Raw genomic sequence first — 56,698 nt, forward strand, 5'->3', positions numbered from 1 at the left:
AAAGAACTACGCGGTTCTGAGCCCAAAGGCCGGCTTTCTCTTCACAACCGGCAAAGATGTCCCGAGGAGCGGTGTCAGGAAGTATGGCTGGCAGGGGACTAAAAAGCTGGTTGTTTTTGACGAGAACGGGATAATCCTTGGTATAGGAAGGATAAATCCAGAGGGCCGGAACAAGTTCATCCTGAACGTCACGGACGTGGGCGAGTTCTTGAGGAGGAAGAGATAACGGTAGCAACCTCCCTTAACCAGTTAAGGGTAGGTTGTGCAGTTATAATCCTTTAGCAGGTTGCAGAGGACAGACTAAAAATTGAAAGAATGGACGAATTATCCAAGTGTCACGACTATGACATAGCCGTCGGTCGTTTTAAGTCCTGTCACCTTTATTGTTCCCTTTTGGGTATTGGGGTCATAGTTAAGTGAGATGTCCACGTCCCCCGAGAGAACATTAGTTGGAATCGCCACCACCGCGAATCTCTGTTGCTTCGGAGGACCACCAACGACGGCATTGTTTAATGCTCCTTGGAGCTCAATCTCGTTCCAGAGTTTTGCCCTTAGAATGGGTATTACCTCTCCCGTGTAGAGCGTATCGCTTGAGCCTGTTCCTCCGCTCTGGAGCGTGAAGACCCTGTAGAGCTCCTCGAACTTTTCTGAATCGTTGAGTTTTGGATAACCGTTGATTACCTCGTCTATGGTTATTCCCTTTGCGAGCTCGCTAAGCGGGACCTTCCTTGCCACTCCAAAGTCCGAAGGCATTTTGTCAAGAGATTCAAAAGATGGCAGTCCGTTCAGCAGTTTTCTGTACTCGTCTGGAATCTTTTTCACACCAAAGGTCTCTGAGACAAGGTTGTCGCCGTGGATTTCCTTAGCCTTGAATGTGAAGCCCTCACTGGACTCCAGCTTTTCAACGCGAACCACGTTGTTGGGCTCAATCCAGAAGGCCCACAATTCTTTCTGCGTTATTGATGCCTTGTCCCCCTTTATCTCAAGTCCAACCGAGTACTGCTCCGGAACTACGAGAATATCGGCGTTGTCTCTCACCGTTAGATACGCGTTGTGTATCTCGTCATTGGTTACGATCAGGAGAATGGTTGTACTGCCGATCTCCCCGGAACCTGAGTCTGTCGGTTTATCCTGGCTGTTTGAGGTGTTGGCCTTTGTTCCTCCGCCCGTGCAACCGCTTGCAATCACAGCAAGGGCAATAAGGAGAAGGAAAAGGAGGGTTTTCACCCTCATATTTCCACCTTACTTCCCAGTGAGTCCCCAGAGTATCCAGGCTATTGGCTCAAGGGTGAACCATGCAACAAAGGCTAATGCAATTCCGATTACCGCTATGACGAGCCTTCCAAGGAAGTGTGTCTCTCTATCTGCAATAATGGTTCTGCCTCTCCGGGTATCGTTTATCACCACGTATCCACTTCCATCGGCGTTGATGATTTCCGCGTCCACCCCTGCATATGGGTTTATCGCCCACGCAACTTTTCTGTATACTGCCCCGATGATTCCAAATATCTTGGAGACGTGGGTAGTATATGCGTAGACGTCCTTCTTGGTCCAGATGAGCAGGCCTATGAAGGCGAGCACGAGGAATGCCCCTATGCTCGATTCGGGCTTCAGCCACAGGAATAACATCGCTAGGATATAGGTTATGAGGGTCGCCCAGGCGAACTTCGTCGTTTTCTCCTTGATCGGGATGTTGTAGTGGTGGGCGAGCGACGTCAGCCCTATCATCAATGCCAGGACGCTTCCAATCCCGAGAATCACCATAGCCAATGTGAATCCTATGCCCACTTCGCTTGGGTCAAGAACGGCACCAAGTCCTGCTATGGAAAGTATGACTCCAATGTTCCCGAGGCCCCCGAGTACGCCGGCGAGTTTCCTATCAACAACCAGCAATTTATCACCTCCTTACTTTATCACTTCCTTACTTTATCACCTCCTTATAAATGTTGTGGATAATGCACTCGAGTACAGTAATGTGCATCTTGCCCATTGGAACAGAAACCCTGCTGGACTTTCCTAACCTGTCGTAACTTTTTTAAGACCTATTGCGTAGGCATAATTGGTAACAAAAGGTAACTAAAGGGGGTGACGCCCGATGATTAGGAGGGTGAAGACGGGCATCCCTGGAATGGATGAGGTTCTCCACGGGGGAATTCCCGGGAGGAATGTGGTTCTGCTCAGCGGCGGCCCAGGAACGGGCAAGTCTATCTTCAGCCAGCAGTTCCTCTGGAACGGCTTACAAAACGGCGAGCCTGGAATATATGTGGCTCTGGAAGAGCACCCCATCCAGGTCAGGCAGAACATGGCCCAGTTCGGCTGGGACGTCAGGAAGTACGAGGAGGAAGGTCTTTTTGCCATGGTTGACGCCTTCACAGCTGGAATCGGTAAGAGCAAGGAGTATGAGAAATACATCGTCCACGACCTTACCGACATCCGCGAGTTTATAGACGTCCTCAGAACGGCCATCAAGGACATCGGTGCCAAGAGGGTCGTTATAGACTCGGTTACGACCCTCTACATCAACAAGCCTGCCGTGGCGAGGAGCGTGGTTATGCAGCTCAAAAGGGTTTTGGCTGGCCTGGGGGTTACGAGCATACTCGTCAGTCAGATAAGCGTCGGTGAGCGCGGCTTTGGTGGACCCGGTGTTGAGCACGGTGTTGATGGAATAATCCGTCTTGACCTTGACGAGATAGACGGCGAGCTGAAGCGCTCACTTATTGTCTGGAAGATGCGCGGAACGAGCCACTCCATGAGGAGGCACCCCTTTGAGATAACCGACAAGGGAATAGTCGTCTATCCCGACAAGGTTCTGAAGAGGAAGACAGTTGTTGAGCTCGAGTGAAAACTGAAAGGGGTGAGAGCATGGAGGTGCCACTGAACCCGCTTGGAAGGGAGGAGATACACAGGCTTGAGAGTGTACTGCTCTTCGCAACCCTCTTCAGGCCCGAGGTGATAGAGCTCATCAAGGATCCGGCCGAGAGGCTCACCTGGGTCGACAGCCTGGCCGTTGCAGCCGGGGCGATAGCCAGAGAGAAGGCCGGCATGACAGTGAGAGAGATTGCTGATGAGCTCGGCAGGACGGAGGCAACCGTTAGAAAGCACCTCAAGGGTGAAACCAAAGCCGGCCAGCTCGTCAGGGAGACTTATGAGCTCATCAAACAGGGCAAGCTCGACGAGCTTGTGAAGAACGTCGAGGTCTTGGCCAAGGGCGGCCAGCTCATTGCCCTTGAGGAGTACGAGAAGCTCAAGAAGGAGAAGGAAAAGCTTGAGGCCAAAGTGGGTGAACTTGAGAGGGCACTGAGGGATGCTCTGGCTGAGAAGGATGAGCTTGAGAAGAAGGTTAGGGAGTTCGAAGGGTTGGCGGACGAGCTCAGAAGTGAGAACGAAGAGCTTAAGAACAAGCTCGAGAAGGTAAGGGAGGTAACAACCACCCTGGAGAAGAAGATAGAAGAGATTAAAAGTCTACTCTGAGGTTCAGCTCTTCTCATCTCCGTTCTTTCTCTCGAGCTTCTCTTCCCAGGTAAGAATCATGTGGGTGAAGGTCTCGTCGTCCTCCTCGATACCTCTCTTGATCTCTGAAACGTGAGCATACTGGGCCTTTATCTTGTCGAGGATGTAGTCAACGGCTTTTTCCGGATCCGCGGTGGTTCCACAGGTGTAGACGTCGAGAGCGGCGTAGCCCTTCTCCGGCCAGGTGTGAATCGAGATGTGGCTCTCTGCAACTATGACCACTCCGCTGACACCGGTCGGTGAGAACTTGAAGAAATAGCTCGCTTTGACCTCCATTTTGCCTACTTTGGCAGCCTCGAGGAATATCTGTCTTATCTTGTCAGCGTTACCGAGGATCTCTGGATCGCAGCCTGCAGCCTCAACCACGTAGTGAAACCCTATCGTCTCCATGGCCTCTCACCTGTTGTTCCAGTAGAACCTACCCTTTTTAAAGTTAAGCCCTGAAGCGAAGAGACCTGGGCGGGTCTTTCGAGCGTTGAACTGTTCAGAACGGGTTTTGAATGTATCAAACTGACAGTTACTTGCCGTTTTTGAAGTTTCCCGTTGGTTACTGCATAAATGAACTTTCTACGATTCATTTGGCACATTTATCCGTTTTGGTGAACAGTGGCCATCTTTAAGCCTTGAACCACTAATTTTAAAACTCGTCAAGCGAACTAACGACAAGTTTTACAAAAACTCAGAACGGGGTGAAGGTATGTCGAAGTCTAAAACCAAGGACATTCCCACCGCCGGGGAAGCTGTCCGCGCTAAAAAGCGACAGAAGCTGAGCTTCCTCGCAAGAATGGAATACAAAAAAATGATTACCTACCCGATGGTGGTCTTTATAGTCGCCCTGATTCTTCTCGCAATTAACTTCCCTACGTTGGGAATAGACCTCCAGGGCGGTGTGGTGGTTACGGCCTATGGAATAGACGCAAACCCTGACGAGCTGGCTAAGTACATAAGCGACCAGATCGGCGTCGACGTGAGGGTTGAGAGCTTCACCGGCGTTGATACCAATGGTGTCAGGGTTTACGCTCCGGTTGGAACAGACGCCCTCAAGATAATCGATGTGATGAAGGTCAGATATCCAGACGCGGAGTACACACACAGCGAAGTTCAGCCAACCTTTGGTAAGATTTCGCAGCAACAGGGAATAAGGGCCCTTATCTTTGCGTTCATTGCAATGGCTGTCGTTGTGTTCCTGTTCTTCAGGAACCTCGTCCCGTCGCTCACGATAATCTTCTCGGCCCTCTCGGACATGACAATAGCGGTTGCTATGATGGGGATTTTTGGGATCCAGCTCACCACCGCGACGATAGCTGCACTGCTCATGCTCATTGGTTATACTGTCGATAGCAACATCCTCCTTACCACGAAACTCCTTAAGAGGAAGGAGGACACTATTGAGGATGCATACCTCGCGGCGGTCTCCACTGGATTCACCATGAGCACAACGACTCTCGGTGCACTCTTTATCCTCTGGCTCATATCAACATCCCAGACCATAGACAACATAGCGATAGTCCTCATCTTCGGTCTCCTCGCGGACTTCATGAACACATGGATGCTCAACGCCGGAGTGTTGAGGTGGTACCTTGACAGAAACACCGTCAGGGGTGGTAACGAATGAAGAGAAGAACCAAAAATCTCTTCCTTAACTGGAGGATAATCCTCCTCACCCTAGTTCTCATTGGTTCAATTGCAACGCTCGCGGTTAGGCCGCTCACCTTCGGTATAGACATCGCCGGTGGTGTGGCCATTGTGGCTCAAACTGAACATCCCGTCGACGCTGACACCATGCAACTTGTTGTTGATTCCCTCCAGAAGAGGCTGAACACCCTTGGTGTTAAGGACATAACCGTGGAGGCTCAGGGAGACCAGATAGTGCTCGTCAAAGTCGCCAACGTGACTACTCCTGAGGAGGCCAACCAGATCAAGAACGTCATCGAGAGCCAGGGTGTCTTTTACATGGAGTTTGGGGGTGTAATCTTCGGAACCGGCCGGGACGTTGAGTACGTTGGTATATATCAGATAAAGTCCGACAACACATGGGCCGTGCCCTTCAGGATATCCAAGAGCGCCGCTGAAAAGTTTGCCGAGCTGGCCAGGGATAAGGCCGGCTGGCCCGTTGACATGTTCCTTGATCCGCCCGTTAACTCCCTCATTATCGTTTCAGAGAGCGTTTACAAAACCATGAACAGTTCGGAATTCAACGCTCAGGCTCCGGAAGCTCCGACTCTCATGGAGAGGATAACGAAGGCCTTCAACATAACCGTCGTCACCTACGCCAACCAGAGCGCTGATGAGATTGCCAAACTCGCTGAGAGTAAAGAGAAGATCGTTCTCGTGGACGTTCCTCAGGAGCTCCAGGCTGAGCTGGAGAACGTGAATGTTACCGTGAGGTTCGTCCCGAGGAACCCGGGAGAGAGCGATCACTCTCTCATCGTCAGGGTCCTCGGACTTTATGGCCCATATTCGGTCGGTGAAGGTCTTGCAACCGGCGCTCCTCAGCAGGACGTTCAGATAACCGGAACTGCCCCGGACAGGCTCACCGCCGAGCAGGAAGCTAGCACCATCTACACTGTCCTCAAGAGCGGTTCGCTCCCGGTCAAGCTCACCGTTGTTGGCATGGAGTTCATTTCACCGAGGCTTGGTGAGGGCTTCAAGAATCAGGCTCTCTACGCTGGAATAGGCGCCCTCATAGCGGTACTCCTCATAGTCTACTTCCACTACAGGAACTGGAGGATAGCCCTACCAGTTGCCTCGACAAGCCTTTTCGAGGCCATAATCATCCTTGGCTTTGCAGCGCTCATCCAATGGAACCTTGACCTTCCGAGTATAGCCGGTATCATCGCCGCAATCGGTACGGGTGTTGACCAGCAGATAGTCATAACCGACGAACTCCTCGGAGGAGAGAAGACTACGAAGATAACCAGGCGTTCCAGCGTGCTCAAGAGGATGGGTAGGGCGTTCTTCGTCATATTCGCCTCGGCAGCGACGACCATAGCGGCCATGAGCTTCCTGCTGGTCTACTTCGTCGGAACGCTCAAGGGTTTTGCCTTCACGACGATACTCGGTGTACTCATTGGAATCTTCATCACGAGGCCGGCATATGCTGAAATAGCCAAATACATCCTCGGTGAGGACTGATGTTCGTCGTGATAATGGGTGCCGGAAGGGTTGGTTACCTCGTGGCGAAGATGCTCGAGGAAGAGGGTCACGACGTCACCATAATCGAGATGGACAAGGAGAGGGCCAAGGAGCTCTCCCTTCTTATTAACGGTCTCGTTATCGAGGGTGATGCGACAGATCCGAAAACGCTTGAAGAGGCCAACATAAAGCAGGCCGATGCATTCGCGGCTCTAACAGGTAAGGATGATGCAAACCTGCTGGCGTGCATACTGGCGAAGCACCTTAATCCAAAAATCAAGACCTCCCTCAGGATAGGAAACCCCAAGAACAGGCGCATCTTCGAAGAAGTGACTGACCTCAAAAGGTACTTCGACTTCGTCATATCCCCAGAGGAGATAGCGGCTGAGTACATAAGCAGAAACATTGTCACTCCGGGCTTTGACAGGGTGCTCTTCCCCAAGGAGGGAGCAGAAATAGTGCGCTTCACTATAGAAAAGGGTAGCGAGATAGCTGGAAAGCTTGTCAAGGATCTCAATATACCCAAGGATGCCCTCATAATAGCCATCTATGATGAAAAAGGCAACCTGATGATACCCTCTGGCGATACGAAGCTGCCAGAGAGAGGCCAGGTAATTGTCTTTGCCAAGAGCAGTGTTCTTGACGATGTGAAGGAGCTTCTGGAGAAGAAGTCTACTGAAAAGCTGGAGTAAGTTTGTGTTTTCTTTTTACTCTTTGATTATCCATAAACTACCATACTTACCATAAACTATTTAAACCAATTAGGGAAGCCAAAGTTGGCGTGAGGAACACCTGTTTTCAGGGTCATTGGGGGGCTCATCATGGAGGATGTCATCAAACAGATTGTTGACGCTGAAAAGCAGGCCGAAGAGAGGATTGAAAGGGCAAAGGAAGATGCTAAGGTCATAGTCCTTAAAGCAAAGGAAGAGGCAAAGCTCATTGAAAGCAAAATAATCGAGGAGGCCGAGGAGAGGGCAAAGGCCCTCATTGAAAAGGCCCGCCTAGAGGGTGAGGAAGAGGCCAAGAAAATTCTCGAGGAGGGTGGGGCTGAGGTCGAGGAGCTCAAGATAAGGGCCACCACAAACTTTGAGAGGGCCATCTCCGCTGGCATAGAGCTTGTAAGAGGGAGCTGAGATGTTCAGGCCCGAAGAGATGGTCAAAATAGAGGTAATCACGCTCAACCGTTACAAAGATGCCTTACTGACTTACCTTCATGAGCAGGGTGTTGTGGAAATCAGGGAGCTGGAAGTCAAGGTTGCCCAGAAGGATTCCCCCAACGAGTACCACAGAAAGGCTGCCTCGTACAGCATAACTATTTCCAGGCTGGTTGATTTTCTTAAAACCTACAGAAAGGCAAATGGCGGAGGAATAAGGGAGTTCTTCTTCCCACCCGAGAGGGCGAAGAAGACTTACAAATATGAAGGAATCGAGAGGCTCATAAAAGACGTTGAGGACTTTTTAAGCGTCGTCGAGCCCGAGATAAAGGCCGTCGAAAGTAAAATCACTGCGACTCAGACTGAGATCGAGAGGATAAAGGCGGACATAACGATTCTGGAGCTTCTTTCGGCGCTTAACCTTGACGTTTCCTATCTCAGGCCCACAGATATGGTCGAAATAGTCGTCGGAACCGTCGACAGGAACAAGTTCACTCCTCTCATTGAGGAGGTAAAGAAGGCCACTGAGGGCAGGGTTGTCTTTGTCTCCAAGGATTTCAAAGACAAAGTTCTGGTCGTGTTCGCCTTCCTCAAGAGGGACTACGAGAAGGCCAATCCAGTCTTAGCCAAGTACTCCCTCGAGAGGGTTGAGGTTCCAGAGGGAGAGGGAACCCCACGGGAGCTCATAAAGGTCTACGAGGAGAAGCTTAGGGCTAAGGAGAGGGAGCTTGAGAAGGCCAAGAAGGATGCAGAAACGCTTGCAGAGAAGTACTACGAGGACGTGGTGTTCTACCAGGAGCTCATGGAGAACGAGAGGGACAAAGCGACGGTTCTTCCAATGCTCGCTAGAACCAACATGACATTTGCCATGACCGGCTGGCTCCCGAGGAGCGAGGTTCCGGAAGTTCTGGAGGGCATAAAGAGAGTCACCAACGGTAAGGCCTACATCAACATTATGGAACCGAGCAAGGAGGAGCTCGATGAGATTCCAATCAAGCTCAAGAACCCCGGCTGGGCGAGACCTTTCGAGATGCTTACCGAGATGTACGGGGTCCCCAAGTACAACGAGATTGATCCGACGCCGATAATAACCTTCACATATTCGTTCTTCTTTGGTTTCATGCTCACCGACTTTATGTACGGCCTTATAATAGCCATAGTCGCCGCACTGCTTGTCAAGGGTCACAAGAAGTTCAACGATGGTACCTACAAGTTTGCCTACACTCTGCTCATTAGCGCGGCCTTCACCATGATTATGGGTGTCCTCTTCGGCAGCTACTTCGGCAACGCCCTTGACTTGGCGGGCTTCAACGTCTGGCGCAAGTGGGACAGCATGACAGACGCGCTGGTAGTCCTCCAGCTGGCGCTGGCGATAGGCCTAGCTCACCTCTTCACTGGCTATACAATAGGCTTCATAGTCAAGGTGAAGAACGGCGAAGTCAAAGACGCAATCCTCGACCAGCTCTCATGGATGCTCATAATACTCGGTGTTGTCTTCCTCGCGCTCGGAATGACCGGCAAGGAAGCCCTCACCCTTCCGGGCAAGGCTCTCTTCGGGGCTGGCCTAGTGCTCTTCACAATCGGCGAGTTCAGGAACGGTGCATTGGCTGTGCTGTTGACCATCTCGGACTTCTTCGGCTTTGTCGGCAGCTGGCTCAGCTACGCAAGGCTGATGGCACTGGCCTTAGCTACCGCTGGAATAGCGATGGTCATCAACATCCTCGTCCAGATGGTCTGGGGTGTTAGCATAGGTCCAGTTCCGATAGGCATAGTCATTGGTCTCATCCTCTTCGTTGGCGGCCAGCTGTTTTCGGTCGCCATCAACGCCCTCGGAGCGTTCGTCCACTCGCTCCGTCTCCAGTACGTTGAATTTTTCGGGACGTTCTACTCAGGTGAAGGCAAGCCTTTCGAGCCTTTCAAGGCCAAAAGGGAGATCTCAAAGTTAGAGTTTGAAGCTTAAGGAGGTGTTTGAGAAATGGACCCGATAGTTTACGTATCCCTTGGTGCGGCACTTGCCGCTGGTATAGCAGGTGCAGCCTCGGCGTTCGGTGTCGGAATAGCCGGTGCAGCCGCTGCTGGAGTGGTCGCTGAGGACGAGAAGAACTTCAAGAACGCCCTCATCCTTGAGGGTCTGCCAATGACCCAGAGCATTTACGGACTCATTACGCTGTTCCTCATCCTGATGGTCTCAGGAATCCTCGGTGGCGGCTTTAAGTTCACCGACCCGAACAACATGGACAACATAGTTAAGAGCGCCATACTCCTTGGTGCTGGCCTTACCGTCGGCCTTACCGGTCTCTCGGCCATACCACAGGGCATCATAGCCAGCGCAAGCATCGGCGCGGTTGCCAAGAACCCGAAGACCTTCACCCAGGGTATCATATTCTCGGCTATGGCCGAGACCATGGCAATCTTCGGTCTCGTTGGAGCCCTTATCATGATAGTTACCGGAGTCGGCTTCTGACTCCCAAACTTTCTTTATAGCCTAAGGAGGAAGGAGGATGGAAGGAGCAGAGCTGATCATTCAGGAGATAAACAGGGAGGCGGAGCAGAAGATACAGTATATACTCAGCGAGGCTCAAAAGGAAGCGGAGAAGATTAGGGAGGAAGCGAGAAAGAGGGCCCAGGCCAGAGCTGAGTGGATACTCAGGAAGGCCCAGACCCAGGCTGAAATAGAAAAGCAGCGCATAATAGCCAACGCCAAGCTTGAGATAAGAAAGAAGAGGCTCGAAGTTCAGGAGGCCCTCATCCAGGAGGTCATAACGGCCCTCCGCGAAAGGCTCGCTGAACTTCCTGAGGAAGAGTACTTCCCGATGCTCGTTGATTTAACTGGCAAGGCTGTCGAAGAGCTTGGAAGCGGCAGCGTCGTCGTGAAATCCAACGAAAGGACATTGAAGCTCCTGGAGGGCAGGCTCGACGAGTTCAAGAAGGCTCTCACTGAAAAGCTCGGGAGGGACGTTGAAGTCACCCTCGGTGAACCGATCACCACAATCGGCGGCATCCTCGTCGAGACCCCCGACAGAACTGTTAGGGTAGATAACACCTTCGAGTCCAGGATAGAGAGGTTTGAGGGCGAGCTCAGGGCGGCAATAGCCAAGGCTCTCTTCGGGTGAGGCTAATGGAGACAGGAGCGGTAACTGGAATCCTCAACACTACTCTGGCGGTGGTGTTCACCTGGGTGGGCTACAAGACAGCGAGGATAGTCTGGAAGTATACCCCCTACTCCTATCCGAACGCGAGGATTAAGGCCATGGAAGCGAAGCTCCTCAGCGAGCAGAGGTTCAACGAATTGGCCGAGAGCAGAACCCTCAACAACTTCGTGGTCAGCCTGGAGGACACCGACTACAAGGACTACCTTGCGAGCGTTTCAAACTACACCGTTGAGGAGATTGAGAGGGCCTTGGAGAGGGCTTTGGCAGGCACCTACGAGTTAATGGTCACTATCCTCCCGAAGAGGGTTAACCCATTCTTTAGGCTCCTTCTGGAAGAGTGGGACGTCAGGAACATAACCAGCGTCATCAAGGCGAAGATGGTAAACGAACCGGCGAGCGACTACGTCGTCGAGATTGGCACAATGCTTCCCAAGGTTAAAGCTATGGCAGAAGCAAAGACCATGGAGGAGATACTCGTCATACTGGAGGGCACACCCTACGAGGAGCCATACCAGAAGCTCTTGCTCGGCGAGATTTCCCTTAAGGAGTTTGAAACTGAGCTCTACAGGATGTACTACGCTAAGCTCTTGAACTACGCTCTCTCGAAGAAAGAGGACGAGAGGGTTATCCTAGAGGAGTTCGTCAGGCTCAAAATCGACAAAACCAACATACTCACACTGCTGAGAGCGAAGGCTGCGAAGATGGGTGCAGAAGAGATAAAGCCGCTTATAATACCCGGTGGAACGATTAAGCTCGACTCAATACTCCACGTCGATGACCTAAGCATGGCCTTAGCCGAGCTTGACTCCACCAGGTACGGGGCGGTAATCAGGGACGTCAGAGAGGAGGTCGAGAGGGACTTAAGTGTTCTCGAGAGGGCACTTGACAGGCACATAAGGGAGAGGATGAACGAGCTTACCCGCTTCTACCCGCTCAGCGTGGCGACACCTCTAAGCTACATCCTTCAGAAGGAGCGGGAGGTCAGGAAGCTCAGGGCTATTGCGAAGCTCATAGATGACGGAGTTGAGCCAGAGAGGATAAAGGAACTCGTGGGTGATGCCGCATGAAGATAGCGGTGCTCGGAGACAAGGACACGGCTTTGGGCTTCAAGCTCGCCGGCGCTCACGAAGTTTACTCCTTTGAGGACACTCCGCTCGACATGGAGAGGCTGAAGAACAAGCTCAACGAACTTGTTGAGAGGGAAGATATCGGGATAATCCTGATAACCGAGAGATTCGTCCAGAAGATTGGGCTTCCCGACGTTACGTTTCCAATCATCCTTCAGGTGCCGGACAAATCCGGCTCCAAGTTCGGGGAAGAGGCAATTAAGGAGATAGTTAGAAGAGCCATTGGTGTTGAGCTGAAGAGGTGAAGGAAATGGGAAGGATAATTCGTGTTACGGGCCCACTCGTCGTGGCTGATGACATGAAGGGCGCTAAGATGTACGAGGTCGTCAGGGTCGGCGAAATGGGACTCATCGGAGAAATCATTCGTCTTGAGGGAGATAAGGCGGTCATCCAGGTCTACGAGGAAACGGCAGGCATAAGGCCGGGCGAGCCGGTCGAAGGAACCGGTGCTTCGCTCAGTGTTGAGCTTGGCCCCGGACTGCTCACCGCAATGTACGACGGTATTCAGAGGCCGCTTGAGGTTCTCAGGGAGCTCAGCGGCGACTTTATTGCGAGGGGTCTCACCGCTCCGGCCCTCCCGAGAGACAAGAAGTGGCACTTTACCCCTAAGGTTAAGGTTGGCGACAAGGTCGTCGGTGGCGACATCCTTGGTGTCGTTCCGGAAACCGGCATCATTGAGCACAGGGTTCTCGTCCCACCGTGGGTTGAGGGTGAGATAGTTGAAATTGTCGAAGAGGGCGACTACACCATTGAAGAGGTCATAGCCAAGGTCAAGAAGCCCAACGGCGAGATAGAGGAGCTTAAGATGTACCACCGCTGGCCGGTCCGTGTCAAGAGGCCCTACAAGAGGAAGCTTCCGCCGGAGGTTCCACTCATCACTGGACAGAGGACGATAGACACCTTCTTCTCCCAGGCCAAGGGTGGAACCGCTGCCATCCCGGGTCCGTTCGGTTCAGGGAAGACCGTTACCCAGCACCAGCTTGCCAAGTGGAGTGACGCCCAGGTCGTCGTTTACATAGGCTGCGGTGAGCGCGGAAACGAGATGACCGACGTTCTTGAGGAGTTCCCGAAGCTCAAGGATCCGAAGACCGGAAAGCCGCTCATGGAGAGAACCGTTCTCATAGCAAACACCTCGAACATGCCCGTCGCTGCGCGTGAGGCTTCCATCTACACCGGAATCACCATCGCCGAATACTTCCGCGACATGGGCTATGACGTCGCTCTCATGGCCGACTCCACGAGCAGGTGGGCTGAAGCTTTGCGTGAGATTTCCGGCCGTCTTGAGGAGATGCCCGGTGAGGAAGGTTATCCGGCCTACCTTGCCAGTAAGATCGCCGAATTCTACGAGCGTGCCGGTCGTGTCATAACCCTCGGAAGCGATGAGAGGATTGGAAGTGTTTCCGTCATCGGTGCAGTCTCGCCGCCGGGTGGAGACTTCAGCGAGCCAGTCGTTCAGAACACCCTCCGTGTCGTCAAGGTCTTCTGGGCTCTCGATGCTGACCTGGCCAGGAGGAGGCACTTCCCGGCAATCAACTGGCTGAGGAGTTACTCGCTCTACATCGACTCCATCCAGGACTGGTGGCACAAGAACGTTGACCCTGAGTGGAGGGCAATGAGGGATAGGGCTATGGAGCTTCTTCAGAAAGAGGCCGAGCTCCAGGAGATTGTCAGGATTGTCGGTCCGGATGCTCTGCCGGACAGGGAGAAGGCCGTCCTCATAGTCGCCAGGATGCTTCGTGAGGATTACCTCCAGCAGGATGCCTTCGACGAGGTCGACACCTACTGCCCGCCTAAGAAGCAGGTAACTATGATGAGGGTTATCCTCAACTTCTACGAGAGGACCATGGAGGCCGTTGACAGGGGCGTTCCAGTCGACGAGATAGCCAAGCTCCCGGTCAGGGAGAAGATAGGTCGTATGAAGTTCGAGCCAGAGATTGAGAAGGTTGCCGCACTGATAGACGAGACCAACGCTCAGTTTGAGGAGCTCTTTAAGAAGTATGGGGCGTGATGCTCATGCCGGGAATGGAGTACTCAACCGTTAGCAAGATTTACGGGCCGCTCATGATAGTACAGGGCGTTAAGGGAGTCGCCTACGGTGAGGTCGTTGAGATAGAGACCGAGAGTGGCGAGAAAAGGAAGGGACAGGTTCTCGAGGCAAGGCAGGACATGGCTATCGTCCAGGTCTTCGAGGGAACTAGAGACCTCGACATAAAGACAACCCGCGTAAGGTTCACCGGCGAGACGCTGAAGGTTCCGGTCAGCATGGACATGCTCGGAAGGGTGTTCAACGGTATCGGTAAGCCCATCGACGGCGGCCCTGAAATCATTCCTGAGGACAGGCGTGACGTCCACGGTGCTCCCCTTAACCCTGTCGCCCGTGCCTATCCGAGGGACTTCATCCAGACCGGTGTTTCGGCCATCGACGGAATGAACACGCTCGTCCGCGGCCAGAAGCTGCCCATCTTCAGTGGCTCAGGTCTTCCCCACAACATGCTGGCTGCACAGATAGCCAGACAGGCAAAGGTTCTCGGCGAAGAGGAGCAGTTCGCCGTCGTCTTCGCTGCGATGGGTATTACCTACGAGGAGGCCAACTTCTTCAAGAAGAGCTTCGAAGAGACCGGAGCAATAGAGAGGGCAGTCCTGTTCCTCAATCTCGCCGACGACCCGGCAATCGAGCGTATCATCACCCCGCGTATGGCACTCACCGTTGCCGAGTACCTCGCCTTCGACTACGACATGCAGGTTCTAGTTATCCTCACGGACATGACCAACTACGCTGAGGCCCTTCGTGAGATCTCCGCCGCCCGTGAGGAGGTTCCAGGTAGGCGTGGCTATCCAGGTTACATGTACACCGACTTAGCCACCATCTACGAGCGTGCCGGTCGTGTGAGGGGCAAGAAGGGAAGCATTACCCAGATGCCTATCCTCACCATGCCCGACGATGATATCACCCACCCGATTCCAGACCTCACCGGTTACATCACCGAGGGCCAGATAGTTCTCAGCAGAGAGCTCTACAGGAAAGGTATCTATCCACCAATCGATGTCCTTCCGAGCCTCAGCCGTCTGATGAAGGACGGTATCGGTAAGGGCAGGACCAGGGACGACCATCCGCAGCTCAGCCAGCAGCTCTACGCCGCCTATGCCGAAGGTAGATCCCTCAGGGATCTCGTCGCAGTCGTTGGTGAGGAAGCCCTTAGCGAGACCGACAGGAAGTACCTCAAGTTCGCCGACCGCTTTGAGAGAGAGTTTATCGCCCAGCGCTACGACGAAGACAGAAGCATCGAAGAGACCCTTGACCTCGGTTGGGAGCTCCTTGCTGAGCTTCCGGAGAGCGAGCTGAAGCGTGTCAGGAAGGAGTACATCCTCAAGTACCACCCCAAGTACAGAAAGAGGGAGGGCTGACCTCCCTTCAACCTTTAGGTGGTCAAGATGGCAGAGCTGCTCAACGTCAAGCCGACCCGTATGGAGCTCCTGAACCTCAAGAGGCGCATTAAGTTAGCCAAGAAGGGCCACAAGCTCCTCAAGGACAAGCAGGACGCCCTTATCATGGAGTTCTTTACCATCTACGACGAGGCCCTAAGCCTCAGGGAAGAGCTTGGCAGGAAGATGGAGGAGGCCTTCAAGGCACTCCAGATGGCGGAGATAGACGTCGGAATGCTTCGCCTTAAGGAGATAAGCCTGAGCGTTGAGCCCAACAAGGAAGTTGATATCAAAAAGAGGAACGTCATGGGAGTTTCAGTTCCCCTTATAGAGGCGGAATCCTTCAGAAGGAGCACCAGCGAGAGAGGGTACGCCTTTGTCTCCAGCTCGCCAAGGGTTGACTTGGCCGCGGAGAAGTTCGAGGAGGTGCTTGATCTAGCCGTCCGTCTAGCTGAAGTCGAGGAGACCCTTAAGAGGCTCGCCAGAGAGATTGAGGTCACTAAGAGGCGTGTCAATGCGCTTGAATACATCATTATTCCGAGAATGGAGGCTACCGTCAAGTTCATCAAGCAGCGTCTCGACGAGATGGAGCGCGAGAACTTCTTCAGACTTAAGCGCGTTAAGGCTCTCATCGAGGCTAGGAGCTAGGAGGATTGATTTGCCGTTTGGACTTTTTCTTCTTTGAGTTTATGTATGTGATTGTGTAGGCAAATCGCTTAAATATGCCTTCTCGTAATGCCTTTTTGGTGGCGAAGATGGGTGAGTACCTTATAGAGCCAGGTCTCGACCCGAGGAAGGATCACGTCCTCTACAGGGACGACGAGCACCTTGTGGTTTATCTTGGAACCCAGGAAGGTGGTGATGACGTCGACGTCAACAGCTATCTCATCGTCAGCAGGGGCAGGGGCATCCTCATAGATCCTGGAGGGTACAAGATATTTTCAAAGGTTCTCGCCAACGTCTCCAAGTACATCGACCCGAGGGACATAGAGTATGTATACATTTGCCATCAGGATCCTGATGTAGCGGGGAGCCTTCCTCTATGGAGGGAGGTCAGTAATTCTAAGATAATCGTCCACTGGCTCTGGACAAGGTTCCTCCCGCATTTCGGTTTCGAAGACGCCGATTCAGTGACCTACCAGCTTCCAGATGAGGGAGAGGCTATCCACTTTGGGGCAACTATCCTTGAGTTCATCCCTGCGCACTTCCTTCACAGTCCTGGCCACTTCACGATATACGACCACAGGAGCAAGTTCCTGTTCACGGGCGATATAGGTATAGCCCTCCTGGATGAGCCTTACATAGTGGTTGAAAACATGGAAAGACACATTCAGGCGATGAGGCCGGTACACGAGCGGCTTATGCCCACTAGCGCTGCGATAAAGCTCTGGCTCGGCCGCGTTCGCTATTTAGATGTGGAAGCCATACTGCCTCAGCATGGGGCCATTATACCCAAACAGCACGTCAAGAGATTCTTTGATTTCCTTGAGAACCTTAAAGTGGGCATCGATGTAATGCGCTGAGGTGGTTACCATGAACATCAGGAGCATCGAGAAGGCATCGAGTGCACTGGCCCAGTCGGTCAGGATAAAGACTTCCAGCAGGGAGTCCAGCAAGATTATCGACGAGCTTGCGGATCAGATCAGCGGGCAGTTTCTTGAGAATAACATGGTAATTATCGAGAATATTGAAAAGCTCTCTCAGGTGATGAAAGAGCTTGAGCGCTTTCAGACGGAGTTTTTACCATTTTTCCAGCGCTTTGAGGTGTTTGCCAAAGAGTTCAACACCCTCGTTGAAAATCTTGAGTACATATCTCGCATAAGCGACTCCATAGCAAGTGTTGCAAAGCAGACCAACTTGGTGGCCCTAAATGCTTCGATTGAAGCCGCGAGGGCAGGGGAAGCTGGCAGGGGCTTCGCAGTTGTGGCGGATGAGATTCGGAAGATGGCCGTTCAGACTATGAACCTTGCTAAGGAGATAAAGGACTTCAACGCCCGCGTCATGGGTCAGCTCGACACGCTTCGCGATGCCCTCGCTGTGATGGATCGGATCAAGGAGGGCACTGAGATACTCGGCAGGGACATTGAAACCATAGTGGAGATAAGTTCCGTCCTTGATGAGATTTCCCGCGAGCAGGAGGAGATTGTAAACGACATCAAGCGCCTTAACGGTATCGCCCTTGCGCTGAGGAAATTCTCGGACATGCAGGACAAGTACAGCAAGGAGCTCGCTTCCCTGCTCAGGATGATGGTTAGTGAGTACGCAAAGGAGCAGATGGAGCGCTCCAATGGGGGTCTAAGCGGGTGATGGTGATGACAGAGCGCCTTTTTTACTTGTATCCCTACCTGAAAGGATCCGAGGCCGTTGTTCAGGCTGTCGAGCAGGGAAACGGTGTTATTAGGCTCGCCCTTGACAGGACTATCTTCTATCCTGAGGGCGGAGGCCAGCCCTCGGACAGAGGAGTTATAGAGGGGAACGGCTTCAGGGTCTTGGTGGACAGGGTCTACGAGAGGGACAGGATATGGCATGAGGGAAAGCTTGAAGGTCGCCTCCCTGAGGCTGGGGAAAGGGTCAGACTCGTCCTTGACTGGGATTGGCGCTACGAGAACATGAAGAACCACACCGGCCAGCACATTCTCTCGGCTGTTCTGAAGAATCTATACGGCCTTGACACTACTGGCTTTCAAATCTTTGATGACTACAACAAGATAGAGGTCAACGGCGAGCTTGACTGGGAGATGATAACAAGGGCCGAGATAGAGGCAAACAGTATCGTCTGGGAGGCTATTCCCGTAACGGTTGAGGAGTTCAAGGACCTTCCTGACGATATAGCCCGGACTCTCCGTAAGCACGTGAGCAAGGTTACCGACAGGGTAAGGATAGTGATGATTGGCGACATTGATAGAACCCCCTGTGGCGGAACTCACGTGAGGAACACCTCCGAGATAGGTCTCATTAAGGTGCTCCGTTTCTACAGAAAGAGCAAGAAACTCTGGCGCATAGAGTTTGTGGCTGGAAACCGGGCCCTCAAATACCTTAACAAGCTCCTAGCTGACTACTGGGAGAGTCTCGATGAGATGCCCAACAAGAACCGCCCCCTCGTTGAGCGTGTGAAGGATCTCAAAGCGGAGCTTGATAAACTCGAGGAGGAAAAGGATAATCTAAGGAAAGAACTGTGGGAGTGGAAGGCAAAGGCTTTGCTCGATAGGGCCGAGGAGATTGGTGGAGTGAGGATTGTCTCCCACATTGAGAGTGCCGACATGAAGGACGCTCAGGCCTTCGTGGTTTACCTCGTCGATAAGAACCCTGGAACAATCGCTCTCGTTGTAGGAAAGAACTACGTAATCTTCGCCAAGAACAGGGACGTGGAAGGGATATCGATGAACGAGCTCCTTAAGGAAGTCCTTGCCAAGGTTGGTGGTGGCGGAGGTGGGGGCGAGATGCTGGCAAGGGGAGGTGGATTTAAACTCCCACCAGAGGACGTTCTGAGAACAGCTCTGAACATTCTGAAAACTTACCTTTCGTGATGCTATCCCCTCTTTTTCTTCACGACTTGTGGCTACTTTCACAGGCTTTAGTCCAATGTAACACTTTATAAACGTTTGCGACATAGGAGTAATTTGTTCCCCCATAAATTGAGGATAAAATAAAATCTTCACATGAATTAAAGCATTACTCTAGTATTGGCATATCAAGTCCAAGCTTGGAGTACACGAGCTTCCTCTGCTTCTCAGGCACTTTGGGCTTCGCCACTTCCCTCTCGGCTTTCTCCTTATCCAGCAGGCCATAGCGGACAAGGGCAGCTATCCTTCTGTGCTCGAAGCTGTGGCCGTGCTTCTCCCAGTAGCGCTCCAGAGCTGGTCCTAAGACGAGGCAGTTGGTGGTGTATCCTGTAAGTTCGGGGAGCTTGAATGGGAGATTTTTGAGTATCTCAAGCCTCTCGCTCTCTGGCATCAGGCTTAGCAGTCTTATCTGCATCACACCGCCGCTCATGAGCCTGTAGGGATGATGTCCGAAGGGAAGCTCGTGCCCAGTGATTATGTAGTGGTAGCCCTTTTTGAGGGCATATTTTCTGAGCCTCTCCATAGTCCTCTTGGAGCAGCGCCTGCAGGGTGACTCCGCCTTTAACAGAGCTTCCCTGAAGATGTCGGAATAGTCGTAGCGCAGAATTCTGAAAGGGACGTTGAGGTGCTCGGCTATCCTTTTAGCGTTTTCTATTGCCTCTTCCGCCATGAGTCCGTGATCTATCATGACAGCCTCAAGTTCTGGAACCTTGTAGACTTCTTTGGCAAGATAGAGAGCCACTGTGCTGTCTTTACCGCCTGAAAAGGCGAGAATGGCTTTATCGACCTTTTTCATTAAATCATCGAGCTCTTGCCTTATGGCCTCTCTGTTGAAGGGGTGCCTCAGGTGGACCTGACACTCCCTACATATCGGCTTTCCGTCGAGGATATCTATCTTTGCCGTTCTCTCGTCGTGGATGCAGAGTGAGCACTTGAGCATGATGGGGAGAAAGAAGGGCAGTTTAAAAAACTACCTCCTGAAGAATTTTCCCCTTTGAGGAGTTCCTTCCCGGGAAGCTTTGACCGGGCATTTCCCCAACCTTCTTGACTTTTTGCCTTCCTGTTCTGCCCGTGAAGAAGCCCACAGTTATCATTGCGTTTCTTAGGAGTATTCCTTGGTTGTTCCTAGTTATGAGCCGCCCGAAGAGTACTCCAAAAGCCAAGCCACTCAGCCAGAGGAGTATGATGAAGCTGTTGGCACTCATCCCGTTGGGGTTGAGCGTCACAGAAAGGGTCTTGTACACCAAAGCGAAAGCTACCACAAAAATAGTCTCAGTGAGAATGGACAGCCAGTAGTCTTTCCAACGAGGGCCAGAACTCTACTATCATCGGTGTACTGTTCTATGAGCCGGGGTATCGTGGAGGCCATAAACGAGAGTTCTCGTTATGTTTGCCTGTTTCTGAAGGCAATGAAGCCGAATATTGCTGCAATCCAGCTAGCGTTCTTCAGCTGCCAGAAGGCCCAAGTCCCAACTGTTATCCAGACAATGGTATAAAACTTTTCCAGGTTCTTCTTTTCGTTTTCGGGTATCTCAAGCCTGAGCAGCTTTCTCCACGTCATTCCGGCTATGCTATCAGAGAGCCTGATAAATATAACCATAACGTTAATCAGGAGAAATCCCAGCAGAAAAAACTACGCAAGAATCTCATGGAGCATGGCGCTCACCGAAGGGTGTCTTGGAAAATAAAAATACTTAAAACTTACGAGTGGTAACTAAAGAAGCCGCTTCCGCTTCACAAGAGGGGCAACATCCCTTGCAATCCTTCTCGCGCTGAAAAGCGTCAGAGGATCCATTGTCCGATATATCGCCAGCTGACAGCCGCTTATGCGGACATCTATATATTCCTTCGCCTTCATTGCGGCCTTGAGGTACTCCCGGATACTTTCTGCCCTCTCAAAGTCAAGACCTGCTTTTCTCAGCCGCTCAACGTTCAGCTCGTGCACCGTTAGCGGCTGGAGCATCATCTCGTCCACGCCAAGTGAAGCTGCTAATTCGGCTATCTTCGGTATGTCCTCGTCGTTTATTCCCGGCATGAATATCGTCCTAACGATGGAGCGGACGGATTTATCTCTCCCAACTATTCTGAGCGCGTTGACGACGTTGTCGAAGGTGTCAGCGTTGGTTATGGCCAGGTGCTTCTCCCTGGTGGCCGCGTCGAGGCTTATCATAACGAGGTCAAAGTCCAGTTTCTGCCAGAGCTCTTCCGTTAAGAGGGAACCGTTGGTCTGTAGATCAAGTCTGGCCTCCGGAAACCTCTCGCGGAGCATTCTGTTGACTTCCACTATCCTAGGTGAAAACAGTGGCTCCCCGTACTGTGAAACCGTTATTGCCTTTGGGTTTTCCCAGCCGTAATAGCCCGGCTTCGGTGCCTTTCCAAGCTTTACTGCCACGTTTGAATAGCAGAATATGCAGTCGTGGTTGCATGCTGGAGTAAGCTCGTAGCTTGGATGATGAACCGGATTGGGATTGCTCAGATCCAGTCCCTGACAGAACTGACAGTGGGACGGATAGACCAGATCGTCAACGAACCTCTTTAACAGTCTCGCCTCTTCGTTCTCCAGAATCTGAGGCTCAACACCCATTTTTCTCGCGAATTCTTCCCACGAATATTTCACGGTTCTCACCGAGGGTGGAGGAGAAAAGGAGTTTAAAAATATGATTGGTCAAAGAAGTTCCATGAGCTTTGAGCCGTCGAAGACAGGACCATCTTTACAAACGAGATATGGTCCCAGTGCACAGTTGCCGCATACTCCTATGCCGCACTTCATGTACCTCTCCGCGGAAACTTGGACGTTTCTGTAGTCCATGATCCGTAATACGGCTTTTAGCATAGGCTCCGGGCCGCAGGCGTAGATTTGGTCGAATTCTTCCTTCCTCTCTGCGAGAACATCTGTCGGAAAGCCTTTTCTTCCAGCCGAGCCGTCGTCGGTGGTTACCATGATTTCATCGACGTATCTCTCGATGTCCATGAGTGCCAGATCTTCCTTTGTTTTGGCACCGTAGATGAGCGTGATTTTTTCGAACTTCCCTGCGTTCTGCTTGGCGAATGCGTAGAGCGGTGGGAGGCCTATGCCGCCGCCGACGAGGGCTATTTTTTCCCCCTTTGGCTCGAAGCCGTTGCCATATGGGCCGCGGAGCCAGATGTAATCTCCTTCGTCCAGCTCAAAGAGCCTGCTCGTAAATGGCCCAACGCGCTTGACTACTATAAGGTCCCTATCCGCCAGGCTGAAGGGCTTTTCCCCAACCCCAGGAAGCCACGCCATGATGAACTGGCCCGCTTTGAAATCAAAGTCTCTCTCAAATCTAAATGCCTTCACGTCCCTAGCAACTTTCCAAACTTCTTTGAGCTTAACCCTTTCCAGCATTGATCTTAACCCCCCGCGGCTTTCCTATGATTTCATCTTCCTCCATAACAACGCTACCACGGAGAACGGTCATCACGACCTTTCCTCTAAGCTTTTTACCCTCCCATGGACTCCATCTTGCTTTGGTGTAGAACTCCTCTGGCTTTACGACCCATTCCTCTTTCATATCAATGATAGTGAAATCCGCGTCCTTCCCAATCTCCAGGCCTTTGTTTCTTATTCCAAATATTCTAATAGGATTAGTGTGCATCTTCTCGACGATGTCCTTAAGACTGATCATCCCTCTGTTCGTAGCATCGAGAAGTAAGGCAACTTCGGTTTCAAGTCCTGGAATTCCAGCTGCCCCGTTTTCTTTATCCTCCTGGGTGTGGGGTGCATGGTCGCTTGCTATGAGTGGGATCTTGCTGAAGTTCTTCCACATGAACGCTCTGTCACTTTCCCTTCTCAGAGGAGGGTAAACTTTGAAAAGCGGGTTCCTCTCGTAGTCCTTTCTCGTGAGAAAGAGGTGATGAGGTGTCACCTCAAAACTTACCCACGGAAGGTTTTTCTTCGTGATTAGCTTCATGCCATCGGCTGTCGAGACGTGGCAGATATTGAGAGGCTTCTTCAGCCTTTCCGCTGCTTCGAGAGCTTCTTTTATTGCCCTGACTTCAGCCTCCGGTGGTCTCTCTGGTTTTTCCCGAATTATTCTTGCGTCTTCGGCATGAACGCTGACTATACCGGGCGCACAGGCGTAGTCACTCTCAAAGTCCTCAGAATATATGCCCCCTGTAGAGGCGCCCATGAATATTTTGTAGAAGCCTGCCTGTACTTTTTTTGCCTCTTCGCAATTCCCGGCGATGAGGAAACTTAGGAAATAGTCCGCGTAGGATTTTCCCCTGAGCGTAGCCTGGCGGAACTCAAAGGTCTCCGAGTTAGTTATCGGTGGGTCCGTGTTGGGCATGTCAAAAACTGTGGTTATCCCGCCGTGTAGGGCTGCCATTGTTCCTGTTCTGATGGTCTCCTTTGATTTCTGCCTGAAGTCCCTGAGGTGGACGTGAACATCTATCAATCCGGGAAGGACAATCCTCCCCCGGTCAATCTGTAACACCTCTTCTCCCCTCAAGTCACTGCGGGAAATTCGGGAGATTCTACCATCGAGAATCCCTATGTTTCCTTCTATCAGTTTTCCATCTTTCAGAAGCTTTCCTTTTAGAACTAGGTCATACATAGTGCCCGCACGGGGATGAAGACCTAAGGATTTTAAGTTTTTTGCCCTATCGCCCATTTCCATGACTGTCTAAAAGGTAGCTAACGATTTTTTCGGGTTTCCCCATAATTGTGAAATCTTTTTTTTGTGATTTATCTTGTTTTAACTATTTGTTTTTAATAAAACTGTCTCCAGAAGACGCAAATAAAAAATAAAGTAACAAAAACTTTAAAACTGGTGATCTCAGCCAGGAATGCTTTTTTTCATCGGGAATACTTTTACAAGAACGTAACCCTTAAATAGGCTTTCAATGTATATTGTCATGCCATTGTACACCACATATGGCAACATTGCCAAAAAGTGAAGGAGGCAGTGGAATATGAAGAAGGCTTTGGGATTGTTTGTTATGGGCTTGATGCTGTTTAGTTTGTTTTTTGTGAATCCAGTGAGTGCCTATACCGACGAGGAACTCATCAAGTACGGCCTTGAGGCTCTCGGAACCACCTACTACACCACTCCCGACAAGCTGGGAGACATACTCCAGTGGACAGAGGACGATCTTACGCACCTTACTGCAGAATTCTCCTATGAGAAAGATGGCAAGACTTACACTGTTGAGTCCCCAGACCAGTTCTGGGATCTCGCTAAGATAGCCCTTGGTCTTGGTATCTTTGAGAGCCCAAGGGTATTCATAGTCGAGAACTGGGAGTTCTATCCGGCCAACAAGCAGAGGGTTACCAAGATACTCGCCGACCCGAACGTTGGTATCGGAACCCGCTGGAACGTCATGACGGCTGAGACTCCGGACAAGAAGCTCAAGATCGCCCAGTTCGCCTCTACGGGTGCCCTCTTCATGGATGCCATTAACCCGATTGGAGGTATAACCAGTGTCTACTCCAACAGGGTTATGAACCTCATAACTGACTATGGTGGTTCGACGAACTTTGATGGTGTTTACGCTCCGTACAGGTGTACGTGGACCCTTGAGAAGGGCGAGTTCACCGTTCCTGAGGATGCCGTTATTTACAACCAGACCCAGGGCTGGATTGCCGCTCACGCTGGTGAGTCTGTTCCTGTTAAGATTACCGTTAAGTGTGACGTTGGGGAGTGGCACAACGGCGTAAAGGGTGACATCAACGACATAAAGAACTATATTGCCTTCCTTTACACGTGGGCCTACCAGGACACTCCGGACGACAGGTACTATGACCCCGGTCTCTCTGGAACTGCCAGCAGGTTCACCCAGGTTTATGGATTCCAGTGGACTGATGATGGTTATGTGGTTTACGGTACTTACAAGCACCCACTTGCTGATGACATGACTGCTAGCTTCTATGTCTATTACCCGAGCATGCCGTGGGAGCTCTACTGGGCAATGGGTGAGCTTGTCGCTAGGAGCAAGGACTATGGCATTGACAAGACCTACTCCTTCAGCAGCAGTGGTGAGGGCGTCCTCTGGCTCGACCTCCTTACCAAGGAGCACGTTGACGACCTTGTTAAGGTTATTAACGACATAATTAACGGCAATGCTAAGGGCAACTTCCCAGGAATTGACTGGAACGCCGCCAAGGACAGGCTTAACGCCGATGTCCAGTTCTACAACACCTACGGCCACATCTTCATAAGCAACGGTCCGTATGTCCTTACCAAATATGACCCAGGAGCACTTTACCTCGAGCTTAGGAAGTTCACCGGTGAGAGGACCGTCTTTGGTGACACCCTCCCGAAGGAGGGCTATGCTGAGGAGATAATCTACCAGGGTGTCCAGAACCAGGAGACTGTTATCCTCCAGATCGCCAAGGGTGAGTACGACCTTGGTATGTTCGCCTTCGCCGCTGGAAAATACCAGGGCCTTGGTTCGGACATTCTCTCCAACCTTAACCTGTACAAGAGTGCTAGCTCGTACAATGAGCTGACTTTCAACACTTGGCATGACCCGGACAAGGATGCTCCGATCGTTACCGTTGGTGACAAGGTTTACTTCAACCCGTTTGCCGTCAGGGAAGTTAGGTTTGCCATGAACTGGCTTATCAATAGGGACTACATCGTCCAGAACATCTACCAGGGTAGCGGTGCTCCAATGCTCGGCTGTATAAGACCCAGCCACCCAGCTGCTAAGTACATCAATGTCGTCTACGAGGCTCTCGGTCTCACTTCAACTGGAAACGAGAACTATGCTCTCCAGCTCTTTGAGGAGGGCATGAAGAAGGCTCAGGAGCAGGTTGCCAAGTACGGTCACACTCTTGAGAAGAAGGATGATGGTTACTGGTACTTCGACGGTGAGCCAGTAACTGTCAAGTTCATTATCCGTATCGAGGACGAGAGGAAGGAGATTGGCCTTTACGTCGCTGACCTTATCGAGCAGAAGCTTGGCTTCAAGGTTGAGAAGCTCCTCTGGGACAGGCAGAAGGCAGGTGGAGTTGTCTTTGCAGAGCCCCCAAGCAACTACAACTGGAACATCTACACTGGCGGATGGGGTGCTGGTGGACTGCCGAGCCAGTGGATTGACGGCTACAGTGCATTCTTCTACACCAACTGGGGAGGATACACTCCGAACGGTCAGGGCCCGGAGAACGGACACAAGAACACTGCTACCGTTGCTGAGTTCCTGACCTACATCGGCAAGTTCTACGCTCCGGCTGAGACTACCACTACGACCACCACTACCACTACGACCACCATCGAAGAGACTACCACCACTACCACTACGACCACCACTCCGAGCGGAACCAGTACCACCACTTACGTCCTCGTCGGCCTCGTGATAATCATCATTGCCGGCGCAGCCTGGTACTTCACCAAGAAGAAGTGATTTCGTTCTTTCCCTCTTTTTTGTTTCTGTTTTGTTGACTCTGTCTTAGCGTTCTTGTGATGCCGCTTTCTGATGAGGGAATTAACTTTTCTGTGCATTCTGTGAAAATGTGTACATCGATGCAGTAAGATATATAAAGTCAGTTTTACAATGCTGAAAAAGATACATCAAACACGAGCAACCTACGTGGGGGTGAAAGGATGGGGTATCTCAAGTACCTTGCGTTTAGAATTGTGAACGCAATTATTGTTCTCTTGATAGTGACATTTATTATATCGGCGCTCTTCGTTAAGGTTGCCGAGGAAAGCAACAAGGCCGCGATGTTTGAGGAGCTTATGAACTGGGATAAAACCGAAGGTAAAATCATTAAGCAAACTGCAGGTATAGAAGAATATGAAAAAGTGAAAGCCACTAAAATAGAAGAACTTAGAAGAAAGTATGAGCTTGATGTCCCCTACTGGGAGAAGGTTATTAACAAAGCAATTCGTACTCTCGAGTTGGATTTTGGCACAACCAAAATGCCAATCTTCGGAACTAACAACGTTTCCAAAATAATTAGAGTTGCCCTTCCGAGAAGTGTGGTGCTCTTTACAACGGCAACAATAATCACGATTATACTGGGCCTTTTCCTTGGAGTTAGGGCAGCTAGGCACGCTGGGAGTGTTTTCGATAGAGCATTGTCAGTCTTTGCGTTGCTCACGTATAGTCTACCAATGTGGTGGACAGGAATGATGTTTATACTTATCTTTGCATACAAGTTTGGCTTGTTCCCAATGTCCTCAATGTTTGAACCAAATGATACACTTATAGATAGGATACACAAGCTAGCACTTCCAGTACTCACGTATGTCTTTGTAGCTTTCGGTGGATGGGCATGGACTACCAGGAACATCATGATTGGTACCCTCCAGGAGGACTTCATCATGGCTGCTAGGGCTAAGGGTGTGCCAGAGCACAAGATTATCTATGGTCATGCCCTTCGTGCTGCTGCTCCGCCAATAGTGACTATGGTGATCTTCGCCCTCCTTGGTTCACTTGGTGGTGCAATAATCAGTGAGCTTGTCTTCAACTACCCTGGAATGGGCAGACTTTACTGGGTTGCCCTCCAGCAGAATGAGACCAACCTCCTCATAGGACTGACGTACTTCTTCACAGTGCTCTACCTATCGGGAGTCGTCCTCGCTGACATGGTGTATGGATTCCTCGATCCGCGTGTTAAGGTCGGTGCTTCTGCCAAGATGTGAGGTGATTCACGATGAGATGGGTTGACATCAAAGAGGGATTTAAGGAATTCCTTGATGAATTCAAGAGGGAGAAGACCGGCATAGCCGGTGTGGTCCTCCTCGTCATACTAGTGCTTGTTGCACTTACGGCTCCTCAAACTACTATCCCTGATCTCCCAACAAAGTGGAGAAACTCCCAGTACTGGGAAGAGAACCCGAAAAATGTTCCGCCTACTTGGTATAATATGTTTACATCTCAGAAGCTGATGCCTCATTTGGTGTATACTTTGAACGATCCTGACGTTAATGTGGTTACTCAAGACAAAGATACCATAATAACAGTAAATTACAATGTTCCAGAGAATTACTATTATGGGCCCCAAGGTATCATCATAAACGGTTTCAATGTCACATTGAATAGCCCAATCGGTGTTCCCACAATATCAGTTTACCTTATTCGTCCAGATGGCGATAAAGTATTGCTTGTAAAAGACAAAGAACTGAGTAGTGACGTTACAATAGCTGTTGGAAGGGATAGCGAAATATCAAAAATGATCTATATGTGGCTCGTCTATAAAACCACTGGCCAAAATATCACTCCTCTTGATGTCCCGCTCCAGACAATACTCATCAACGATATGATTGCTCCACTCTTTGCAGATCTCACTGGAGCCACTGGCCCAGATGAGGTCATAGAAAATCCAAAGCCCCTTTGGGGAACATATAAACTTGAGATTGTTATACATCAGCCTAGGCCGGTTAATGAAGTTAACTATGATAACATCAAAATAACATTCCTCGGAAGAACCTATGGAACTATGGGAACAGATTACCTTGGCAGGGATCTTTGGGCTGGCCTGATCTGGGGTAGCAGAGTCTCAATAACCATTGGTATACTAGTTTCCATCCTTCAGACTATTATAGGCCTTATCTATGGAGTTACCAGTGCCTACCTCGGTGGAAACGCCGACGAGTTCATGATGCGTATCAACGAGATATTCGCCTCCATTCCGAGTCTGCCTATACTTATCCTCATAGGTGCCACTGCCGGACACATTACCCTCTGGTTCATAGTGGCGCTGTTGGTAATCTTCGGATGGATGGGAATCGCAAGGATTTCGAGGAGTATGGCACTCCAGATCAAGGAGCAGACTTACATTGAGGCAGCTAAGGCCCTTGGTGCTGGCAATGGTAGGATAATCTTCAAGCACATCCTCCCACAGCTGCTCCCGTATGCGTTCGCCGTTATAGCCCTTAGCGTTCCAGGTGCGGTTATCGCTGAGGCCTCACTGAGCTTCCTTGGTATCGGTGATCCGACGGCCGTTACTTGGGGTCAGATACTTAACGCGGCGCAGAATCAGGCGGCAACGACTAAGGGTTACTGGTGGTGGGTCATTCCGCCGGGACTTGGAATCGCTGTGGTTGGCCTTACCTTCGTGCTTATAGGTACGGCCCTCGACAAGATACTCAACCCGAGGCTCAGGAGGCTGTGAGGTGATATAAATGGCTAAGAACGTGCTCGAAGTTAAAGATCTCAAGATGTATTACTTCACCAGCAAAGGTGTCGTCAAGGCCGTGGACAACATCACCTTCAACCTCAAGAAGGGTGAAGTGCTGGGACTTGCCGGTGAAAGTGGATGCGGCAAGTCCTCCCTTGGTTTTACTTTAATGGGAATGCCCACTTCTCCAGGAAAGATAGTCAGCGGTAGCATCAAGATAGACGGGAGGGAGATAGTTGGTCTTCCGGAGGACGTGCTCAGGAAGGAGATACGCTGGCAGAAGATATCCATGATATTCCAGGGTGCAATGAACGCCCTCAACCCAGTTTACACCATTGGTTATCAGATGACTGAGCCCCTTATACTCCATAAGGGTATGGACAAGGACGATGCCCTCGACAGGGCCCAGAAGTATCTTGAGCTCGTTGGCCTCCCACCTGACATCGTCTATCGCTATCCGCACGAGCTTTCAGGCGGTATGAAGCAGCGTGTCATCATCGCCACCGCCCTGCTCCTCGAGCCTGATGTGGTTATAGCCGACGAGCCGACAACGGCACTTGACGTCGTTGTGCAGGCACAGATCATAAACCTCATGAAGAAGCTCAAGAAGGAGCTCGGACTGTCGATGATATTCATCACACATGACCTTAGCATTCTCGCTGAGATCAGCGACCGCGTTGCGATAATGTACGCCGGTAAGATCATCGAGATAGGTGACAGCGAGAAGATTTACTACGAGCCGGCTCACCCATACACCCAGAAGCTCCTCGCTGCTATACCGAGGCTTCACGAAGACGTTGAGAGACTTGAGTTCATTCCGGGACAGCCACCCAATCTCATCACACCACCAAAAGGATGCCGCTTCCACCCGAGGTGTCCGTACGCGATGCAGGTTTGTAAGGAGCAGGAGCCTGAGCTGAAGGAGATTGATAAGGATCACTACGCCGCATGCTGGTTGCTGTGAGGTGTGAGAGATGGCGGAGCCGGTACTCAAAGTTGAAAACCTTAAGAAGCACTTCCCAATCAAGAGAGGATTCATCAGCACCCTCAAAGGTGAGCCTCAGAGGTACGTGAGGGCTGTCGACGGCATAAGCTTCGAGATCGAAAAGCAGGAGGTCTTTGCTCTCGTTGGTGAGAGCGGCTGTGGTAAGTCAACCACTGGTAAGCTCATAGTCAAGCTCCTCGAGCCAACAGAGGGTAAGATATACCTTGAAGGCAAGGATGTTACCAACATTAAGACCAAAGAGGAAATCCTGGATTACAGGAGGCGTGTTCAGATAATCTTCCAGGACCCGTTCAGCTCGATGAATCCGCGTTTCAGGATATTCGACATTCTCGAGGAGCCGCTCCTCATACACGGCATTGGCGAAACCAAGGCCGAACGTGAGGAACTCATCTACAAGGCTCTTGAGATGGTCAAGATAACCCCGCCGGAGGACTACGTAGGAAGGTTCCCACACATGCTCTCTGGCGGTCAGAGACAGCGTGTCGCCATCGCTAGGGCGCTCATATTGAACCCGACGTTCATAGTTGCCGACGAGCCTGTTTCGATGCTTGACGTGTCCATTAGGGCAGAGATCCTCGAACTAATGAAGGAGCTCAAGGAGAAGATGGGCGTTACCTACCTCTACATCACCCACGACCTCTCAACGGCCAGATACTTCGCCGACTACATTGCAGTCATGTACCTGGGAAGGATCGTGGAGATGGGTCCCGCTGAGAAAGTCATTGACAACCCGCTTCACCCGTACACTCGGGCACTCCTCGCTGCAGTCCCAGAGCCGAAGCCAGAGAGGAGGAACGTCATCAAGGAGCTTCCAATTAAGGGTGAAGTTCCAAACGCCGCCGAGATTCCACCGGGATGCAGATTCCACCCGAGGTGCATCTACGCTCAGAAGGGACTCTGTGATGTCAAGCATCCGCAGCTCGTCGAGTACGAACACAACCACTTCGCGGAGTGCCACCTCGTTGGCAAGTACTGACTTCTCTTCAACATTTTCTTTTAGGTGAGATCCATGGGAACACTGAGAGAGGCGCTTGAGTATCCTTTTCTGAGGGCCGGCCTGATAATGCTCCTCTTGGCATTGATAATTTCTGCTATGGGGCTTTATGGGGTTGATAAGTCCTACTCATCCAATGGCACACTTGGTAAGGGCAGGCATTTTCTTGGAGATGAGGACTTTGAAAAGAGCTACGTCTATTACAACCGCACTCTTATCATCTCTTCGTCCAATTCGACTTTCTCCGTAATACAGGGAAACACTACAGAAAAATACACCCAGCTAAATGGGACCGTGAAGATAATACCCACGACCAGGCCAGTGATAGATGTTTTTAATGGAACCGTCAACTATACCTACACCGTCAGTGCGAAAGACTATCCCTATGCTATATATTCTCTCATAGCCTTCGTGCTCATGCTCGTGGGGACGGTTATGGCTTTTATAGGTTACACCCACTTCCTAAGGGATGTGAAGGAGGGTAAGAGATGAGGAGTTTGGACTACGATGCTGTGATTGAGAGAATCGTTTCTTTTATTCAAGGGAAAGTAGAAGAAGCAAGGGCAAATGGTGTCGTTGTAGGAGTAAGCGGAGGCATAGATAGTGCTACCACAGCTTATCTAGCTGTTAAAGCTCTTGGCAGGGAGAAGGTCCTCGGCTTAATAATGCCCTACTATGAGAACGGCGACGTTGAGGATGCAAAACTCGTCTGCGAGAACCTTGGAATCGAGTATAAGCTCATAAACATAAGGCCCATCGTGGATGAGTTTGAAAAAGCCGTTGGAGAGCTCGATGTTAAAAGCAAGGGGAACATCATGGCCAGAACAAGGATGATTCTCCTCTATGCTCACGCCAACTCTAGAAACTACCTCGTCCTTGGAACCAGCAATAGGAGTGAGCTTTTGACGGGTTATTTCACCAAGTGGGGTGATGGTGCAAGTGACTACGCACCGCTCATAAACATCTACAAGACTGAAGTTTGGGAGCTGGCCAAGAGCTTGGGTGTTCCAGAAAGAATTATCCAAAAGAAGCCAACTGCAGGTCTCTGGGAAGGCCAGACTGACGAGGACGAACTGGGAATAAGCTACAGACTGCTCGATGAAATTCTCTGGCGTCTCATCGACCTCAAGATGCCTAAAGGGGAGATTGCCGAGGAGCTTGGAATTCCGTTGGAGAAAGTTGAATACGTTGAACTGCTTGTCAAAAGGAGCGAGCACAAAAGACGCCTTCCATTGGGCCCTGAATTCTGAGGTGAGTCCATGAAGAAAGGCTATCTTTTCGTTTTTCTTGCTGCCTCAATGTGGGGGACACTGGGCATCTTCGCCAAGTATCTTGATGGCTTTGGGCTCAGTCCGTTTACAATGGTTTTTTACCGCGTTCTCTTTGCACTTATTCTCCTGGCAGTCTATCTATCCTTTCGAGGTAGCTTCTCCATAGAGCGTTCTCGCCTAAAGTTCTACGCCTCTTACGGTTTTTTCAGCATCTTCCTGTTCTATACCCTCTACTTTTATACGGTCACGATTTCCTCGGTTTCTTTTGCAGTTCTGCTCCTCTATACTGCGCCAATCTATTCAATAATCTTGGGCAGTCTGATTTTTAGAGAGCCTCTCAAGAGAGAGAAGGTTATCGCGCTGACAATGGTAATGACTGGGGTTCTCCTCGTTAACTGGGGCGATGTCCGGTTCTCTACGAAGGCCCTTATTTTCGGCCTTCTCACAGGCTTCACCTACGCACTCTACGGCGTTCTCGCCAAGTTAGCCGTCAGAAAGGAAGAGCCTGAAAAGGCACTCTTCTACACTCTGCTTTTTGGTATGATTTACCTTTTACCGTTCGCGGACTTCGGCGTTCCAGCGGGAGCAGTTCCCTACCTCTTCGCGCTCGCGTTCTTCCCGACTTTCCTTGGATACATACTATACAACCGTGCTCTAAAGGAGATAGAGGTCAGCAGGGCCTCAATAGTAGCTACGATAGAGCCAGTCGTTGCCATAATTTTGGCCTTTCTGCTATTTGAGGAAACCCTTACCATAAAACAACTCGCAGGGGCAGCCCTTATCATAGGCGGCTCGATGCTCATTCACATGAAGGAGGAAGAAAAACCTGAAGAAGTTGTCCTCGAGGAAGTGCATTAGATGTGGAAGTACCTCTCCAGTTCCCACTCCGTTACCTTTTTCGTCTCCAGTGGCAGCTCCTTTGATTCGAGGTATTCAACGTAGCGTTCCCACTCGAGCTCTTTGTAAGATATGAAGTTTTCGTAGGCCTTTCCGAGGGCCTCTTTGACAACTTTGTCCTTCCTGAGCTCTTCGAGGGCTTCACCCAGGCTTCCGGGTAGTGTATCGATGCCAAGTTCCTCTCTTCTGCTTTCACTCATCTTGTAGACGTTCTCTTCAACGTATGCATCAGGCTCGATCTTCCGCTTAATGCCATCAAGTCCCGCCATCAATATCGCTGCAAACGCGAAGTATGGGTTTGCGCTCGGGTCCGGGCAGCGGTATTCAATCCTTGCACCGTCACCCCAGAAGGCCGGAACCCTTACCAGTGCGCTCCTGTTCCTGTAGCCCCAGCTTATGTAGACTGGAGCTTCATAACCCGGAACCAGACGCTTGTAGCTGTTCACTGTGGGGTTCGTGATTGCAGCTAGAGCCTTTGCGTGCTTGAGTATTCCCCCGAGGAAGTACAGGGCCGTTTCACTGAGCTCATCCTCACCTTTGAAAGCGTTCTCTCCGCCCTTCCAGAGGCTTATGTGAAGGTGCATTCCGTTGCCGGGCATGCCGTAGAGTGGTTTGGGCATGAAAGTCGCGTAGAGTCCGCGCATCTCGGCTATAGCTTTGACGATGTACTTAAAGCTCACGATGTTGTCTGCCGTCTTTAGTGCCTCGTCAAATCTGAAGTCTATCTCGTGCTGAGCCTTCCCAACCTCGTGGTGGAGCACCTCTGGAACGAGGCCGAACACTGGCATGTAAAGGGCTATCTCTCTCCTCAGACTCCTTGCCTTGTCGAGGGTTATCAAGTCGAAGTAGCCTCCGCTGTCTGGTATGTGGAGTTCCCACGAACCGTTCTTTTTGAATAAGTAGAACTCTGGTTCTGGGCCGATGTAGGCCGTGAACCCCTCCTTTTCGAGCCTTTCCAGGACTTTCCTGAGAACTCCCCTCGGGTCTGCGTGATAGGGCTTTTCATCCTTGTAGATGTAGCCGTAAACTCTGGCTATGCCCTCCCATGGAATTTCGGCGTAGGTGCTTGGGTCTGCCTTGAAGATGAGGTCGCTGTCCTCTATTCCCTGAAAGCCTGGGATTGAGGAACCATCAAAGGTTATTCCATCTGTTATTGCCTCCTCGTACCTGCTCGCCGGTATCTCCATCCCCTTTGGAACCCCATTGATGTCCACGAATATCAGCTGAATGAATCTTGGGGATTTGGTGTAGACTTCATCTGTTCCCTCCGCCTTGACAATTTCGTTCATTTTTACCACCATTTACTGTTCTAGTGTTCAGTTTTAATGACAACTTGATGAACAATTTATCCAATAAAAGCATTTTTGTTGATTTCTTGTCATTATGACGAGAATGCGGGGTGTAGAGGGTCGATTGACAGAATTTTGTAGATTTCGTTCGTAATACTTGAATTATTCTACAAATTTATGTTAAACAAAGGTTTTTGGGTGTCAAGTGTATGCAAAAACATGCCCACAGCCGAAGATATTCTCAATAGGGAAATCGCCCGAGTGAACCTCCATCTGCCCTCTGCAAGACCTACACTCGGCCAGCTCATTAACGAGGATGAGCCAAAGGTTCGGCTTCGCGATGGCAGCTATCACTACTTCAAACGCTCTGAGCTCGAGTATCTTCGTTCCCTTATAGATGACGGTGAGGAGGATACCTTGAGAGTCCCAATAGTCTTGGAGATAAGCACGACTTACCGGGGATACTTCCGGGTTAGAGGAAGGGTAGAGGTCAAGGTTATAGACAAAATTCTCGGCACATACGATATACTAGAGGACAAAAGCGAAGGACTTTACCCAAGATACATTCTCCCGAAAATTAGAAAAGCTCTTCCTACGACAACGACATACGCATTCATAGCGGAGTGATAGGTATGAACGAGGACACAAAGGTTCTTCGGGACTATCTCCTCTTTACGGTTCCTCATGTGACGGTGTTAGCCGGGGCACTGCTGGGTGTTCTCCTTCTCCTCGGAGTTAAGCTTAACGTGGCCCTCGGAATCTTCACGATCTTTTACGGGTTCATGCTCCTCATCCTCGCATTGGTAATCAGGGAACACTTTTCTAAGCTGCTCTGGTACAGGCTTGCGGTGACTTTTTTTGTTGGTCTGGTTCTTATGGGGCTACTGCTTCTTTTTTATGGGGAGTAGCCTTTATATGGACAAAGTACAACTACCAATGGTGGGAACGCATGAGGAAGGCAATGGTCACGTTGATTGCCTTACTGCTGGTTATCTCAACCCTACCCGGCTCCTCCGCTCAGTTCGTGAGCTTCACGACTAACGATACAATATCCGTTCTCAGGGGAGACTACAGCACCGGGACAATTCAGCTTACCAACGTAGGTGGATTCAGCTTCAAGGTGGTCAGCTACCAGAGCTTCTGGGTTGAAGATTCGGAAGGAAACATTGTCCAGGGATTCAATCTTACAGTGAGCCCGAGGATATTCAGCGACTGGTCGCCCCAGAAGACATATTCCCTCTCTTACAACATTTCCTGCAACGGCAGCGTTGAGGGGGGAACTTACACCCTCTACCTCAAGTTCTGGGCATTCACTGCCGGTGGCTCCATGTACATAGTCCACGCCAAGGTTCCCCTCAACGTTATATCTGAACCGCTCCGTTTTGAAGTAGCTGAGGCCTACGTCAAGGAAAGACCCGGCTCCCCATACATCCTGAACGGTGAAAACCTTGTTGTTTTTTCCCACGTTATCAACATTGGTCACTCTGCAGTTACGATTAATGCCTCCGTTTCGTTCACCGGAAACGGGATAGTCTACTTCTTCGAAAATAGAACGCTGGAGATGGCCCCGGGCGATAACCTCGTCAAGTTTGAAATCCCTGTGGGCTATGAAGTCCCAGAGGGCATCTACCGGCTTGAGTACTCCATTCAATACGATGGTGATAGTTACAGGTATTCCCGGGAGTTCCAGGTTAAGTTTGGAGTTAGGCTCGTTGGCCTTTCCCTCCAGGCGGATGAAGTAAAGCTCGGGGAGGAGAACAGAGCTTACCTCACCGTTCTTTCGGAAAGGGCGATAGGCGTGAATCTAACAGTGGAGACGTATCGGGATGAGACCCCCATATTGAAGGTGACAACTCCGGTAACCATTCAGGGAGGCACGGATGTTCTGGACGTACCTCTCCTCACGAACGTTTCGGGCTCCATAACTGCCTTCATAAAGCTGACCTTCAACGGCAGATTAATCGGCGAGGGCAACGTTTCTTATACAGTCCTAGCTCCGGCAGTGATCAGAAACGTAACCTATGAGCGCCTCTCGGATGAGGAAGTACTGTTCAAGGTCACGGTTCTCAATCCCGGTGAGGATGGTGTTGACGTTATCCTCACGTACAGGATAACAAGTGGGGGTAAGGTTCTCTACAAGGATTCTCTGCAGGAAACACTTAAGGCTGGTGTTAATGAAATAGCCCTCAAGTTCAAGCTCCCCCTTGGGGAGGTTGTTGAATACGAGTTTACGCTCGTTTCAATGGATGAAACCAGCACCTCAAAGGGTGAGCTCTACCTCCAGCCGCCGGCTCCCCCAACCACGACCACAGCAACGACAACTAGTCCGTCGAACACCACGACGACCTCTGGGGGCAACGGTTCCTCAATCTGGTGGATAGTTCTCGTTATAATGGTCTTCCTGCTCTTCATAGCAGGTGCTTTCTACTACATGAGAGCTGGAGAAAAATCCAAGAAGCGTGTCAGGCCTAAACCCAAGAGGCGCTCGCCCCTTGGAAGGTTCAGAAGGCCAAAGGAGCCGAGATTCCCGGAAAACAGGGAGCTTCCGAAGAAGTGATCTGGGTGTACCAAACCTTTTTATCCCTTTTTCATAACTCTTCTTGGCGAGGGGGTCGGGGGCTCTCGGGGCACTCCCGAGGAAGTTCCGCCCACCGCACCGGGGCCGCGGTGCCGTAAGGCACCTCCCGAGAGGGAGGGCAACGGCGCAGAAACGACACGTCCTGGCAGGGATGGGGATGAAAGCGGCGAAGGGGCCGGCGACGGCTCCCGAGCTAACCCGCAGACGACCTGTCAGGGAGCGGTGAAACGGCCGTCCCGCGGGGTGCAAGGCCGAAGAAGGGACGATGAATTCCCGGTGGGAGTCCCGTGGTAGGCCGCTCAGTCGAATGCCCCCTTGACACAGAAGGCGGGCTACGACCCCCTCGCCCAAACGTCTAGCATCGATGCCAGAAGAATCAGCGCACCGCCTATGACTGTTCTGAGCTCTGGAACTTCACCGAAAATTAGGAACGCGTAAACCACGGCGCTCATAGGGTCTAGATAGCTCAATATGGCCACTTCGTTGACCTCAACATCTTTCAGGCCATCCATGTATAAGAAGAGCGCGAGGGCAGTATGAATGACGACAAGAATTATGATAGCCCACCAGACCGGGTCTCCAATGCCTGAAACTACCATAAACGGCGCAAGAACCAGTGATGCTATCGCCAGCTGGAGGAAAGTTAGAACCGAGCCCTCAACATCCCTCAGGAACCTTCCGAGATTCGGGATGAGGGCATAGAAAAACGCTGCCGTTAGTGCGAAGATTACTCCCAGAAAGTCTCTGTCGTTGAAGTTTAGCTTTTCCCCGCTCATTATGAGGAGCAAGCCGAGGAAGGCCAAACCTATGAGGGCCCACCTTTTTGGGGTTAACCTCTCTCCTAGGAAGCGCCATGATATTATGGTGGCGATGACCGGAGCGAGGTAGTAAACGAGCACGGCCTTCGCTATCGTGGTGTAGTTGAAGGCTGTGAAGAGAAATACCCAGTTGAGGGCCAAGGCAACTCCGAGTGCGATGAGGGGCTTCGTCTTCTCTTTCAGGGATCTCTTGACTTCTCTGAGCCATGCCATCTTCCCGGTTCCGAAGGTTAGAAAGAGTAGCAGCGCGCCTAATGAGACCCTGAAGAAGGCTACCCCTAGTCCTGAGAGGTTGGAAAAACGCGCGAAGATGCCCACGCTTCCCCATATGAGCATTGAGACAATTATTTTCAGTCTTCCGTTCACAGCTCATCCCCGTGAAGCTCGAGCCACTCTTCGTAGGCCTCTTTGACTTCTTCCTCCCTGAACTTTGGAACCGCATCGCGGAAGGGATTGAACTTCTCGAGCTTTCTCTCGTCTGAGCCGATGTATGTCGCTACCAGTCCAACTTTTGAGTGCAGGCTGGATGGAACGCGGAGGATTCTCTTGACGTCAACCGTGACTCTCCCGTCAAAGTAGGCCTTTGAGAAAGTGCTGGAGAGGGCGAACAGCCTCGCCAGTGTTTTATATCCTATCCCCTGTGGAAAGGCCGTTAAAAGACCCTTTCTGACGAAGCCCTCGTATATCTCATCGCGGCTCTCGAGTATCTTCTTCACCTGCCCTTTTCTCAGCCCGATGTTAAGCAGGTGATTCTCGTTGGCGCGGGCGATGAAGTAGCCGAAGCGAAGGCGAAAGACCCTGAAGTAGCCCGAGGAGAGCATTATCTTCCTGCTCTGGATGTCTTCGAAAGTTACCTCTTCGGCCGCCGAAATATAGGCTAAAATCTTCTCTCTTGATTTCGAGTCAAGCTGGATGGCCCAGTCATCGAGAACTCTTATGTGATAACCCCTCCCGGAATAGACCACGTGAACATCCTCAAAACCGAAGTCCTCCTTTAAAATCACCAGGGTGTCTCTTGCGAGCTCCTTCGCGTCACCCAGACAAATTGGACACACCTTTCCGTGCTCGTGAATGTGTCCGCACCTTCTCAGGGGCAAGTCCTTGGCGTCTATGTCGAACACCAGCTCCGCACCGAGCCAGCCGCTCATCCCTTTTGGATCCTCGTACAGTGCAACGCTCGAGTAAATCGCATAGGGGGCCGTGGCCTTGATGTAGTCCTCCAGATCTCTGACGTCCATGAAGACGTTTTTCCTATCGCTTGGCCCTTCCCCTGTGTGGTCAAAGCCGAACTCCCTGTTTTCCAGCTTCTCAACTAGGAACCTTGGTAGCTTCTTTGCGTTCCATTCGGCTTTGTAGTAGAGGACTCTCTCTTCTTTGGTGACCTCCCTAAATAGCTCAGCCACTTCCACCACCCTCTTCGCGCTCCCCTTTCTTTCTGTTCTCCAGGTAGAGCCGTCTCAGGTAGTACGTCAGTGGGTTCTTGATGTTCCTGCAGTGTCTGTCGGGCTTGCAGAGCTGGGGAGCATTGGCCCTTATTTTGGAGCAGTTGGGAGGGAAGTACCATGTAGAGTTCCCGCTGTCCTCGAGCGTTGGTTTGTCTGTTAAGCCGAAGCCGAGGTGGTACCAGATGTTTTTGATCTCGTGAGGCTGATCTTCGAATAGCGGTGGGCTGCACCTGTTTCCTGCCTCTATGATAATGGGAAATATCTCCTTCTCGATTACGCTTAAATCCTGAACGCAGTCCCTGACCCTGACGTCTCTCCGCGGTGGGTTGGGGCAGAGCCTCGCATAGCTCAGGAAGCTCGTCAGGAGGACGGTTATCGCGTAGTTCCTCAAACCAGCGGGGACGCCGCCAAGGGCGATTTTAACGCATGGGGGGAACAGCTCAAAGCGAAGCGGTTGGGCCTCTGCAGAACCCATCCTCTCGAGTCTTTCCTTAAAGTACTCCCTGGCTATCTCGCTCAGCTTCTCATAGAGCTGGAGGTAGTAGGTGGACAGCTCGTCTCTTATCTCGTAGAGCAGATTTACCGCTTTTTCGAAGTTCTTCTCAAAGGCCTCCTCCCACAGCTTCAGCGCCTGTTCCCCTGTCAGGTAAGCGTGGCCTTTTCTGATGTAGACTTCTTTGAGGCTCCCGTCCCAAAGCTCGAGGAACTTTTTGAGCCCGGTCTTGTATCTCAGTCTCAGCTTTTCTCTCTCGCTTGGAGGAAGTTCGGTGTGGTGGGTTCTTTCGAGTATTGTTCTGTCCCTATTGGGAATCTCATCCCTTTCAACAATCTTCAAAGGTATTGCCGTTCCTTCTATTTTGCTGGCTCTCCTTATCCGCTCGGAGTATATCTTAATATTGGCCTCTCTCACGAGCTCCATCTCGATTCCGTACGGCGAAAAGGCAAGAGCACCAAGAAGGGCATAGAATGTCAGTAAATCCTGGATGTCGCTTAGCTCAAGGATGTCTTCTGGAATCTCCCCGGATTTTATCCACGAGACCCTCTCCAGTGCATGCTCTATTCCAATGTATGAAGGAATTATTGAAAGCAATTCGTTTATTCCACCGAATTCTTCCTTGACAAGCCTCTTGGCTTCGCTTCCAAAGGGATCCAGCATGACCTCACCTCTCATCAATGGGTGTTGGTTAGAACATAAAACGGTTTCCTTTCCCAAGAAAGTTTTGTCTGCTGACAAGAACATTGCATGTTTGCAATTAGATTTACTAATTCAAACTCTGTGAAGCATGCCCATGTCTTTATTACAGCCTTTGCAGCAGAGAAAGCTACAAACCTCAAAACACTTCTCGATTTTTCACCGTTTTGGGTGAAGTGGCTACTTGCATCCCAAAAGTTTTATATCTATTCGACTCTACATGTTATATTAGAAATTAAAAACATGAGTTCGTAAAGAACTCTTAAAGGTGATTTGAATGGTCACGAAATACACCATCAAAAGAGTGAAAAGCGGGATTCCTGGTTTTGATGATTTAATTGAGGGGGGATTTCCTGTTGGAACTACCGTTCTAGTTACCGGTCCGACTGGAAGCGGTAAGACAACCTTTGGCGTTCAGTTCGTCTATAAAGGTGCTGAGTTGTACAACGAGCCAGGGGTCATAGTTACCCTTGAGGAGAGAGCACAGGATCTCAGGAGGGAAATGAGAGCTTTTGGGTGGGATCTCGAGAGGTATGAACGGGAGAGAAAGATAGCTATAGTTGATGGCGTCAGTGCCGTCGTAGGGCTTCCTTCGGAGGAGCAGTACGTTCTTGAAGGCAACCTCAACGCTGAGGACTTTCTCCGCTACATCTACCGCGTGGTTAAGTCCATAAACGCGAAGAGGCTCGTCATTGACTCTATCCCGTCGATAGCCTTCAGGCTCAAAGAGGAGTCCAGAATAAGGGAGGTTCTCCTGCAGCTCAACACAATACTCCTGGAGATGGGCGTTACTTCGATCTTAACCACTGAAGCTCCCGATCCAAGCAGGGGCAGGATAAGCAGGTACGGTATGGAGGAGTACATTGCGAGGGGAGTTATCCTTCTCGACTTCGTTGAGAAGGAGGTCGAGCTCAAGCGCTACCTCCTGATCAGAAAGATGCGTGAAACCAAGCACTCTATGAAGAAGTATCCATTTGAAATAAACGAGGAAGGTATCGTTGTTTACCCGAGCGGTGAGGTTTACTAACCTCCTACTCTTTTCTGTATCCCTCTGCATCGTTGCAGGTTTTGGGATAAATTTTTTAAACCTCAGTTATTACTAAAAATCATGGTGAGAAACAAAATATTAGTGGTTGTTTTAATAATTGGATCAATCGTAGTTCTCGGTACCATGGCCCTACTTGGCGAGAGCACTCGGGAGTTCCAGGAGTTCACCGGATTGTGTGTCTACTCTTCGGGCTCCTTTTCCGTGTTGAGCGATGGGGAAACAGTTGTGGGAGTGTATACAGCTCTTGAGGAGGGTAAAGTTTACCGGATAAGGGGAAGGTTATTCAATTCCACTTCTGGGTTAAGAATGCGTCTGGGAAGAGTAGAGTCCGCAGAGCCATCTTTCCATCTTGATGTAATTGAAGGGGCATACTGGCCATCAGACGGTCATTACCTGCTGGCTCCAGGCAAAATAAAACTGGGAATCCCAATTGATGTAAGAAAAGGTGAATTAGTTAGGGTTGAGGGCATCTGGTACGGGAAGAAGTTCTACCCTGTGAGGTACGAGACCCTTGGATTCTCAGAGAAGCCTGAGGATCGTATGCCTTGGAGCGTTGAGGGAATCATTATCTACGCCGGCTCAAAAACAGTACTCTGGAACGGTAGTGAGGAAATAGTACTGTATCTCCCCTATAGAACGAAACTCGAGCTTGGCAAGAGGGTTCGCGTTGTTGGGATAGTGCGGTTTTACTCGAAGCTCTCCCTTATTGTAGATTCTCGGGAGGACATACAAGTTATTGGAGATGCAGGACGCAGGGACGTTTCACATGCTGAGATTGGTGAAGTGGCGGTTGGAAGTTGCACTGTCATTGGGAGTGGGAGCTCTCTCAAGCTGAACTGTACTGATTTGAGGCTCTACGGCTTCTCTGCCCGGGTAGGAGATAGGGTTTACCTCGAGGCCATCAGGAGGAAATCCTCCCTCTACTGCATGAATTGCAAGATTGTTACGCCAAGGGAGGAGCTTCCCAATGAAATCTGCTCGTTTGAGGTGGGGGAATTCGCAAAAGTGAGCGGCTGGGTCGAATGGGTTAAAGTATACAAAAACGGCTTTGGGCTTGCGAACATTACTAATGGAAACTGCTGGGTTCTCCTAAAGCTCAGGAAATCCCTTGAAGTCTCACTGGAGGAGAATCAGACGGTCACGGCCTATGGGATCTTCACGACCTACCGCGGCATGCCGGCCTTTGAAATAGCCTCGGGTGATGACCTTTGCTCCGGGAGATGCTAGCCGGGATCCTCGGCGGAACGCTGAGCGGTATCTCCCCCGGAATCCACGTGAATACGCTGGCTGCTTTTCTCTCAAGTGTGGGAGTAGACGGTAACCTGCTCCTCTTTTCCATGGGATTGACCCACACTTTTCTTGACGTCATTCCATCGGCATTCTTCGGCGTTCCAGATGAGGGAACTTCCCTCAGTGTTCTTCCTGCACATAGACTCGTTCTCGAGGGCAGAGCGATGGAAGTAGTTAGGATAGCTCTCTGGGCCAGTTTTCTTTCCGTACTAATGGCTGCTCCCCTGATGACCCTGTATCTCTTTCTGGCTCCTCTATACCGCCCAGATTTTGGCAGGCTCCTCGTTCTGCTCCTTGCTTTGACCCTGATACTCACGGAACGCGGCTGGAGAAAGCTCTTCGCACTCTTTGTCTTTCTCCTTTCGGGAATCTTGGGTATCTTTGCCTTTAGGCTCTCACTCAGCCAGCCTTACTACCACCTCTTCGCGGGTCTCTTTGGCCTTCCTGTGCTTATTGTGGCGCTTGGCTCAAAGAATCCTCGCCTGAACCCTGGAGATGGGGGCATTAAAATGAGCATAAAAAGCTTCATCGGCTTTTCCTTCCTTGGGACACTTCTCGGCATGGTTGCTTCACTCGTTCCAGCTTTCACGGCCTCTCAAGCGGCCTTGCTGGGCTCTTTCTTTTCACAGGATGAGCGCTCTTTCCTTACAATCGTTTTCTCCGTCAACACTGCAAACTTCCTTTTCTCCTTTGCGAATTTCTTGGCAACGGGCAGGATAAGAAACGGCATCGTCGCCCTGATGACGCCCATTGGAGAAGAAGCCCTTCGATTTTATCTTCTTGCAGCCTTTTTTGTCTCGATGGTAGTTCTGGCCTATGGAGAGGCCCTTGCGGATATTATTTTGAGTATCGTCTCTCAAATGCCCTACAGGACACTCAACATAGCTGTGGTTCTCTTTCTCCTTGTCCTTTCCTACTTTTTTGACGGCTTTTTTGGTCTCCTTGTCTTAACTGGGGCGACCCTAATCGGTCTTCTAGCCGTAAACCTTGGCGTCAAGAGAACGAGTTGCATGGGAGTGCTGATGCTTTCGATAATAATCGAATAAGAAGAGAAGGATCAGATGAACTTCTCTTTTAGAATCTTCTGAAGTTCCACATAGTCTGTGACTATCCTCTTGCCGTCAAGGGTAGTAAAGTAGGCTTTTTTGATTTTAACGGTCTTAGCGCTGACGTACTTCTTCTCGGGCGGATTGTACGAACCGGGCTCTACGACCTCATACTCTATAACGTACGTCTCGAGGTCAGGCTCTCCCATATATTTCCAGACTTCGTAGAAAATTTTGGGATCGAGGTGGATTTCGCCATCTATCTCTGTCCAATCCGCCCCGATTTCTTCCAGAAACTCTTTCACCACATCGAAGTTCATAGAACCACCATTAAATATTAAGGACGCTAAGGGTTATATACCTATCGCCGAACTTCCCACGGTGGTGAGGGATGGCGAAGGTTTACGTTGACGCTCAGGCCGCGAGAGCTATAGGTAAAGGCGCGATGATAGTCTTTAAAAAGGGCGTGATCCGCGTTGAGGGCGAGGTTAAGCCGGGAGACATCGTTGAGGTTTACACGCGCGGAAAGAAATTCCTTGGGAAGGGCTTCGTTAATCCCAACTCAAATATCATGGTTCGCCTCGTCACGAAGGACAAAGATACTGAGATAAACAAGGAACTCTTTCGGGAGAGAATCAAAAAGGCCAATGAGTACAGGAAGAAGGTTCTCGGCTACGATAAGGCCTACAGAATGGTCTATGGTGAGGCTGACTACCTGCCGGGTCTCATCGTGGACCGTTTCAATGAGATAGCCTCTCTCCAGATTTCAAGTGTTGGAATGGAGCGCTTCAAGCTTGATCTGGCCGAGGCTATAATGGAAGCCGAGCCCGAAATTGAGACCGTCTTCGAAAAGAACACCGGTCGCTCGCGCAGGAGGGAAGGCCTGCCCGAGATAGAGCGCGTCCTCCTTGGCAAGGAGAAGTATCGCACGATAATAGAGGAAGGAAGGGCAAAGTTTATCGTGGACATGCGCGGACAGAAGACAGGCTTCTTCCTCGACCAGAGGGAGAACAGGATAGCTCTGGAAAAGTATGTCAAGCCTGGGATGAAGGTTCTGGATGTGTTTACTTATACTGGCGGCTTCGCTATCCATGCGGCCGTCGCCGGTGCCGAAAAAGTAGTTGCCGTTGACAAGTCACCGAGGGCCATCGAGATGGCCAAAGAAAATGCAAAGCTCAACGGCGTTGCGGACAGGATGGAGTTCATAGTTGGCTCTGCCTTTCCTGTCATGGAGGAAATGATAAAGCGCGGTGAGAAGTTCGACATAGTGATCCTCGATCCACCCGCCTTCGTCCAGCATGAAAAGGACCTAAAGCGCGGTCTCAGGGCTTACTTCAACGTGAACTACGCAGGTCTACAGCTCGTCAAGGAAGGTGGAATACTCGTTACTGCCTCGTGCTCCCAGCATGTGGACATGCAGACCTTCAAAGATATGGTCATAGCCGCGGCAGCAAAGGCTGGCAAATTCCTCAGAATGCTCGAACCTTACAGAACTCAGGCGCCAGACCATCCGATACTTATGGCCTCCAAAGATACGGAATACCTCAAGGCGCTCTTCCTCTATGTGGAGGACATGAAGTGAAACTCCGCCCAGCGGAGCATCGAGGGACGATGAGGAGAAAGCACCTCCTCTGATTCCGGCGTGAGTGATGAGACGCCCACGGGCCCGAGTCCCTCAGAGCGTTAAAATCAGACTGTGCCTCCAGCGTGTTCCGGCTTTGAATCTCACATCTCTGGTTTTATAACCTAGCTCTTCCCCCTTCTCCGTTATTGCCTCGATAAGTGGCTTTTTATCTGGCAGGAAGAGGGCGACCTTTCCGCGGGAGATGAGGTAATCGCGCGCCTCTTCTATAAGCCTCACTGAGAAGCCCTCTCCATATTTCCCTCCACCGACGCCTTCTCTCTCCGTCAGAACTCCCCTCGTAGGCCTATCGTAGTAGGGTGGGGCAGAGAAGATAACGTCGAACTTTTCCCCTTCTGGGATTACACCCAGGATTATCCCGCCGTCGCTTTTGATTAGCCTGACTCTGGCATTGTTCCTCCCGATGTTAGCCTTGGCGTAGGTGAAAAACTCCTCATCAATCTCAGTTGCAGTAACGTCGCAGTTGAAAAGCTTCGCCGCCATGAGCGCCATCATAGCAGTATGCCCGGTTCCTATCTCCAGAACTCTCTCGCCGCCGCGGAGGAAGGTTTTCAGAAAGATGTATCGTGAAATGGGGGTGGTAACAAGTCCGCGCGGGTGGTATTCTATGTCGAGACCGAAAACGGCCTTCGCGATAGCCCGGTTGTAGAGTATCCTTGCCTCCCTGTTCGAGAAGTCCAGCCTGCCTTTCTTGTCGAGGTATTTTCCGAGCTCCGGGAATATCTTAACGGCCTCGCTGATCGGAAGACCGAGCTTTCCGTCCTTCCAAGTGGGCATAGAGAAAAGTAAGCGTGGAAAAGAAAAGAGTTTCGCTCAGAGCAGCGCCAAGGCTGCCATAACCTTGGCGTCTTCAACCATGTTGTCTATCTTCGCGTACTCGTTGGGCTGGTGGGCCATCTCATCAAGTGTTGCCCACACAACTGCTGGAATGCCGAGCTTTCTGAAGTAGGCTGCGAAGGTTCCACCACCGATTCCACCGACCTTTGCCTCCTTCCCGCGGAACTCCTTAAGGGCCGCCTGGAGGAGCTTTACTATCTCGCTGTTCGGGTCGGTTGGCTCTGGAGCATCGAGGCGCTGGATGACCTCTACCTTTATCTCTGGGAGAACTTCCCCGTCAATTTCCTTCCTGTATTTTGCCTTTACTTCTTCCGCGAGCTTCTCTGCATCGCTCAGTATCTCATCCGGGCTGTACTTCGGCAGAATTCTGCAGTCGAAGACTATCTCGTGTTCTCCTGGTGCGATGTTCGGTGAATCGGCCGGACCGTTCACCATCGTCGGCTCGAAGGTGCTCTCCGGTGGATCAAAGAGCTCATCCTTCTCGAAATACTTCTCGTGGAGGAGCTTATCCAGGTGATAGGCGTAATCAAGGGCAACGCGGTGGGCGTTCAACCCCTTATCGGGCATGCTCGCGTGAACCTGCTTGCCCCTGACCTTAACCCTGAACCAGAGGATGCTCTTCTCTGCAACCTCGATGAAGGTTCCATCCTCATTTCCGCCGTCCGGGACGAGAACGAGGTCATCCTTCCTGAAAAGCTCTGGGTGCTCCTTCATAAGCCACTCGATGCCGTACTTGCTTCCGGTCTCCTCATCGCTGACAAAGGCTAGGATTATCGTTCTCTTCGGCCTTATTCCGAGGTTCATCATGGCCCTAACTGCATAGAGTGAAGCGACCAGGCTCTGTCCGTTGTCCTCGCTTCCCCTGCCGTAGACTTTTCCGTCCCTGACGAGTGGTTTAAACGGTTCGGTTATTGTCCACTTGCTCAGGTCTCCCGGTGGGACGACATCAATGTGTGTTAGAATCCAGAGCCTTGGTGAGTCCTCTCCTTTCTCGCCGTAATAATAGGCGAGAATGTTCGGCCTCACGCCGTTCTTGGCCCTCTCATCAGGGGCGTTGTAGACCTCAACCTTATCGAAGGGCCAGTCCTTGATTATCTCGAGAAGCTTTTGGGCCTTATCGTATTCGCCCTCGTAGCCGTAGTTCGGGCTTATTGCCGGGATTTTGATGAGCTCCACCAGGGTTTTCACCATATCGTCACGTAGGTTTTCAATCTCCTGAGTGACTTTTTTGAGGGCTTCACTCATGGGGTATCACCACCTACTCTAACTCACCGACTCTTTTAAACCCAACCAGGTTCCTTTTGTGAAGTTCAAAAAGAAACGTTATCAGACGTTCGTAAAGTGGCTCTACTTCATCTCCAAACCTTCTTTTAAGCAGCTTTCCAATCTCTTCGACCGTTCTCCTACCGTCACATAACTCCCAGATGAAGGCCCCAGCTTCGTCGAGTTCTATTCGCCTGTAGTCCCCGTGGAGTTTTCTTGCCAGAAAATCGAGGGGCGAATCCATCGGGATTAAAAGGTAGTATTTTCCTTCGATTTTTCTCAGTTCGATGTTTTCATTGCGCTCTGGGATTAGGTGTAGATATTCTTCCATTCATAAACCTCCCTAAGGGTTAAAAAAGAGGGAAGAAAATCACTCCTTCTTTCCGGTCATGTAGAGCCATGCCAATATGCCGAGGAGGAACACTATTCCGAGGATGTTGCTGCTGAAGCCTATGGACGGGGCAACGTCCGCCACTATGAGAGCGGCGAAGATTATTCCCATTATTGCCTCTCCGGCAATGAGTCCTGCTGCTCCGAGCACTCCCGGGTCGGTTGGGCTCCCCTCGTCGCTGCCCCTGGCCTTTGAGACAATGTGCCTGGTGATTCCACCGATAAGGATTGGCACGCCAAGGCTAAGCGGCAGATAGATGCCGACGGCGACGGGCATGACTGGAGTCCTGAACTTGGAGCCCTTCATTGCGAGTATTTCGTCGAGGATTATGAGTACAATGGCTATACCAGCGCCGATGTAGACCATGGTCCACTCAAGGGTTCCGGTGAAGACACCCTCGGTGACCTTGGCCATAAGGAATGCCTGTGGAGCGGGGAGGGCATTTTCCTTGGCTGTTGGGGTTCCCGCTATTCCGTAAGCCTGGATCAGGAGGTTGAGCACCGGCGCCATGACAAGGGCCGCGAAGAACGTACCGATTATCTCGAATACCTGCTGCCTCTTGGGGGTTGCACCAACGATGTAACCCGTGGCGAGGTCCTGCATGGTGTCACCGGCTATTGCTGCGGCGGTACATATGACGGCCGCGACGAGTATGGTTGCGGCCATGCCCTCCATACCGCTGAGACCAAATGCCTTGAGGACAAAGGCCGTGAAGAGCAGGCTCATGATGGTGATTCCCGAAACCGGGTTGTTGGATGAACCGACAACACCCGCCAGGTAGCCGGCGATGGAACTTCCGAGGAATCCAACGATGAGCAGTATTATTGCCATAACCGCCGCTATTCCTATCGAGCCGATGATGTGGAAGTACAGCAGGAACAGTGGGATGACGAAGGCTGTTATGAGCATCATGACGTAGTTGAGCGGCAGGTCCTCTTCGGTTCTGAGTATTGCCTCTCCAGACTGCTTCCTCTTTGCGACCTCAAGGCCAGCCTTGATGCCCCTCATTATCGGGTTCCTAAGCTTTATGAGGCTCCAGAGACCACCGACGACCATCGCTCCAACTCCCATGTATCTGATCTTGGTGCTCCAGAGGGTCCAGGCGAGGTCAATGGCACTGAGGCCGTCTGGATTGCCAGTTTTAGCGGCATATATTGGAATGGCTATGAACCACGCGATTGCACCACCGAGGAACACGAGGAATGCAATATTCAGGCCAACGATATAGCCGACACTGATGAGGGCTGCAGAGAGATCACTTCCAATGTAGAGAACCCTTGAACCCACCATTTTAGCAGTCTCAACGGTTCCTGACCACAGGCCTGCACTTCCGAAGAGCTTGTAGAGTCCACCGAAGATACCACCATAGAATATCGGCTTGGCGCGGCTTCCGCCCCTATCTCCCGCTATGAGGACCTCAGCACAGGCGGTACCCTCTGGATACGGGAGCTTTTCTTCGACTATAAAAGCTCTCCTCAGAACCACTGTGAAAAGGGCACCGAGGGAACCACCGAGGGCTGCTATGAGTGTCACTATGTAGTATGGGAACTCGGTGTAATAACCGAGAACCACTAGGGCGGGCAGAGTGAATATTATGCCCGCCGCCAGGGACTCTCCGGCTGATGCTGCAGTCTGAACCATGTTGTTCTCCAAAATGTTTCTGTCCTTAAACGCGAAGAGAATTGCTATCGATATAACAGCTGCCGGAATGCTGGCGCTAACGGTCATTCCTGCGTACATGCCGAGGTAGGCGTTTGCTGCACCCATTATAATTGCCAGAACAACACCCAAAACAAAAGCCTTGATGGTATATTCTGGCAGCGATTTCTCGGGTGGGATGTACGGGGTTGGTCCCATATTTGCACCTCCAGAATGTGTGTGCATATTAATTACGTTGGTTTTATGTTAAAAGTATTTTCCCTGATTTTGGATTTACATCAAACCATCTAATATTGTCTAAATATTATAACATTATGTTATGCCAATGTCTGCACGTATTCGAACAATTTTGATAATAATTATGCATTGATGTTATGAAGTTGGATGTTCTCTTCAATGAATTGTTCCACTGACCATAAAATGTCATGATGTTGCAGTAATGCCCCACAAGTCCCCTGAATTAGCTTGATCATAACCTAGTGTGGCTGGCTGGGGATAGGCAATGTCTTATATACCCCCATGGCGATACCCATATGTCTGCAAAAGAACGCGGGGGTGGAGATTTGATAGAGATAACTTTCCTCGGCAGTGGCGGCGGCAGATTCATAACCATAACACAGTTTCGCTCCACGGGAGGCTTCCACATCAGGGCCAGCAGGAACATCTACGTTGACCCTGGGCCGGGGGCTCTTGTTCGTTCGTGGCGCTACAAGCTCGATCCCAGGAAGCTCGATGCTGTCTTCGTTTCACATAGGCACGTTGATCACTGCAACGACACCGAAGTCATGATTGAAGCCATGACAGGAGGGGCGCTGAAGAAAAGGGGCATGCTTATAGCCTCGAAAAGCGTTGTCTACGGCGACGAGACGCACACCCCAGCGGTCAGCAAATATCACATGGACGTCCTTGAGAGCATACATACCCCTGAACCTGGCAACAAAATCTCGGTAGGGGAGGAGGAGCTCATAATAACCCCTACGAGACACTCAGATCCGACAACCATAGGCTTTCGAATGAGAACCAGATATGGTGACATCTCGTATATACCGGATACCGCGTACTTCGATGAGCTCATTGAGTGGCATGAGGGTTCGAGGCTCATTATAGCTGCCGTAACCCGGCCGAGGGATATGGGGATTCCCTACCACCTGAGCACCGATGATGTCGTTACGATGCTTAAGAAGATGGAGGGAAAACCCGAGGTCTTCATAATGAGCCACATCGGAATGAAGATGCACTTCGCCAACCCGTACAAGGAGGCAAAATACATAGAGACGGTAACGGGCGTGAAGACCTATGTCGCCAAAGAGGGCTTCAAAGTAATGGTGGATAAAAACGAAATAGCGGTGCGGACGCTCAGACCTGCTAGATTCGTTTAGCTTCACTCTTTCTTTTTCATTGCCTCTTCCACTGCCCTTCTGACAGTGTTGTAAGCCAGCTCGAAGAGTTCGTCGCGCTTCTTTTCCGTCGGGCCTTCCACGACTACTCTTATCTTCGGTTCAGTTCCGCTCGGTCTTACGAGAACCCAAGAGCCATCTTTGAGGTTAAAGCGGAAGCCAGAGATGGTTAGTATTTCCTTTATCTCGCTCCTGAGCTTTTCCTCAAGAACGTGCCTTGCGACTTCGAGGACGGTCTTTTTGTACCTGTCCGGACACTTCACGTTCTTCTTGGTGAGGTAGTAGGTGGGTATCTCCTCGCGGATTATTTCGGATAGGGGTTTTCCGCGTTCGTCGATGAGCTTGATGAGCAGGCCCATCGTGACGAAGCTGTCTATCCATAGGCCGAATCTTGGGTGGATGAACTTCCACGGCTCGGCGGCAAAAATCGCGTTGTACTTCTTTATGCCGTCGTGCGGCTGACCGAGGGGAACGCGGTAGACCCTTCCACCACCGTTTTCGACGACTTCATCGATACGCGAGCCGGTGTTTATCGATGTAACGATGACTCCGCCCCCGTGCTCCTCGACATAGAGCTTAGCGAAGAGCGCTATCAGTGTGTCTTCGTCGATGTAGTTGCCTTTTTCATCGAAGACCGCTATTCTGTCGGCGTCGCCGTCCTGGGCTATAGCTAAGTCAACACCAAGCTCCCTCACAAGATTTCCGAGGTATGCTATGTTATCGTACCTCGGCTCGGGCTTTCTGCCCGGGAAGTGGCCGTCAATGTGGGCGTTGATGCTTATCACTTTCGCCCCCATCTCGCGAAGCAGATAGGGAGCAACGACGCTTCCGGCGCCGTTCGCACCGTCGTAGAGGACTTTCAGACTAGTCTCATGGTCGACGAAGTCCAAGACTGTGCCGATGTACTCGTCGACGATGTCCCTCTGACGAACCTTCCTTATCCCGTCCCAGTCCACTTTCTTATACTCCCCCGAGAAGATTATCCTTTCCAGCTCTGCCTCTTGCTCGAGGTAGAACTCGGTTCCGTCACCGTTGAAGACCTTTATTCCGTTGTCCGTGGGCGGGTTGTGGCTGGCTGTTATCATGACTCCAGCGTCGCCATAGCGGTTGGTGCCCCATGCCAATGTTGGCGTTGGTATCAGCCCAAACTGGATTACCTCCATGCCTGAACTTAAAAGTCCAGAAACGAGCGCGTTCTCGAGCATTATGCTTGAAGTCCTTCCGTCTCTTGCGACGGCCACTTTTCCCTTCCTGATGTACGTTCCGAGGGCTCTCCCAACGTTCAGCGCTAGGTCTGGTGTGACCTTTTCCCATAAAGTGCCTCTAATTCCAGCCGTTCCGAAGAGCTTCATAACACCACCATGACTACTTGGGAGCGACTTTAAATAGTTTTAGCCATGTATATGGCCAATCCCTTGTGGTTGATAAGCTTCAGGTTACCGGGCATTGTGTCACCACTGAGGGGAAGGATGTAAACTGGGAGTCCAAGCTTCTTCCCGAGCTCGAGAATCGGCTGGACTATTTCGGGCGTTGGTCTTACGGAGTACAAGGCTTTGGCATCCCTGTACAGTTCCGGCCTTGGGTTGAAGATGTCATCCCTGATAGCGTTTATCCCAAGCTCCCTTGCTTTTTCAACGGAGGCTGGATTCCAGTCAATTGCAAGAACATCGTAGCCCATCTCTTTCAGCTTTAAGGCCACTTTGAACTGGAAACCTATACCGAGTTCGACTATTTTCCCTCTCGGAACCCTTCCCGCCAAGAAATCTGCGAAGTCTTCAATTGGCATGGGAGAAAATAGAAATAAGGATTTAAAAAACTTCAGAAGACGGCTTTTCCGCTTCCTTTGTCGAAGACGTGAGCCTTTCTCATGTCAAAGACAACGTCAACTTCCTGGCCTTCCTTAACCTTGGATTCGGAGCGGAAGGCGCCCAGGAAGGTTATATCTCCGACGCGGAGGTGGACTATCTTCTCGCTTCCGAGGTTTTCGATAATCTCCACCATGGCCCTAGTCATGTTCTCTCCGGGTATTTTGATCTGTGCGAACATTGCGTCGTAGATGTCCTCCGGGCGGATTCCAAAGATGGCTTCCTTTCCTATCAGGTTCTTCTCCCTGAGAACCTCTCCCTGGTCGTCGAGGAGTTTGAGCCTGAACTCTCCGAAGTCGGCCCAGACGCCTCTCTCATCTTCCACTATTGATGCGTCTATGAAGTTCATCGGCGGACTGCCTATGAAGCTGCCGACGAAGGTGTTTGCTGGCCTGTCATATACCTCGTCTGGCGTGCCAATCTGCTGGAGAACGCCTTGGTTTATGACCGCAATCCTATCTCCCATGGTCATTGCTTCGACCTGGTCGTGGGTGACGTATATTGTTGTGACTCCAAGCTGTCTCTGGAGCCTTTTGAGCTCGGCGCGCATTTTCACCCTAAGCTTCGCGTCGAGGTTGCTGAGCGGCTCGTCCATGAGGAAGACCTGCGGCTTTCTTACGATGGCCCTTCCGAGGGCTACCCTCTGCCTCTGGCCGCCGCTTAACTCCCTCGGCTTCCTCTTGAGGAGTTCCGTAAGGCCAAGCATCTCGGCGACTTCCCTTACATGCCGATCTATCTCCTGCTTGGGGACTTTCCTGAGCTTGAGGGGGAAGGCTATGTTGTCGTAGACCGTCATATGCGGGTAGAGAGCGTAGCTCTGGAAGACCATGGCTATATCACGGTCTTTTGGTGGAGCGAGGATTCCCTTTTCCGGGTCGGCGACGAGTTTGTCGCCGATGTAGATTTGTCCCTTTGTGGGCTCCTCAAGGCCGGCTATCATTCTGAGAGTCGTCGTCTTTCCACAGCCGCTCGGCCCGAGGAGTATCATAAACTCGCCGTGTTTGATCTCCAGGTTCATGTCCTTGACGGCTGTGAAGTTCCCGAACTGCTTCCAAACCCCAATGAGCTTTACTTCGGCCATGGTATCACCTCAAAAAATTTGGAAGGAGGGTTACCTTCTCCTCCTAAGCAGGAGCGGGGTTAAAGCCAGTCCAAGCAAAACCGCCGGACCGCAGATTCCTCCCTCTTCACCTGGAGTGGTTGTGCTAGTGGTGGTCTCGGCTGGAGTTGTTGTGGTCTCCTGCGGCGTTGTTGTGGTCTCGCTTGGAGTGGTCGTTGTTTCGCTCGGAGTCTCAGTGGGTGTCTCAGTAGGAGTCACTTCCTCGCCACCAGTTCCCTCGACGAGCGGTATCATGAGAACCGTCGCGAGGGTCTTCTTTTCTAGGTCGTAGGAACTCAGCTGCTCCTCCTGTGTTGGTTTGAGCCCTTCTGGGACGAGCATGTCAACCACTCTCGGGGCGAGGTTGTCTATGACAGCGTTTGGATCAGCTCCTCCGAGTTTCCACTGTTCCGCCTCAACTGCAACTGGTCTCCACTTGTCCGGACCGTAGCCGTCCTGAGAGCCTACGAGCACCGCAGTGTAGAGCCCGTAGTCAGTGACGCTCAGGTACTTCTTGGGAACCTTGACTATTATGGCGTTCTTTACTGGGTCGGCTGAAATCTGCATTTCACCCTGGTAAACGGTTCCGTCCGGGAGCACTATCAGGTTTCCGTAGTCCCAGCCCGCTATTCTAAGCGCCAGATCCCATGGATGTCCCGGATCGAGCTGGACGTTGCTTCCTGGACCGTCGGGGAACATCTTGATGGCGCTGGTGTTTCCTCCGTCTGTGAAGTCGAAGTAGACCTCGATTATCTGCAGGCTGAAGCCGTTCGGCCCGTTCCACGGGTTGCCACCGAGGTCCTTAAAGTAGAACTCCAGCGTCCAGGCGTCGTCGCCTTCAATCATCTTAAACTTGAGCAGGTCGAGGTGACCTGGCACGAAGACCTTGTCGGTCGGATAGGTGTAGGTTCCCGGACCGTGGTCGTCACCCTCCGGGTCGAGCATGGTTATGCCCTGCTTGAGGAGTGGAATAGCCTTAACGGTGGCGAGTTTTATCTCGTTGGCATCATAGGAGCTGAGCTGTTCTTCCTGGGTTGGCTTAAAGCCCTCTGGGACGAGCTCATCAACGACCCTTGGTGCGACGTTGTTGATTACCGCCTGTGGGTCAGCTCCTCCGAGTTTCCACTGTTCCGCCTCAACTGCAACTGGTCTCCACTTGTCCGGACCGTAGCCGTCCTGTGAACCAACGAGAACGTCTCCCCAGAATCCGTAGTCCTCGTTTATCTGGATGTACTTCTTCGGGATCTTTACGATTATCGCGCTCTTAACTGGGTCGGCGCTTATCTGCATCTCGCCTTGGTAGACGGTTCCGTTCGGCAGGACTATGAGGTTTCCATAATCCCAGCCGGCTATTCTCAACGCCACATCCCACGGGTGCTCTGGGTCGAGGTTGACGTTTGCTCCCGGTCCGTCCGGGAACATCTTTATTGCCGAGCTGTTTCCTCCCTCTTTGAAGTCAAGATAAACCTCGATTATCTGCAGGCTGAAGCCGTTCGGTCCATTCCATGGGTTGCCGCCGAGATCCTTGAAGTAGAACTCCATCACGTAAGCATCGGTCTGCTCGAGCATTCTGAACCTGAGCAGGTCAAAGGCACCCTCCACGAAGACCTTGTCGGTTGGGTAGGTGTAGGTTCCTGGACCGTAGTCATCGCCCTCAGGGTCGGCGATGTCCACGAGGGTTACTCCTTTAACCTCCGTGGGGAGCTTCAGCTCAATCGGAGTGGTTATAACCTCAAGCTCTCCGTCCTTGACTGTGGAGACCGCGAAGTAGAAGTCCTCGGGGGTCTTGATGTATTCGAAGGGGACGATGATCTCCACTCTACCATTTACCGTCTTAACCACAGCATCGCCGATCTTCTCGCTATCCTCGTAGTTGGTAGCCTGGTAAACCTCCGCCTTGTTGTCCTTGTAAACTATATGCTTGGTTATCATCAGCCCGACGCTGTCCTTTGAGAACGGGAACATCGAGTACCTGAGCTCAGTCGGCTTGTCCTGGAGGATTGTGAAGGTGTTGCCAACGCGCTCGCCCTTCTCGTATATGCTTATCTCAAACTCGTTGAGCTCTCCTTTAACTATGAAGTGAATTCCGTCGCCGTCGAAGTATACGCTTACACCTTCAGCGAGGGAGGACATGCTCGAGTAGTTCTTGACCTGGCCCTCTCCGAGGCCGTCGAGGGCTCTAACTGTGTAAGGTTCTCCATCGGGGAAGAAGTTTCCATAGAGGTAGCCCGGTGGTTCGAGGCCAGCTAACCTGTACATCTCGTAGAGGTAGGTCTTGAGGTAGCGGTCAAAGGTGTAGTCCTGCCCGCTGCTCTGGTCGCTTCCGTACCACCAGAACCAGTCACTGGCCTCAGCACGGAGGAGATACTCATAAGCTTTCTCCCAGTAGGTCTGGCTCATTTCATCCTTGTGCTCCATAAGGGCCTTTCTCGCTAAGTAGAGCCAGTACCAGCCGTAGTTCTCCTGGGGCTCGCCTATCCACGTTGAGAGGGTCCCATCAATCCAGCTCGACTCGGG

The 56,698-nt window shown here is 51.2% G+C and carries 56 protein-coding genes and 1 other RNA gene (2 of these 57 cut by a window edge); 35 read left to right on the top strand and 22 right to left on the bottom strand.

Annotated features, from left to right (window positions below; all coding sequences use genetic code 11):
• Positions 1-226 carry the 3' portion of a PUA domain-containing protein gene (locus TON_RS08855; protein WP_012572699.1) on the top strand. The gene continues 284 nt to the left of window position 1, outside the view, so 226 of the gene's 510 nt are visible here — the last part of the coding sequence; its start codon lies beyond the left edge, outside the window; it ends in the stop codon at positions 224-226.
• Positions 227-324: 98 nt separating this feature from the next.
• Here the strand turns inward: TON_RS08855 and TON_RS08860 are convergent, their stop codons facing one another.
• A complete protein-coding gene (locus tag TON_RS08860; RefSeq protein ID WP_012572700.1) occupies positions 325-1,233 on the bottom strand; it encodes a hypothetical protein in 909 nt (302 codons plus the stop codon).
• Positions 1,234-1,242: 9 nt separating this feature from the next.
• Complete coding sequence (locus tag TON_RS08865) at positions 1,243-1,893, bottom strand: hypothetical protein (RefSeq protein WP_012572701.1); 651 nt, start codon at positions 1,891-1,893, stop codon at positions 1,243-1,245.
• Positions 1,894-2,095: 202 nt separating this feature from the next.
• Here TON_RS08865 and TON_RS08870 point away from each other — a divergent pair, with 202 nt between their 5' ends.
• Positions 2,096-2,842, top strand: a complete 747-nt coding sequence (locus TON_RS08870; protein ID WP_012572702.1) for a KaiC domain-containing protein — start codon at positions 2,096-2,098, stop codon at positions 2,840-2,842.
• A 20-nt stretch (positions 2,843-2,862) separates the two neighbouring features.
• Positions 2,863-3,471: a hypothetical protein gene (locus TON_RS08875; protein WP_012572703.1), complete on the top strand. Its 609-nt coding sequence runs from the start codon at positions 2,863-2,865 to the stop codon at positions 3,469-3,471.
• 3 nt (positions 3,472-3,474) lie between these two features.
• On the opposite strand, the gene speD is transcribed toward TON_RS08875, so the two are convergent.
• The gene (gene speD, locus TON_RS08880) at positions 3,475-3,900 is read right to left on the bottom strand and encodes an adenosylmethionine decarboxylase (protein WP_012572704.1); all 426 of its coding nucleotides are present in this window, start codon (positions 3,898-3,900) and stop codon (positions 3,475-3,477) included.
• A gap of 307 nt (positions 3,901-4,207) precedes the next feature.
• Between speD and TON_RS08885 the strand changes: the two genes are divergently transcribed.
• From TON_RS08885 to TON_RS08955, 15 genes are all read left to right on the top strand, one after another.
• Entirely contained in the window at positions 4,208-5,125 is a 918-nt protein-coding gene (locus TON_RS08885; RefSeq protein WP_012572705.1) for a protein translocase subunit SecF, read from the top strand.
• Complete coding sequence (locus tag TON_RS08890) at positions 5,122-6,645, top strand: preprotein translocase subunit SecD (protein WP_012572706.1); 1,524 nt, start codon at positions 5,122-5,124, stop codon at positions 6,643-6,645. The genes TON_RS08885 and TON_RS08890 overlap by 4 nt, the downstream gene beginning before the upstream one ends.
• Entirely contained in the window at positions 6,645-7,337 is a 693-nt protein-coding gene (locus TON_RS08895) for a potassium channel family protein (protein WP_012572707.1), read from the top strand. Before TON_RS08890 ends, TON_RS08895 begins: the two co-directional genes overlap by 1 nt.
• Before the next feature lie 129 nt (positions 7,338-7,466).
• Entirely contained in the window at positions 7,467-7,778 is a 312-nt protein-coding gene (locus TON_RS08900; protein WP_012572708.1) for a V-type ATP synthase subunit H, read from the top strand.
• 1 nt (position 7,779) lies between these two features.
• Positions 7,780-9,759 (top strand): V-type ATP synthase subunit I, encoded by a 1,980-nt coding sequence (locus TON_RS08905; RefSeq protein WP_012572709.1) that lies wholly within the window; start codon positions 7,780-7,782, stop codon positions 9,757-9,759.
• 15 nt (positions 9,760-9,774) lie between these two features.
• The gene (locus tag TON_RS08910) at positions 9,775-10,263 is read left to right on the top strand and encodes a V-type ATP synthase subunit K (protein ID WP_012572710.1); all 489 of its coding nucleotides are present in this window, start codon (positions 9,775-9,777) and stop codon (positions 10,261-10,263) included.
• 37 nt (positions 10,264-10,300) lie between these two features.
• Positions 10,301-10,912, top strand: coding sequence for a V-type ATP synthase subunit E (locus TON_RS08915; RefSeq protein ID WP_012572711.1), 612 nt, complete (start codon positions 10,301-10,303; stop codon positions 10,910-10,912).
• 5 nt (positions 10,913-10,917) lie between these two features.
• The gene (locus tag TON_RS08920; RefSeq protein WP_012572712.1) at positions 10,918-12,018 is read left to right on the top strand and encodes a V-type ATP synthase subunit C; all 1,101 of its coding nucleotides are present in this window, start codon (positions 10,918-10,920) and stop codon (positions 12,016-12,018) included.
• On the top strand, positions 12,015-12,323 hold the full coding sequence (locus TON_RS08925) for a V-type ATP synthase subunit F (protein WP_012572713.1): 309 nt from the start codon (positions 12,015-12,017) through the stop codon (positions 12,321-12,323). Before TON_RS08920 ends, TON_RS08925 begins: the two co-directional genes overlap by 4 nt.
• Before the next feature lie 5 nt (positions 12,324-12,328).
• Complete coding sequence (locus TON_RS08930) at positions 12,329-14,086, top strand: ATP synthase subunit A (protein ID WP_012572714.1); 1,758 nt, start codon at positions 12,329-12,331, stop codon at positions 14,084-14,086.
• A 5-nt stretch (positions 14,087-14,091) separates the two neighbouring features.
• Positions 14,092-15,483 (top strand): ATP synthase subunit B, encoded by a 1,392-nt coding sequence (locus TON_RS08935; RefSeq protein WP_048055114.1) that lies wholly within the window; start codon positions 14,092-14,094, stop codon positions 15,481-15,483.
• Positions 15,484-15,510: 27 nt separating this feature from the next.
• A complete protein-coding gene (locus TON_RS08940; protein WP_012572716.1) occupies positions 15,511-16,149 on the top strand; it encodes a V-type ATP synthase subunit D in 639 nt (212 codons plus the stop codon).
• Positions 16,150-16,256: 107 nt separating this feature from the next.
• Positions 16,257-17,024 (top strand): oxygen-binding di-iron domain-containing protein, encoded by a 768-nt coding sequence (locus TON_RS08945; RefSeq protein ID WP_012572717.1) that lies wholly within the window; start codon positions 16,257-16,259, stop codon positions 17,022-17,024.
• A 10-nt stretch (positions 17,025-17,034) separates the two neighbouring features.
• Positions 17,035-17,808 carry a methyl-accepting chemotaxis protein gene (locus TON_RS08950; protein ID WP_012572718.1) on the top strand — a complete coding sequence of 258 codons (774 nt, stop codon included), beginning with the start codon at positions 17,035-17,037 and terminating at the stop codon, positions 17,806-17,808.
• A 5-nt stretch (positions 17,809-17,813) separates the two neighbouring features.
• Positions 17,814-19,028 carry an alanyl-tRNA editing protein gene (locus TON_RS08955; RefSeq protein WP_012572719.1) on the top strand — a complete coding sequence of 405 codons (1,215 nt, stop codon included), beginning with the start codon at positions 17,814-17,816 and terminating at the stop codon, positions 19,026-19,028.
• A 145-nt stretch (positions 19,029-19,173) separates the two neighbouring features.
• Here TON_RS08955 and TON_RS08960 read toward each other — a convergent pair whose 3' ends face one another.
• The 6 genes from TON_RS08960 to TON_RS08980 form a co-directional block, all read right to left on the bottom strand.
• The gene (locus TON_RS08960; protein ID WP_012572720.1) at positions 19,174-20,004 is read right to left on the bottom strand and encodes a 7-cyano-7-deazaguanine synthase; all 831 of its coding nucleotides are present in this window, start codon (positions 20,002-20,004) and stop codon (positions 19,174-19,176) included.
• Positions 20,005-20,026: 22 nt separating this feature from the next.
• Positions 20,027-20,308 (bottom strand): hypothetical protein, encoded by a 282-nt coding sequence (locus tag TON_RS10400; RefSeq protein ID WP_052289030.1) that lies wholly within the window; start codon positions 20,306-20,308, stop codon positions 20,027-20,029.
• A gap of 140 nt (positions 20,309-20,448) precedes the next feature.
• Complete coding sequence (locus TON_RS10500; protein ID WP_187146225.1) at positions 20,449-20,625, bottom strand: hypothetical protein; 177 nt, start codon at positions 20,623-20,625, stop codon at positions 20,449-20,451.
• Positions 20,626-20,778: 153 nt separating this feature from the next.
• A complete protein-coding gene (locus TON_RS08970) occupies positions 20,779-21,648 on the bottom strand; it encodes a radical SAM protein (protein ID WP_048055192.1) in 870 nt (289 codons plus the stop codon).
• A gap of 81 nt (positions 21,649-21,729) precedes the next feature.
• The gene (locus tag TON_RS08975; protein ID WP_012572724.1) at positions 21,730-22,431 is read right to left on the bottom strand and encodes a dihydroorotate dehydrogenase electron transfer subunit; all 702 of its coding nucleotides are present in this window, start codon (positions 22,429-22,431) and stop codon (positions 21,730-21,732) included.
• Positions 22,415-23,641 (bottom strand): dihydroorotase, encoded by a 1,227-nt coding sequence (locus TON_RS08980; protein WP_012572725.1) that lies wholly within the window; start codon positions 23,639-23,641, stop codon positions 22,415-22,417. Before TON_RS08980 ends, TON_RS08975 begins: the two co-directional genes overlap by 17 nt.
• Positions 23,642-24,056: 415 nt before the next feature.
• Here TON_RS08980 and TON_RS08985 point away from each other — a divergent pair, with 415 nt between their 5' ends.
• From TON_RS08985 to TON_RS09020, 8 genes are all read left to right on the top strand, one after another.
• The gene (locus tag TON_RS08985; RefSeq protein ID WP_337998371.1) at positions 24,057-26,432 is read left to right on the top strand and encodes an ABC transporter substrate-binding protein; all 2,376 of its coding nucleotides are present in this window, start codon (positions 24,057-24,059) and stop codon (positions 26,430-26,432) included.
• Between the two features lie 200 nt (positions 26,433-26,632).
• Entirely contained in the window at positions 26,633-27,676 is a 1,044-nt protein-coding gene (locus tag TON_RS08990) for an ABC transporter permease (protein WP_012572727.1), read from the top strand.
• 11 nt (positions 27,677-27,687) lie between these two features.
• Entirely contained in the window at positions 27,688-29,148 is a 1,461-nt protein-coding gene (locus TON_RS08995; RefSeq protein ID WP_012572728.1) for an ABC transporter permease, read from the top strand.
• A 10-nt stretch (positions 29,149-29,158) separates the two neighbouring features.
• Complete coding sequence (locus TON_RS09000) at positions 29,159-30,118, top strand: ABC transporter ATP-binding protein (protein ID WP_012572729.1); 960 nt, start codon at positions 29,159-29,161, stop codon at positions 30,116-30,118.
• A 10-nt stretch (positions 30,119-30,128) separates the two neighbouring features.
• Positions 30,129-31,136 (top strand): ABC transporter ATP-binding protein, encoded by a 1,008-nt coding sequence (locus TON_RS09005; RefSeq protein WP_012572730.1) that lies wholly within the window; start codon positions 30,129-30,131, stop codon positions 31,134-31,136.
• Positions 31,137-31,169: 33 nt separating this feature from the next.
• On the top strand, positions 31,170-31,646 hold the full coding sequence (locus tag TON_RS09010; protein WP_012572731.1) for a hypothetical protein: 477 nt from the start codon (positions 31,170-31,172) through the stop codon (positions 31,644-31,646).
• Positions 31,643-32,404: an NAD+ synthase gene (locus TON_RS09015; RefSeq protein ID WP_012572732.1), complete on the top strand. Its 762-nt coding sequence runs from the start codon at positions 31,643-31,645 to the stop codon at positions 32,402-32,404. Before TON_RS09010 ends, TON_RS09015 begins: the two co-directional genes overlap by 4 nt.
• A 9-nt stretch (positions 32,405-32,413) precedes the next feature.
• Complete coding sequence (locus TON_RS09020; RefSeq protein ID WP_012572733.1) at positions 32,414-33,283, top strand: EamA family transporter; 870 nt, start codon at positions 32,414-32,416, stop codon at positions 33,281-33,283.
• On the opposite strand, the gene glnA is transcribed toward TON_RS09020, so the two are convergent.
• On the bottom strand, positions 33,280-34,611 hold the full coding sequence (glnA, locus tag TON_RS09025; protein WP_012572734.1) for a type I glutamate--ammonia ligase: 1,332 nt from the start codon (positions 34,609-34,611) through the stop codon (positions 33,280-33,282). The genes TON_RS09020 and glnA overlap by 4 nt on opposite strands.
• A gap of 219 nt (positions 34,612-34,830) precedes the next feature.
• Here glnA and TON_RS09030 point away from each other — a divergent pair, with 219 nt between their 5' ends.
• The 4 genes from TON_RS09030 (at position 34,831) to rnpB (ending at position 37,536) form a co-directional block, all read left to right on the top strand.
• Positions 34,831-35,238: a DUF61 family protein gene (locus tag TON_RS09030; protein ID WP_012572735.1), complete on the top strand. Its 408-nt coding sequence runs from the start codon at positions 34,831-34,833 to the stop codon at positions 35,236-35,238.
• 5 nt (positions 35,239-35,243) lie between these two features.
• The gene (locus TON_RS09035) at positions 35,244-35,519 is read left to right on the top strand and encodes a hypothetical protein (protein WP_012572736.1); all 276 of its coding nucleotides are present in this window, start codon (positions 35,244-35,246) and stop codon (positions 35,517-35,519) included.
• A gap of 41 nt (positions 35,520-35,560) precedes the next feature.
• The gene (locus TON_RS09040) at positions 35,561-37,168 is read left to right on the top strand and encodes a COG1361 family protein (RefSeq protein WP_012572737.1); all 1,608 of its coding nucleotides are present in this window, start codon (positions 35,561-35,563) and stop codon (positions 37,166-37,168) included.
• Positions 37,169-37,214: 46 nt separating this feature from the next.
• Positions 37,215-37,536, top strand: an RNA gene (rnpB, locus tag TON_RS10205) — RNase P RNA component.
• Here the strand turns inward: rnpB and TON_RS09045 are convergent.
• The 3 genes from TON_RS09045 to priL are packed head-to-tail and all read right to left on the bottom strand — an operon-like array spanning position 37,522 to position 40,608.
• Positions 37,522-38,373: a DMT family transporter gene (locus TON_RS09045; RefSeq protein WP_012572738.1), complete on the bottom strand. Its 852-nt coding sequence runs from the start codon at positions 38,371-38,373 to the stop codon at positions 37,522-37,524. The two genes, rnpB and TON_RS09045, sit on opposite strands and share 15 nt — an antisense overlap.
• Positions 38,370-39,410, bottom strand: coding sequence for a DNA primase catalytic subunit PriS (gene priS / locus TON_RS09050; protein WP_012572739.1), 1,041 nt, complete (start codon positions 39,408-39,410; stop codon positions 38,370-38,372). Before priS ends, TON_RS09045 begins: the two co-directional genes overlap by 4 nt.
• Positions 39,403-40,608 carry a DNA primase large subunit PriL gene (gene priL, locus TON_RS09055; RefSeq protein ID WP_012572740.1) on the bottom strand — a complete coding sequence of 402 codons (1,206 nt, stop codon included), beginning with the start codon at positions 40,606-40,608 and terminating at the stop codon, positions 39,403-39,405. Before priL ends, priS begins: the two co-directional genes overlap by 8 nt.
• Positions 40,609-40,921: 313 nt before the next feature.
• Between priL and TON_RS09060 the strand changes: the two genes are divergently transcribed.
• The 3 genes from TON_RS09060 to TON_RS09070 all read left to right on the top strand — a co-directional run bounded on the left by TON_RS09060 (position 40,922) and on the right by TON_RS09070 (position 44,028).
• Entirely contained in the window at positions 40,922-41,671 is a 750-nt protein-coding gene (locus tag TON_RS09060) for an ATPase domain-containing protein (RefSeq protein ID WP_012572741.1), read from the top strand.
• An 81-nt stretch (positions 41,672-41,752) separates the two neighbouring features.
• A complete protein-coding gene (locus TON_RS09065) occupies positions 41,753-42,919 on the top strand; it encodes a hypothetical protein (RefSeq protein WP_048055115.1) in 1,167 nt (388 codons plus the stop codon).
• Positions 42,901-44,028: a tripartite tricarboxylate transporter permease gene (locus TON_RS09070; protein WP_012572743.1), complete on the top strand. Its 1,128-nt coding sequence runs from the start codon at positions 42,901-42,903 to the stop codon at positions 44,026-44,028. The genes TON_RS09065 and TON_RS09070 overlap by 19 nt, the downstream gene beginning before the upstream one ends.
• A gap of 11 nt (positions 44,029-44,039) precedes the next feature.
• Here TON_RS09070 and TON_RS09075 read toward each other — a convergent pair whose 3' ends face one another.
• On the bottom strand, positions 44,040-44,348 hold the full coding sequence (locus TON_RS09075) for a DUF5748 family protein (protein WP_012572744.1): 309 nt from the start codon (positions 44,346-44,348) through the stop codon (positions 44,040-44,042).
• Between the two features lie 71 nt (positions 44,349-44,419).
• Between TON_RS09075 and TON_RS09080 the strand changes: the two genes are divergently transcribed.
• Entirely contained in the window at positions 44,420-45,610 is a 1,191-nt protein-coding gene (locus TON_RS09080; protein WP_012572745.1) for a class I SAM-dependent rRNA methyltransferase, read from the top strand.
• A gap of 93 nt (positions 45,611-45,703) precedes the next feature.
• On the opposite strand, the gene TON_RS09085 is transcribed toward TON_RS09080, so the two are convergent.
• The 4 genes from TON_RS09085 to TON_RS09100 are packed head-to-tail and all read right to left on the bottom strand — an operon-like array spanning position 45,704 to position 50,018.
• On the bottom strand, positions 45,704-46,447 hold the full coding sequence (locus TON_RS09085) for an RlmF-related methyltransferase (RefSeq protein WP_012572746.1): 744 nt from the start codon (positions 46,445-46,447) through the stop codon (positions 45,704-45,706).
• Between the two features lie 36 nt (positions 46,448-46,483).
• Positions 46,484-47,752 carry a M20 family metallo-hydrolase gene (locus TON_RS09090; protein ID WP_012572747.1) on the bottom strand — a complete coding sequence of 423 codons (1,269 nt, stop codon included), beginning with the start codon at positions 47,750-47,752 and terminating at the stop codon, positions 46,484-46,486.
• Positions 47,753-47,765: 13 nt separating this feature from the next.
• Entirely contained in the window at positions 47,766-48,101 is a 336-nt protein-coding gene (locus TON_RS09095; RefSeq protein WP_012572748.1) for a PqqD family protein, read from the bottom strand.
• Positions 48,102-48,140: 39 nt separating this feature from the next.
• Positions 48,141-50,018: an OPT family oligopeptide transporter gene (locus TON_RS09100; RefSeq protein WP_012572749.1), complete on the bottom strand. Its 1,878-nt coding sequence runs from the start codon at positions 50,016-50,018 to the stop codon at positions 48,141-48,143.
• Positions 50,019-50,383: 365 nt separating this feature from the next.
• Here TON_RS09100 and TON_RS09105 point away from each other — a divergent pair, with 365 nt between their 5' ends.
• On the top strand, positions 50,384-51,199 hold the full coding sequence (locus tag TON_RS09105) for an MBL fold metallo-hydrolase (RefSeq protein ID WP_048055116.1): 816 nt from the start codon (positions 50,384-50,386) through the stop codon (positions 51,197-51,199).
• 2 nt (positions 51,200-51,201) lie between these two features.
• Here the strand turns inward: TON_RS09105 and glmM are convergent, their stop codons facing one another.
• The 4 genes in view from glmM to TON_RS09125 are tightly spaced (at most 32 nt apart) and all read right to left on the bottom strand, a layout consistent with a single transcriptional unit that may run on beyond the window.
• Entirely contained in the window at positions 51,202-52,569 is a 1,368-nt protein-coding gene (gene glmM / locus TON_RS09110; RefSeq protein WP_012572751.1) for a phosphoglucosamine mutase, read from the bottom strand.
• A gap of 29 nt (positions 52,570-52,598) precedes the next feature.
• A complete protein-coding gene (locus TON_RS09115) occupies positions 52,599-53,003 on the bottom strand; it encodes a UPF0146 family protein (protein ID WP_012572752.1) in 405 nt (134 codons plus the stop codon).
• Between the two features lie 32 nt (positions 53,004-53,035).
• The gene (locus tag TON_RS09120) at positions 53,036-54,163 is read right to left on the bottom strand and encodes an ABC transporter ATP-binding protein (protein ID WP_012572753.1); all 1,128 of its coding nucleotides are present in this window, start codon (positions 54,161-54,163) and stop codon (positions 53,036-53,038) included.
• Between the two features lie 30 nt (positions 54,164-54,193).
• On the bottom strand, positions 54,194-56,698 hold the 3' portion of the coding sequence (locus tag TON_RS09125) for a glucodextranase DOMON-like domain-containing protein (RefSeq protein WP_012572754.1). Its footprint extends 1,530 nt past the window's final position; 2,505 of the gene's 4,035 nt are visible here — the last part of the coding sequence; its start codon lies off the right edge, out of view; its stop codon occupies positions 54,194-54,196.

Origin of the sequence: Thermococcus onnurineus NA1, assembly GCF_000018365.1 — an archaeon.
Taxonomy (GTDB): Archaea; Methanobacteriota_B; Thermococci; order Thermococcales; family Thermococcaceae; genus Thermococcus; species Thermococcus onnurineus.

Excerpts from the sequence above, each read along its gene's own strand:
- TON_RS08930 (WP_012572714.1), top strand. The coding sequence starts at position 12,329 with ATGGGAAGGATAATTCGTGTTACGGGCCCACTCGTCGTGGCTGATGAC.
- TON_RS08970 (WP_048055192.1), bottom strand. The coding sequence starts at position 21,648 with ATGGGTGTTGAGCCTCAGATTCTGGAGAACGAAGAGGCGAGACTGTTA.
- TON_RS09000 (WP_012572729.1), top strand. The coding sequence starts at position 29,159 with ATGGCTAAGAACGTGCTCGAAGTTAAAGATCTCAAGATGTATTACTTC.
- TON_RS08960 (WP_012572720.1), bottom strand. The coding sequence starts at position 20,004 with ATGCTCAAGTGCTCACTCTGCATCCACGACGAGAGAACGGCAAAGATA.
- TON_RS08900 (WP_012572708.1), top strand. The coding sequence starts at position 7,467 with ATGGAGGATGTCATCAAACAGATTGTTGACGCTGAAAAGCAGGCCGAA.
- TON_RS08925 (WP_012572713.1), top strand. The coding sequence starts at position 12,015 with ATGAAGATAGCGGTGCTCGGAGACAAGGACACGGCTTTGGGCTTCAAG.
- TON_RS09085 (WP_012572746.1), bottom strand. The coding sequence starts at position 46,447 with ATGCCCACTTGGAAGGACGGAAAGCTCGGTCTTCCGATCAGCGAGGCC.
- TON_RS08945 (WP_012572717.1), top strand. The coding sequence starts at position 16,257 with ATGGGTGAGTACCTTATAGAGCCAGGTCTCGACCCGAGGAAGGATCAC.
- TON_RS09005 (WP_012572730.1), top strand. The coding sequence starts at position 30,129 with ATGGCGGAGCCGGTACTCAAAGTTGAAAACCTTAAGAAGCACTTCCCA.
- TON_RS09040 (WP_012572737.1), top strand. The coding sequence starts at position 35,561 with ATGAGGAAGGCAATGGTCACGTTGATTGCCTTACTGCTGGTTATCTCA.
- TON_RS09075 (WP_012572744.1), bottom strand. The coding sequence starts at position 44,348 with ATGAACTTCGATGTGGTGAAAGAGTTTCTGGAAGAAATCGGGGCGGAT.
- TON_RS09020 (WP_012572733.1), top strand. The coding sequence starts at position 32,414 with ATGAAGAAAGGCTATCTTTTCGTTTTTCTTGCTGCCTCAATGTGGGGG.
- TON_RS08875 (WP_012572703.1), top strand. The coding sequence starts at position 2,863 with ATGGAGGTGCCACTGAACCCGCTTGGAAGGGAGGAGATACACAGGCTT.
- TON_RS08860 (WP_012572700.1), bottom strand. The coding sequence starts at position 1,233 with ATGAGGGTGAAAACCCTCCTTTTCCTTCTCCTTATTGCCCTTGCTGTG.
- glmM (WP_012572751.1), bottom strand. The coding sequence starts at position 52,569 with ATGAAGCTCTTCGGAACGGCTGGAATTAGAGGCACTTTATGGGAAAAG.
- TON_RS08870 (WP_012572702.1), top strand. The coding sequence starts at position 2,096 with ATGATTAGGAGGGTGAAGACGGGCATCCCTGGAATGGATGAGGTTCTC.
- TON_RS09060 (WP_012572741.1), top strand. The coding sequence starts at position 40,922 with ATGGTCACGAAATACACCATCAAAAGAGTGAAAAGCGGGATTCCTGGT.
- TON_RS09115 (WP_012572752.1), bottom strand. The coding sequence starts at position 53,003 with ATGCCAATTGAAGACTTCGCAGATTTCTTGGCGGGAAGGGTTCCGAGA.
- priL (WP_012572740.1), bottom strand. The coding sequence starts at position 40,608 with ATGCTGGATCCCTTTGGAAGCGAAGCCAAGAGGCTTGTCAAGGAAGAA.
- TON_RS08950 (WP_012572718.1), top strand. The coding sequence starts at position 17,035 with ATGAACATCAGGAGCATCGAGAAGGCATCGAGTGCACTGGCCCAGTCG.
- TON_RS09015 (WP_012572732.1), top strand. The coding sequence starts at position 31,643 with ATGAGGAGTTTGGACTACGATGCTGTGATTGAGAGAATCGTTTCTTTT.
- TON_RS08890 (WP_012572706.1), top strand. The coding sequence starts at position 5,122 with ATGAAGAGAAGAACCAAAAATCTCTTCCTTAACTGGAGGATAATCCTC.
- TON_RS08920 (WP_012572712.1), top strand. The coding sequence starts at position 10,918 with ATGGAGACAGGAGCGGTAACTGGAATCCTCAACACTACTCTGGCGGTG.
- TON_RS08935 (WP_048055114.1), top strand. The coding sequence starts at position 14,092 with ATGCCGGGAATGGAGTACTCAACCGTTAGCAAGATTTACGGGCCGCTC.
- TON_RS08940 (WP_012572716.1), top strand. The coding sequence starts at position 15,511 with ATGGCAGAGCTGCTCAACGTCAAGCCGACCCGTATGGAGCTCCTGAAC.
- TON_RS08975 (WP_012572724.1), bottom strand. The coding sequence starts at position 22,431 with ATGCTGGAAAGGGTTAAGCTCAAAGAAGTTTGGAAAGTTGCTAGGGAC.
- TON_RS08895 (WP_012572707.1), top strand. The coding sequence starts at position 6,645 with ATGTTCGTCGTGATAATGGGTGCCGGAAGGGTTGGTTACCTCGTGGCG.
- TON_RS09065 (WP_048055115.1), top strand. The coding sequence starts at position 41,753 with ATGGTGAGAAACAAAATATTAGTGGTTGTTTTAATAATTGGATCAATC.
- TON_RS08885 (WP_012572705.1), top strand. The coding sequence starts at position 4,208 with ATGTCGAAGTCTAAAACCAAGGACATTCCCACCGCCGGGGAAGCTGTC.
- glnA (WP_012572734.1), bottom strand. The coding sequence starts at position 34,611 with ATGAACGAAATTGTCAAGGCGGAGGGAACAGATGAAGTCTACACCAAA.
- TON_RS08915 (WP_012572711.1), top strand. The coding sequence starts at position 10,301 with ATGGAAGGAGCAGAGCTGATCATTCAGGAGATAAACAGGGAGGCGGAG.
- TON_RS09120 (WP_012572753.1), bottom strand. The coding sequence starts at position 54,163 with ATGGCCGAAGTAAAGCTCATTGGGGTTTGGAAGCAGTTCGGGAACTTC.
- speD (WP_012572704.1), bottom strand. The coding sequence starts at position 3,900 with ATGGAGACGATAGGGTTTCACTACGTGGTTGAGGCTGCAGGCTGCGAT.
- TON_RS09030 (WP_012572735.1), top strand. The coding sequence starts at position 34,831 with ATGCCCACAGCCGAAGATATTCTCAATAGGGAAATCGCCCGAGTGAAC.
- TON_RS09035 (WP_012572736.1), top strand. The coding sequence starts at position 35,244 with ATGAACGAGGACACAAAGGTTCTTCGGGACTATCTCCTCTTTACGGTT.
- TON_RS09095 (WP_012572748.1), bottom strand. The coding sequence starts at position 48,101 with ATGGAAGAATATCTACACCTAATCCCAGAGCGCAATGAAAACATCGAA.
- TON_RS09100 (WP_012572749.1), bottom strand. The coding sequence starts at position 50,018 with ATGGGACCAACCCCGTACATCCCACCCGAGAAATCGCTGCCAGAATAT.
- TON_RS09010 (WP_012572731.1), top strand. The coding sequence starts at position 31,170 with ATGGGAACACTGAGAGAGGCGCTTGAGTATCCTTTTCTGAGGGCCGGC.
- TON_RS08905 (WP_012572709.1), top strand. The coding sequence starts at position 7,780 with ATGTTCAGGCCCGAAGAGATGGTCAAAATAGAGGTAATCACGCTCAAC.
- TON_RS09080 (WP_012572745.1), top strand. The coding sequence starts at position 44,420 with ATGGCGAAGGTTTACGTTGACGCTCAGGCCGCGAGAGCTATAGGTAAA.
- TON_RS08910 (WP_012572710.1), top strand. The coding sequence starts at position 9,775 with ATGGACCCGATAGTTTACGTATCCCTTGGTGCGGCACTTGCCGCTGGT.
- TON_RS09090 (WP_012572747.1), bottom strand. The coding sequence starts at position 47,752 with ATGAGTGAAGCCCTCAAAAAAGTCACTCAGGAGATTGAAAACCTACGT.
- TON_RS08990 (WP_012572727.1), top strand. The coding sequence starts at position 26,633 with ATGGGGTATCTCAAGTACCTTGCGTTTAGAATTGTGAACGCAATTATT.
- TON_RS08980 (WP_012572725.1), bottom strand. The coding sequence starts at position 23,641 with ATGTATGACCTAGTTCTAAAAGGAAAGCTTCTGAAAGATGGAAAACTG.
- TON_RS10500 (WP_187146225.1), bottom strand. The coding sequence starts at position 20,625 with ATGACGTGGAGAAAGCTGCTCAGGCTTGAGATACCCGAAAACGAAAAG.
- TON_RS08955 (WP_012572719.1), top strand. The coding sequence starts at position 17,814 with ATGACAGAGCGCCTTTTTTACTTGTATCCCTACCTGAAAGGATCCGAG.
- TON_RS08995 (WP_012572728.1), top strand. The coding sequence starts at position 27,688 with ATGAGATGGGTTGACATCAAAGAGGGATTTAAGGAATTCCTTGATGAA.